At 72.8% G+C, this 56,590-nt stretch carries 50 protein-coding genes, 2 tRNA genes and 1 riboswitch (1 of these 53 cut by a window edge); of the genes, 25 read left to right on the forward strand and 27 right to left on the reverse strand.

Translation table 11 applies throughout. The features are described 5' to 3' along the window. Positions 1-128 precede the first annotated feature (128 nt). On the forward strand, positions 129-593 hold the full coding sequence (locus ACYVNR_RS16910) for an SRPBCC family protein (protein WP_461049570.1): 465 nt from the start codon (positions 129-131) through the stop codon (positions 591-593). Then, a complete protein-coding gene (locus ACYVNR_RS16915) occupies positions 590-1,048 on the forward strand; it encodes a GNAT family N-acetyltransferase (RefSeq protein WP_045187658.1) in 459 nt (152 codons plus the stop codon). Before ACYVNR_RS16910 ends, ACYVNR_RS16915 begins: the two co-directional genes overlap by 4 nt. A gap of 50 nt (positions 1,049-1,098) precedes the next feature. Here the strand turns inward: ACYVNR_RS16915 and ACYVNR_RS16920 are convergent, their stop codons facing one another. The 3 genes from ACYVNR_RS16920 to ACYVNR_RS16930 form a co-directional block, all read right to left on the reverse strand. Next, entirely contained in the window at positions 1,099-3,057 is a 1,959-nt protein-coding gene (locus ACYVNR_RS16920) for a M13 family metallopeptidase (RefSeq protein ID WP_461049671.1), read from the reverse strand. Positions 3,058-3,169: 112 nt separating this feature from the next. Further along, positions 3,170-3,763, reverse strand: coding sequence for a hypothetical protein (locus tag ACYVNR_RS16925; protein WP_461049572.1), 594 nt, complete (start codon positions 3,761-3,763; stop codon positions 3,170-3,172). Then, the gene (locus ACYVNR_RS16930; protein ID WP_461049574.1) at positions 3,760-5,109 is read right to left on the reverse strand and encodes a PspC domain-containing protein; all 1,350 of its coding nucleotides are present in this window, start codon (positions 5,107-5,109) and stop codon (positions 3,760-3,762) included. The genes ACYVNR_RS16925 and ACYVNR_RS16930 overlap by 4 nt, the downstream gene beginning before the upstream one ends. Before the next feature lie 125 nt (positions 5,110-5,234). On the opposite strand from ACYVNR_RS16930, the gene ACYVNR_RS16935 reads away from it, so the two are divergent. Together ACYVNR_RS16935 and ACYVNR_RS16940 are read left to right on the forward strand one after the other, a co-directional pair. Then, positions 5,235-6,725 carry an ATP-binding protein gene (locus ACYVNR_RS16935; RefSeq protein ID WP_461049576.1) on the forward strand — a complete coding sequence of 497 codons (1,491 nt, stop codon included), beginning with the start codon at positions 5,235-5,237 and terminating at the stop codon, positions 6,723-6,725. Beyond that, on the forward strand, positions 6,722-7,420 hold the full coding sequence (locus ACYVNR_RS16940; RefSeq protein WP_045187663.1) for a LuxR C-terminal-related transcriptional regulator: 699 nt from the start codon (positions 6,722-6,724) through the stop codon (positions 7,418-7,420). The genes ACYVNR_RS16935 and ACYVNR_RS16940 overlap by 4 nt, the downstream gene beginning before the upstream one ends. Positions 7,421-7,426: 6 nt before the next feature. Here ACYVNR_RS16940 and ACYVNR_RS16945 read toward each other — a convergent pair whose 3' ends face one another. Next, positions 7,427-8,257, reverse strand: coding sequence for an alpha/beta fold hydrolase (locus tag ACYVNR_RS16945; protein ID WP_045187665.1), 831 nt, complete (start codon positions 8,255-8,257; stop codon positions 7,427-7,429). Positions 8,258-8,473: 216 nt separating this feature from the next. Here ACYVNR_RS16945 and ACYVNR_RS16950 point away from each other — a divergent pair, with 216 nt between their 5' ends. The 5 genes from ACYVNR_RS16950 to nirD are packed head-to-tail and all read left to right on the forward strand — an operon-like array spanning position 8,474 to position 16,753. Then, on the forward strand, positions 8,474-9,961 hold the full coding sequence (locus tag ACYVNR_RS16950) for a nitrate/nitrite transporter (RefSeq protein WP_458802341.1): 1,488 nt from the start codon (positions 8,474-8,476) through the stop codon (positions 9,959-9,961). Beyond that, on the forward strand, positions 9,958-12,138 hold the full coding sequence (locus ACYVNR_RS16955; protein WP_461049579.1) for a molybdopterin oxidoreductase family protein: 2,181 nt from the start codon (positions 9,958-9,960) through the stop codon (positions 12,136-12,138). The genes ACYVNR_RS16950 and ACYVNR_RS16955 overlap by 4 nt, the downstream gene beginning before the upstream one ends. Next, the gene (locus tag ACYVNR_RS16960) at positions 12,135-13,739 is read left to right on the forward strand and encodes an FAD-dependent oxidoreductase (protein WP_461049581.1); all 1,605 of its coding nucleotides are present in this window, start codon (positions 12,135-12,137) and stop codon (positions 13,737-13,739) included. The genes ACYVNR_RS16955 and ACYVNR_RS16960 overlap by 4 nt, the downstream gene beginning before the upstream one ends. Continuing rightward, the gene (gene nirB, locus ACYVNR_RS16965) at positions 13,739-16,303 is read left to right on the forward strand and encodes a nitrite reductase large subunit NirB (RefSeq protein WP_461049583.1); all 2,565 of its coding nucleotides are present in this window, start codon (positions 13,739-13,741) and stop codon (positions 16,301-16,303) included. The genes ACYVNR_RS16960 and nirB overlap by 1 nt, the downstream gene beginning before the upstream one ends. 30 nt (positions 16,304-16,333) lie before the next feature. After that, positions 16,334-16,753 carry a nitrite reductase small subunit NirD gene (gene nirD, locus ACYVNR_RS16970; RefSeq protein ID WP_082080678.1) on the forward strand — a complete coding sequence of 140 codons (420 nt, stop codon included), beginning with the start codon at positions 16,334-16,336 and terminating at the stop codon, positions 16,751-16,753. A gap of 145 nt (positions 16,754-16,898) precedes the next feature. Here the strand turns inward: nirD and ACYVNR_RS16975 are convergent, their stop codons facing one another. Beyond that, on the reverse strand, positions 16,899-17,768 hold the full coding sequence (locus tag ACYVNR_RS16975) for an SDR family oxidoreductase (RefSeq protein WP_461049585.1): 870 nt from the start codon (positions 17,766-17,768) through the stop codon (positions 16,899-16,901). Between the two features lie 92 nt (positions 17,769-17,860). On the opposite strand from ACYVNR_RS16975, the gene ACYVNR_RS16980 reads away from it, so the two are divergent. After that, the gene (locus ACYVNR_RS16980; RefSeq protein ID WP_458802353.1) at positions 17,861-18,250 is read left to right on the forward strand and encodes a winged helix-turn-helix transcriptional regulator; all 390 of its coding nucleotides are present in this window, start codon (positions 17,861-17,863) and stop codon (positions 18,248-18,250) included. A gap of 3 nt (positions 18,251-18,253) precedes the next feature. Here the strand turns inward: ACYVNR_RS16980 and ACYVNR_RS16985 are convergent, their stop codons facing one another. Further along, positions 18,254-19,396: a uroporphyrinogen-III synthase gene (locus ACYVNR_RS16985; protein ID WP_458802440.1), complete on the reverse strand. Its 1,143-nt coding sequence runs from the start codon at positions 19,394-19,396 to the stop codon at positions 18,254-18,256. Between the two features lie 101 nt (positions 19,397-19,497). Further along, positions 19,498-20,538 carry a uroporphyrinogen-III C-methyltransferase gene (cobA, locus tag ACYVNR_RS16990; RefSeq protein ID WP_461049587.1) on the reverse strand — a complete coding sequence of 347 codons (1,041 nt, stop codon included), beginning with the start codon at positions 20,536-20,538 and terminating at the stop codon, positions 19,498-19,500. A 208-nt stretch (positions 20,539-20,746) separates the two neighbouring features. Here cobA and ACYVNR_RS16995 point away from each other — a divergent pair, with 208 nt between their 5' ends. From ACYVNR_RS16995 to ACYVNR_RS17010, 4 genes are all read left to right on the forward strand, one after another. After that, complete coding sequence (locus ACYVNR_RS16995) at positions 20,747-21,436, forward strand: sirohydrochlorin chelatase (protein WP_461049589.1); 690 nt, start codon at positions 20,747-20,749, stop codon at positions 21,434-21,436. A 7-nt stretch (positions 21,437-21,443) separates the two neighbouring features. After that, positions 21,444-21,520, forward strand: a riboswitch (Fluoride riboswitch). A gap of 83 nt (positions 21,521-21,603) precedes the next feature. Continuing rightward, positions 21,604-22,134: a universal stress protein gene (locus tag ACYVNR_RS17000; protein WP_461049591.1), complete on the forward strand. Its 531-nt coding sequence runs from the start codon at positions 21,604-21,606 to the stop codon at positions 22,132-22,134. After that, positions 22,131-22,607: a fluoride efflux transporter FluC gene (locus ACYVNR_RS17005; RefSeq protein ID WP_461049593.1), complete on the forward strand. Its 477-nt coding sequence runs from the start codon at positions 22,131-22,133 to the stop codon at positions 22,605-22,607. The genes ACYVNR_RS17000 and ACYVNR_RS17005 overlap by 4 nt, the downstream gene beginning before the upstream one ends. Continuing rightward, positions 22,604-22,981 (forward strand): fluoride efflux transporter FluC, encoded by a 378-nt coding sequence (locus ACYVNR_RS17010; RefSeq protein ID WP_045187677.1) that lies wholly within the window; start codon positions 22,604-22,606, stop codon positions 22,979-22,981. Before ACYVNR_RS17005 ends, ACYVNR_RS17010 begins: the two co-directional genes overlap by 4 nt. A 25-nt stretch (positions 22,982-23,006) precedes the next feature. Here the strand turns inward: ACYVNR_RS17010 and ACYVNR_RS17015 are convergent, their stop codons facing one another. Beyond that, entirely contained in the window at positions 23,007-23,576 is a 570-nt protein-coding gene (locus ACYVNR_RS17015) for a hypothetical protein (protein ID WP_461049595.1), read from the reverse strand. Between the two features lie 120 nt (positions 23,577-23,696). On the opposite strand from ACYVNR_RS17015, the gene ACYVNR_RS17020 reads away from it, so the two are divergent. After that, a complete protein-coding gene (locus ACYVNR_RS17020; RefSeq protein ID WP_461049597.1) occupies positions 23,697-24,374 on the forward strand; it encodes an IMPACT family protein in 678 nt (225 codons plus the stop codon). Positions 24,375-24,386: 12 nt separating this feature from the next. Continuing rightward, positions 24,387-24,959 carry an HhH-GPD-type base excision DNA repair protein gene (locus ACYVNR_RS17025; protein ID WP_461049599.1) on the forward strand — a complete coding sequence of 191 codons (573 nt, stop codon included), beginning with the start codon at positions 24,387-24,389 and terminating at the stop codon, positions 24,957-24,959. 90 nt (positions 24,960-25,049) lie between these two features. Here ACYVNR_RS17025 and ACYVNR_RS17030 read toward each other — a convergent pair whose 3' ends face one another. Then, positions 25,050-26,420 carry a cystathionine beta-synthase gene (locus ACYVNR_RS17030; protein WP_045187684.1) on the reverse strand — a complete coding sequence of 457 codons (1,371 nt, stop codon included), beginning with the start codon at positions 26,418-26,420 and terminating at the stop codon, positions 25,050-25,052. A gap of 166 nt (positions 26,421-26,586) precedes the next feature. Here ACYVNR_RS17030 and ACYVNR_RS17035 point away from each other — a divergent pair, with 166 nt between their 5' ends. Next, the gene (locus tag ACYVNR_RS17035; RefSeq protein ID WP_082080686.1) at positions 26,587-27,792 is read left to right on the forward strand and encodes an SGNH/GDSL hydrolase family protein; all 1,206 of its coding nucleotides are present in this window, start codon (positions 26,587-26,589) and stop codon (positions 27,790-27,792) included. Between the two features lie 66 nt (positions 27,793-27,858). On the opposite strand, the gene ACYVNR_RS17040 is transcribed toward ACYVNR_RS17035, so the two are convergent. Next, a complete protein-coding gene (locus tag ACYVNR_RS17040) occupies positions 27,859-28,614 on the reverse strand; it encodes a hypothetical protein (RefSeq protein ID WP_461049602.1) in 756 nt (251 codons plus the stop codon). A 213-nt stretch (positions 28,615-28,827) separates the two neighbouring features. Between ACYVNR_RS17040 and ACYVNR_RS17045 the strand changes: the two genes are divergently transcribed. Next, positions 28,828-30,051 (forward strand): acetyl-CoA C-acetyltransferase, encoded by a 1,224-nt coding sequence (locus ACYVNR_RS17045; RefSeq protein WP_045187688.1) that lies wholly within the window; start codon positions 28,828-28,830, stop codon positions 30,049-30,051. Between the two features lie 115 nt (positions 30,052-30,166). On the opposite strand, the gene ACYVNR_RS17050 is transcribed toward ACYVNR_RS17045, so the two are convergent. Both ACYVNR_RS17050 and ACYVNR_RS17055 read right to left on the reverse strand, forming a co-directional pair. Continuing rightward, positions 30,167-30,442 (reverse strand): hypothetical protein, encoded by a 276-nt coding sequence (locus ACYVNR_RS17050; protein WP_461049604.1) that lies wholly within the window; start codon positions 30,440-30,442, stop codon positions 30,167-30,169. 52 nt (positions 30,443-30,494) lie between these two features. Beyond that, positions 30,495-31,376, reverse strand: a complete 882-nt coding sequence (locus tag ACYVNR_RS17055) for a Bax inhibitor-1/YccA family protein (protein ID WP_045187692.1) — start codon at positions 31,374-31,376, stop codon at positions 30,495-30,497. Between the two features lie 162 nt (positions 31,377-31,538). On the opposite strand from ACYVNR_RS17055, the gene ACYVNR_RS17060 reads away from it, so the two are divergent. From ACYVNR_RS17060 to ACYVNR_RS17080, 5 genes are all read left to right on the forward strand, one after another. Then, positions 31,539-31,613, forward strand: a tRNA-Leu gene (locus ACYVNR_RS17060). A 191-nt stretch (positions 31,614-31,804) separates the two neighbouring features. Beyond that, the gene (gene mptB / locus ACYVNR_RS17065) at positions 31,805-33,412 is read left to right on the forward strand and encodes a polyprenol phosphomannose-dependent alpha 1,6 mannosyltransferase MptB (protein WP_461049607.1); all 1,608 of its coding nucleotides are present in this window, start codon (positions 31,805-31,807) and stop codon (positions 33,410-33,412) included. 19 nt (positions 33,413-33,431) lie between these two features. After that, a complete protein-coding gene (locus tag ACYVNR_RS17070; protein WP_461049609.1) occupies positions 33,432-34,142 on the forward strand; it encodes a hypothetical protein in 711 nt (236 codons plus the stop codon). Continuing rightward, on the forward strand, positions 34,139-34,753 hold the full coding sequence (locus ACYVNR_RS17075; protein WP_045187699.1) for a hypothetical protein: 615 nt from the start codon (positions 34,139-34,141) through the stop codon (positions 34,751-34,753). The genes ACYVNR_RS17070 and ACYVNR_RS17075 overlap by 4 nt, the downstream gene beginning before the upstream one ends. Beyond that, positions 34,750-35,517 carry a hypothetical protein gene (locus ACYVNR_RS17080; protein ID WP_461049611.1) on the forward strand — a complete coding sequence of 256 codons (768 nt, stop codon included), beginning with the start codon at positions 34,750-34,752 and terminating at the stop codon, positions 35,515-35,517. Before ACYVNR_RS17075 ends, ACYVNR_RS17080 begins: the two co-directional genes overlap by 4 nt. Positions 35,518-35,544: 27 nt before the next feature. Here ACYVNR_RS17080 and ACYVNR_RS17085 read toward each other — a convergent pair whose 3' ends face one another. The 5 genes from ACYVNR_RS17085 to eno all read right to left on the reverse strand — a co-directional run bounded on the left by ACYVNR_RS17085 (position 35,545) and on the right by eno (position 40,686). After that, on the reverse strand, positions 35,545-36,936 hold the full coding sequence (locus tag ACYVNR_RS17085) for a hypothetical protein (RefSeq protein ID WP_461049613.1): 1,392 nt from the start codon (positions 36,934-36,936) through the stop codon (positions 35,545-35,547). A 9-nt stretch (positions 36,937-36,945) separates the two neighbouring features. Beyond that, positions 36,946-37,920 (reverse strand): Ppx/GppA phosphatase family protein, encoded by a 975-nt coding sequence (locus ACYVNR_RS17090; RefSeq protein WP_461049615.1) that lies wholly within the window; start codon positions 37,918-37,920, stop codon positions 36,946-36,948. Further along, positions 37,913-38,545, reverse strand: a complete 633-nt coding sequence (locus tag ACYVNR_RS17095) for a DUF501 domain-containing protein (protein ID WP_461049617.1) — start codon at positions 38,543-38,545, stop codon at positions 37,913-37,915. The genes ACYVNR_RS17090 and ACYVNR_RS17095 overlap by 8 nt, the downstream gene beginning before the upstream one ends. Positions 38,546-38,650: 105 nt before the next feature. Then, positions 38,651-39,379: an FtsB family cell division protein gene (locus ACYVNR_RS17100; RefSeq protein WP_458802379.1), complete on the reverse strand. Its 729-nt coding sequence runs from the start codon at positions 39,377-39,379 to the stop codon at positions 38,651-38,653. Between the two features lie 5 nt (positions 39,380-39,384). Next, positions 39,385-40,686, reverse strand: a complete 1,302-nt coding sequence (gene eno, locus ACYVNR_RS17105) for a phosphopyruvate hydratase (RefSeq protein WP_045191546.1) — start codon at positions 40,684-40,686, stop codon at positions 39,385-39,387. Between the two features lie 544 nt (positions 40,687-41,230). Here eno and ACYVNR_RS17110 point away from each other — a divergent pair. After that, a complete protein-coding gene (locus ACYVNR_RS17110; protein WP_461049620.1) occupies positions 41,231-42,595 on the forward strand; it encodes a sugar transferase in 1,365 nt (454 codons plus the stop codon). Between the two features lie 98 nt (positions 42,596-42,693). On the opposite strand, the gene ACYVNR_RS17115 is transcribed toward ACYVNR_RS17110, so the two are convergent. From ACYVNR_RS17115 to ACYVNR_RS17140, 6 genes are all read right to left on the reverse strand, one after another. After that, positions 42,694-43,671, reverse strand: coding sequence for a nucleoside triphosphate pyrophosphohydrolase (locus ACYVNR_RS17115; RefSeq protein WP_461049622.1), 978 nt, complete (start codon positions 43,669-43,671; stop codon positions 42,694-42,696). A gap of 22 nt (positions 43,672-43,693) precedes the next feature. After that, positions 43,694-44,266, reverse strand: a complete 573-nt coding sequence (locus ACYVNR_RS17120) for a hypothetical protein (RefSeq protein ID WP_082080971.1) — start codon at positions 44,264-44,266, stop codon at positions 43,694-43,696. Positions 44,267-44,299: 33 nt separating this feature from the next. After that, complete coding sequence (gene mfd, locus ACYVNR_RS17125) at positions 44,300-47,950, reverse strand: transcription-repair coupling factor (RefSeq protein WP_461049624.1); 3,651 nt, start codon at positions 47,948-47,950, stop codon at positions 44,300-44,302. A gap of 78 nt (positions 47,951-48,028) precedes the next feature. Continuing rightward, on the reverse strand, positions 48,029-48,619 hold the full coding sequence (pth, locus tag ACYVNR_RS17130) for an aminoacyl-tRNA hydrolase (RefSeq protein ID WP_045191540.1): 591 nt from the start codon (positions 48,617-48,619) through the stop codon (positions 48,029-48,031). Between the two features lie 143 nt (positions 48,620-48,762). Further along, positions 48,763-49,458: a 50S ribosomal protein L25/general stress protein Ctc gene (locus tag ACYVNR_RS17135; protein WP_045191538.1), complete on the reverse strand. Its 696-nt coding sequence runs from the start codon at positions 49,456-49,458 to the stop codon at positions 48,763-48,765. A 380-nt stretch (positions 49,459-49,838) separates the two neighbouring features. Beyond that, positions 49,839-50,828: an EamA family transporter gene (locus tag ACYVNR_RS17140; protein WP_461049627.1), complete on the reverse strand. Its 990-nt coding sequence runs from the start codon at positions 50,826-50,828 to the stop codon at positions 49,839-49,841. Positions 50,829-50,939: 111 nt separating this feature from the next. Here ACYVNR_RS17140 and ACYVNR_RS17145 point away from each other — a divergent pair, with 111 nt between their 5' ends. After that, positions 50,940-51,500: a CGNR zinc finger domain-containing protein gene (locus ACYVNR_RS17145; RefSeq protein ID WP_461049629.1), complete on the forward strand. Its 561-nt coding sequence runs from the start codon at positions 50,940-50,942 to the stop codon at positions 51,498-51,500. A gap of 98 nt (positions 51,501-51,598) precedes the next feature. On the opposite strand, the gene ACYVNR_RS17150 is transcribed toward ACYVNR_RS17145, so the two are convergent. From ACYVNR_RS17150 to ACYVNR_RS17165, 4 genes are all read right to left on the reverse strand, one after another. After that, positions 51,599-52,579 carry a ribose-phosphate diphosphokinase gene (locus ACYVNR_RS17150; protein WP_045191535.1) on the reverse strand — a complete coding sequence of 327 codons (981 nt, stop codon included), beginning with the start codon at positions 52,577-52,579 and terminating at the stop codon, positions 51,599-51,601. Next, positions 52,576-54,261, reverse strand: coding sequence for a bifunctional UDP-N-acetylglucosamine diphosphorylase/glucosamine-1-phosphate N-acetyltransferase GlmU (gene glmU, locus ACYVNR_RS17155; protein WP_461049631.1), 1,686 nt, complete (start codon positions 54,259-54,261; stop codon positions 52,576-52,578). Before glmU ends, ACYVNR_RS17150 begins: the two co-directional genes overlap by 4 nt. 248 nt (positions 54,262-54,509) lie before the next feature. Next, positions 54,510-54,588: transfer RNA gene (locus ACYVNR_RS17160), tRNA-Gln, on the reverse strand. Between the two features lie 67 nt (positions 54,589-54,655). After that, positions 54,656-56,590 carry the 3' portion of a sigma-70 family RNA polymerase sigma factor gene (locus tag ACYVNR_RS17165; protein WP_461049633.1) on the reverse strand. Its footprint extends 465 nt past the window's final position, so only the last 1,935 of its 2,400 coding nucleotides appear in the window; the start codon falls outside the window, past its right edge; the stop codon is at positions 54,656-54,658.

Here is a 56,590-nt window from a genome sequence, read left to right on the forward strand (position 1 = left end):
CCCATCCGGAGGTTCTCGTTTGCTCAGCCAGGCACGCCGTTACCAACGTCCTGACCGGGTACACCTAGTCGAGAGGGGCGCCAGGGGAGGCTCCTCCCCCGGTCGTCGTCTGATGGCAGGATGCCGCCATGGCCGACAAGAGCTTCCGCATCACCCGCGAGACGACGATCGCAGCGCCGCCCGAGCGCATCCACGCCCTCCTGGCCGACTTCCACGAGTGGCAGAAATGGTCGCCGTGGGAGGGGCTCGACCCCGCCATGGACCGCACCTACGCGGGCGCCGCCTCCGGAGTGGGCGCGGTCTACGCGTGGAGGGGCAACCGCAAGGCCGGCGAGGGACGCATGGAGATCCTCGAGTCGGAGACCGGCCACGTCGGGGTCGACCTGCTCTTCGCCGCCCCGATGAAGGCGCACAACCGTGTCGACTTCACGCTGACGCCCGTCGCCGACGGCACCCGTGTCGAGTGGGCGATGACCGGCCCGCAGAACGCCGTGATGCGCATCATGAGCAAGTTCTGGTCGATGGAGAAGCTCGTCGGACCCGACATGGACAAGGGCCTCGCCCAGCTCAAGCGCACCGCCGAGGCCGCATGACCTCGCTCGTCATCCGACCGGCGACCCGTGACGACGTCGGGGCGATCGTCGCGATGCTCGCCGACGACCCCCTCGGCGCGGGTCGTGAGGATCCCGCGGACACGCAGGCCTACGACGCGGCCTACGACCGCGTCGTCGCCGACCCCGGCCAGCACCTCGTCGTCGCCGAGCGCGACGGTGCCGTCGTCGGCACGCTCCAGCTGTCGGTCATCCCGGGGCTCTCCCGTCGCGGCGCGACCCGCACCATCATCGAGGGCGTACGCGTCGCCGACGGCGAGCGCGGAAGCGGACTCGGCACCGAGCTCGTCACCTGGGCCGTCGAGGAGTCGCGCCGGCTCGGCGCCACGCTGGTGCAGCTGACGAGCGACGCGAGCCGCACCGACGCGCGGCGTTTCTACCAGCGCCTCGGCTTCGTCGCCTCGCACGTCGGCCTCAAGCTGCCGCTCGACGGCTGATGGCGGGCGCGGCCGGCGCCCACCCTCGGTCGTGTCGGGGCACCAGACGGTCAGAAGATGCGGACCCGCTCGTCGGGCGCGAGCCACAGGCCGTCGCCGGGCTTCACGGCGAACGCCTCGTGGAACTCCGACAGGTTGCGCACGGCGTTGCCCCGGATGTCCTGCGGCGAGTGCGGGTCGATGGCGAGCAGGCGGATCGCCTCGGCCTCGCGGGCCTTGCCCTTCCAGACCTGCGCCCACCCGATGAAGAAGCGCTGCGGGCCGGTGAAGCCGTCGATCTCGGACATGCCGGTGCCCTCGGTCGCGATGCGGTAGGCCGAGTAGCCGATCTGCAGGCCACCGAGGTCGCCGATGTTCTCACCCACGGTGAGGCTGCCGTTGACCTTGTGCGACCCGTCGAGCCCGGCCGGCGTGTAGCCGTCGAACTGCTCGATGAGCCGCTTGGCCAACGCGTCGAACCGCTCGCGGTCGCCCTCGGTCCACCAGTCGCGCAGCGCCCCGGTGCCGTCGTAGCGGGAGCCCTGGTCGTCGAAGCCGTGCCCGAGCTCGTGCCCGATGACGGCGCCGATGCCGCCGTAGTTGACGGCGTCGTCCGCCTCGAGGTCGAAGAAGGGCGGCTGGAGGATCGCCGCCGGGAAGACGATCTCGTTCATCGACGGCATGTAGTAGGCGTTGACGTGCTGCGGCAGCATGAACCACTCGGTGCGGTCGATGGGGCCGCCGAGCTTGGCGAGGTTGCGGTCGATCTCGAAGGCAGTGCTGCGACGCACGTTGCCGACGAGGTCGGCCGGGTCGATCTCGATGGTGGAGTAGTCACGCCAGACGTCGGGGTAGCCGATCTTCGGGGTGAAGGCGTCGAGCTTCTCGAGGGCCAGGGCTCGCGTCTCGGGGCCCATCCACTCGAGTGACGAGAAGGACGCGCGGAACGCCGCGACGAGGTTGCCGACGAGCTCCTGCATCCGCTCCTTCGCCGCCGGCGGGAACCACCGCTCGGCGTACAGCCGCCCGACGGCCTCGCCGACGCACGACTCGACGACGGCCACCCCGCGCTTCCAGCGCTCCTTGTTCTCGGGCTGCCCTGACAGCGTGCGACCGAAGAAGTCGAAGTCCTCGTCGACGAAGGACTGGGGCAGCAGGGTCGCGAACTCCGAGAGCACGTGCCACGTCAGCCACGCGCGCCAGTCGTCGATGTCGACCGACTCCAGCGCCGCCCCCAGGGCGCTGACGAAGCTCGGCTGGCGGACGACCACCTTGTCGAAGGACCCCGACGGCGCCTGGAGAGCGGACAACCAGGAGTCCCAAGGGAACTGGGGCGCGAGCTGCTTCGCCTCGTCGAGCGTGTGGGCGTTGTAGGTCTTCACCGCATCGCGGTTCGTGACGTTGTCCCAGTGCGACGAGGCGAGGAGGGTCTCGAGCGCCATGACGCGGGTGGCCTTGCCCTCGGCGTCGGGGATGCCCGCGAGGCCCAGCAGCCGCCCGATGTGCGCCACGTAGGCGGTGCGGATGTCGGCGTACTTGTCCTCGCGGTAGAACGACTCGTCGGGCAGGCCGAGGCCGCCCTGCTCGAGGTAGACGACGTACTGCTCCGGCGAGCGCTCGTCGGGAGCCACGAAGTGGCGCAGCGGCCCGTCGACGCCATCGCGCTCGAGACGCCCGAGGGCAGCGCCGAGGGTGCTCTCGTCGACGACCGTGGCAACCTCCGACAGCACCGCCTGGAGCGGGGTCAGGCCGAGCTCCTCGACGCGGTCGGTGTCGGTGAAGCTGGCGTAGAGGTCGCCGACCTGGCGCTTCGGGGTCCCGGGTGCGCTGTCGTGGTCGGCGGCCGCCGCCTCGATGAGGTCGCGCACCCGCGACGTCGACTCCTCGCGCAGGATGTCGAAGGTGCCGAACCGCGCCCGGTCGCCGGGGATCTCGGTCGTGTCGAGCCACGTGCCGTTGACGAACCGGAACAGGTCGTCCTGCGGCCGGGCCGACCGGTCGAGCGCCTCGAGGTTGATGCCGGACTTCATGACCACGATGTCTCCTCGTACCCGCGCCGGACCGTCCCGGCGAACGTGCCCCGAGCCTAACCACGCGAGGCCGTTCGCCGAGTCACGACCCGGCACGGACGGGAGCCGGCGTCTAGCGGCGCAGCCGTCCGGCCACGACGCCGGCGAGCCCGACGACGAGCAGCATCCCGCCGAAGGCGCCGATCATGGGCGGCCCGACGAGGCGGAAGGTGAGGTCCGAGTCGGTCAGGTTGGCGGCGAGCAGCCACCCGGCCACGATCATCGTGAGCAGCCCGAACATGATCGAGCCGGGACGCGGGCCCTTGCGCACGGTCACAAGGGCCGGCCGTGGGTCGTGGTGGCTCGGCGCCGTGCCTGCCGGTGGCGGCCACGCGCCGGGCTGCGACGGGTCGGGCAGCGACGGCGGCGGCAGGTGCGGCAGCTGCGTCGCGTCGGTGACGACGTCGTCGGGCACCGGGGCCGACGGCTCCACACGGAACGGGCTCGTCGTCGGCAGCGCCCGGGTGGAGGAGGCCGGGATCGTCGTCGTCGCGTCGGGGCCGGACTCGGGGAGGGGCACCGGGTCGGCCAGCGGGTCGCTGAACTGCGGCCCTGCGCTGGTGCTGTCGTTGCTCATGGTGCCGGTCTCCTGTGGGGTCGTGGTCGTGTCTGTGGTGTCGCCGGGCCCCGTTGCCTCGGCCGGGTCGTGGGCGTTGCCGGTGCTCATGACGCGCTCGCCGTCGTGACGCGGATCGAGCCCACGCCGACCTCGGCATCGACGGTGATCTCCGTCGTGGCGCCGGCGTCCCCGAACGTCACGGTCTCGTTCCAGTCGGTGCCCTCGTGCCTCAGCTGCCCCGGGCCGAGCTCGGTCATACCCGTCCCGGTCACGCCGGAACCGGTCGCGACCAGCTCACCCGCCCGCGCCTTGGCGTGCACGACGACCTTCACCTTCTCGGGAACGACGATGTTCAGCTCGCCGGCACCCATGGTCGCGCGGACCGTGTCGGCGGTGGGCGTGGCCTTGTAGTCGGCAGCCGTGAGGTCGAGCTTCATCGAGCCGAGGGTCAGCTCGTAGGTCGGCGCGGGTGTCAGCGTCGTGACGGTGTACGACTTCTCACCGACCTGCCAGGGGTGGTTCAGCCCGGCGGGGACCGCGGTCGTGATGGCGGCGGCGACGATGCCGACGACGGCGAAGAAGCCGAGGCCCGAGCGGCGGCCGGCGATGCCGGCGACGACGATGGCGAGGCCGAGCACGCCCACGCCCGAAGCGATCCCGATGGCGACGGGGTTGCCGGACCAGCCGGCCCACGGGACGAGGAGCGCCATCACCACACCGGCGATGATCGACAGCCCCAGCACGAGGAGCCCGCCGGCGAAGCCGATCGACGGCGTGCGCTGGCGCACCGGCGTCGGCGCCGGCGGCCGCGGCGTGACCAGGGTGGCGCCCGCGTTGGCGGCCGCGTTGCCCGTGGAGCCGTATGCCGGGTGCGACGTCGCGGCCGGAGCCGACGTGCCGCCCGTGGCCGGGTCCGTGGACGCGTACGGGTCGGTGGGCGTGCCAGTGGCCGCGCCGGTGGCCGTGGACGCGGGGCGGTTGCCCGAGCCCTTCCACGGGGCCTGCGCCATGAGGTCACGGCCGGTGTCGGTGCGGGTGAGGAACCACCAGGCGCCGACGACGAGGAGCACGAAGCCGAAGACACGGAAGCCCTGCGTGTCACCGCCCCACCAGGGGCCGCCACCGAGCACCGACATGGCGGTGACGACGAGCAGGAAGATGGAGCTGCCCTCGCCGTGCCTCAGCGCGCGCTCGACGTGGATCTCGCCCTGCTCGTCGGGCATGAGCAGCCAGAGCACGAGGTAGAGCGCCACGCCCATCCCGAAGAAGATGGAGAAGAGGATGAAACCGGCGCGCACGACCAGCGGGTCCACGCCGAGCCACCGCGCGATCCCCGTCGCGACACCGGCGAACCAGCGACCGTCCCTGCCGCGCACGATGCCCGGGCGCCGCAGGGCGGTGTAGAAACCGTCCAGGCCATGGCCCTGCGTCGGGGCCCCATTGCTTTTCGTCATGGCTCCAGACTGGCGGCGCGGCCGCGGCGCAACCATGAGGGTCGACCCTGAGCGCACCCTGACGCGACCCCCAAAGCAGGCCCGGATGGTCGCCCTCACGCGCCCCCGTGGGTGAGGATGGGACGGTGCAGACGGCATACGAGAACGGCCAGGGACCGGCGCGACCCGCGTGGCGGGCGGCGCAGCGGCCGCCGCTCGTGCGCCACCGGCAGGGCAAGGTCGTGGCGGGTGTCGCCGCCGGGCTCGCCGACCACCTCGGTGTGCCCGTGTCGGCCGTGCGGATCGCCCTCGTGCTGACGAGCATCCCCTTCGGAGCCGGACTCGCCGTCTACGTGTTCCTCTGGGCGACGATGCGCGAGATCGGCGACGTCGTCCCCGTGGCTCCGGCGCCCGTGGCCGACCCGACCGGCGCCACCACGTCACCCGGCTCCTCGGCCGGCGGCGGCCACGGCCACCACCACATCGATCTGGCGAGCCTGCGCACCTGGCTGCGCAGCGGCAACCAGGCCGTCCTCATCACGCTGCTCGGGGTCGCGGCACTCGCCCTCGCCGGCGCGCTCTGGCTCGGCAGCGCCGGCTTAGACGTGCACGCCGAGGTGATCCTGCCCGTCGTGGCCATCGTCATCGGCGCCATCTTCTTCTGGTCGCAGCTCGACGACACCGACGCCATCGGCGCCCGCCGCCCGGTCCGGTGGATCTGGCTCGTCGTCGGCCTCGGCCTGACGATCCTCGGACTCGTCGGGCTGCTCGTGCGCGGCACCGACCTCACCGCCCTGTGGCAGGTCGGGGGTGCCGTGCTCGCCGCGCTCGTCGGGGTCGCCGTGCTGAGCGCGCCCTGGATCCTGCGGCTCTGGAGCAACCTGCGCCTGGAGCAGGCGGCCCGCATCCGCGCCACCGAGCGCGCCGACATCGCGGCCCACCTGCACGACTCGGTGCTGCAGACCCTCGCGCTCATCCAGCGCCAGTCGTCCGACGCCGCGACGGTCGCCCGGCTCGCCCGCGCCCAGGAGCGCCAGCTGCGCAGCTACCTCTACGACGAGGACGCCCGCGCGGGCACGCTCGGCGCCGCGCTCACCGCAGCGATGGGTGAGGTCGAGGACCTCCACGGCGTGCCCGTGCAGCTCGTCGTCACCGGCGACCGCCAGATCGACGAGCATCTCGACGCCCTCGTCAAGGCGGTCCGCGAGGCCGCCTGGAACGCGGTGCGCCACGGAAGCCCGCCCGTCAGCGCGTACGTCGAGGTCGGCCCCGACGCGGTCGAGGCGTTCGTGCGCGACCACGGTGCCGGCTTCGACCTCGACGACGTGCCCGACGACCGCGCGGGCGTGCGCGAGTCGATCATCGGCCGCATGGAGCGGCACGGCGGCACGGCCCGCATCCGGCACCGCGCCGACGGGACCGAGATCGAGCTGCGCCTCCCGGTGCGCCAGCCGGCCGACCCCGAGCCCGCCGACCCGAAGGCTGCGCCTTCGAAGAACCCCGACGCCGCGACGGCACAGACCCAGAACCAGACGTCGGCCCAGACCCAGACGTCGGCCCAGACCCAGACTTCGGCCCAGACCCAGACCCCGACCCAGACGCCGACCCAGACCCAGACCCAGGAGCAGGCTTCATGACCGACCCGCGGACGATCCGCATCGTGATCGTCGACGACCACCACATGTTCCGCACCGGCGTGCGCGCCGAGCTGACGGCTGCGTCGGCGGCGTCGGGCTCGCTGTCACTCGAGATCGTCGGCGAGGCGGGTGCGGTGGAGTCGGCCGTCCAGGTCATCACCGAGCAGCGGCCCGACGTCGTGCTCCTCGACGTCCACCTCCCCGGCGGCGACGGACACGGCGGCGCAGACGTCATCCGGGCCTGTGCCGGGGTCCAGTCGACGGCCGACGTGCCGGTGCGCTTCCTCGCCCTGTCGGTCTCCGACGCCGCCGAGGACGTCATCGCCGTGATCCGGGCGGGTGCACGCGGCTACGTCACCAAGACCATCAGCGCCGACGAGCTGCTGACCGCGATCAGCCGGGTGGCCGACGGTGACGCCGTCTTCAGCCCGCGCCTCGCGGGTTTCGTGCTCGACGCCTTCGGTGCGGCGGCCGGCGAGGTCGCCGAGATCGACGAGGAGCTCGACCGCCTGTCGGCGCGCGAGCGCGAGGTGATGCGCCTCATCGCGCGCGGCTACCAGTACAAGGAGGTCGCGAAGGAGCTGTTCATCTCCGTCAAGACCGTCGAGACCCACGTCAGCTCGGTGCTGCGCAAGCTGCAGCTCAGCTCGCGCCACGAGCTGACGGCCTGGGCGATGGGCCGCCGCCTCCTCTGACCCGAACTACCTTGGCGCGTGGAGGAAGCGGCGCAGGGCGGTGACGATGATCTCGGGGGCGTCGGTGTGCACCCAGTGGCCCGCGCCCTTGATCGTGAAGAGGCGGGTGCGCGGGAAGTGCCGACGCATGCGGTCGCCGTCCTCCCGCTTGATGTAGCGCGAGTCGCCGCCGGCGACCCACAGGACGGGGCCCTCGTACGCCGGCAGGGCGTCGACGTCGCGCGGCCAGTCGGCGATGCGTGAGTCAACGCCGAGGGCGGCGTCGGCCGCGATGAGGTCGAGGTTGACCTGCCAGCGCCACGACTGTCCCTCGCGGCGGAGGTTCTGCAGCAGGAAGGCCTTGACGCCGGGGTCGGGCTCGTCGAAGCGGGCCTCTGCGTCACCGCGGCTCTCGAGCTCGGCGAGAGGAAGGTCCTGCATCTCGCGGATGTAGCCCTCGAACCGCTCGAGCGAGCCGTAACCCTTGGGGGCGATGTCCACCACGACGAGGCGGCCGACGAGCTCGGGGTGGCGCAGCGCGAGCACCATCGAGACCTTGCCGCCGAGCGAGTGTCCGACGACCATCCAGGACTCCCCCGGAGCCGCGGCTCGCAGCGTGGCGGCGACGGCGTCGGCGTACGCGTCGAGGCTGAACTCCTGCGACCACGGCGACCGGCCGTGGTCGGGCATGTCGACGAGCAGACACTGGGCGTCGGAGCCGTCGGGGCCGCTCACCGCCTTCGCGATCTGGGTCCAGTTGCGGCCCTGGCCGAAGAGCCCGTGCAGGAAGGCGACACGCGGCCCGGCCGTGCCCACGGACAGCGTGTTGAGCGAGGCCTGGTCCGGAGCAGACGTCATGCCGCGAGCCTACGCGGGGTCGCCTCACGCTCGTCGTGGGCCTCGGTGAGGCCTCCGCGACGGTGCCGCGTGCGTGACCTCACGCCCCTGCGACGGCGCGGTGAGGGAGATGTAACCGCGGTGTCACAGCAGGCCGGACGTCGTGCAACACCGCCTTCCTAGCGTGGGCGCCACGCTCTCGCAGCGGCCCCCGACCCGCCTCCCGAGGAGGAACCCGTGAGCACCACCACCGGAAACAGCACCGGCACCAGCACGAACGGCAGCGTCGCCGCCCCCACCAGCACGCCGACCACCCTCGTCCCGGAGAGCCCGAGCCGCTTCCGCCAGCTCACCGCGCCCCGCTCGCGCGTCATCCGCGACTGGGACCCCGAGGACACCGTGGCCTGGGAGGCCGGCAACAGCAAGGTCGCCCGGCGCAACCTCGTCTGGTCCGTCGCGACCGAGCACATCGGCTTCTCCATCTGGTCGATCTGGTCGGTCATGGTGCTCTTCATGCCGCAGGCCGTCTACGGCTTCACCCCGGCCGACAAGTTCTTCCTCGTGGCCGTACCGACCCTCGTCGGCGCCGTGCTGCGCGTGCCCTACACGATGGCCACCGCGTTCTTCGGCGGCCGCAACTGGGCCATCTTCAGCGGCGTGGCGCTCCTCGTGCCCACCGTCCTGACGTGGTGGCTCATGGTCAACCCGGGGCACTCGCTCGGGACCTTCATGGCCGTCGCGGCCCTCGCCGGCCTCGGTGGCGGCAACTTCGCCTCGTCGATGACGAACATCAACGCGTTCTACCCGCAGCGGATGAAGGGCTGGGCCCTCGGCCTCAACGCCGGCGGCGGCAACATCGGCGTCCCCGTGGTCCAGCTCGTCGGCCTGCTCGTCATCGCGACGCTGGGCAACCGGCGGCCCGAGGTCGTCTGCGCCGTCTACCTCGTGCTGCTCGCGGTCGCGAGCGTCGGCGCCGCCGTCTTCATGGACAACCTCGACCACCAGACCGCCAACCCGAAGGCGATGCTCGAGGTGCTCCGCCACGCCGACGCCTGGGTCATCTCGCTGCTCTACATCGGCACGTTCGGCTCGTTCATCGGCTTCGGCTTCGCCTTCGGCCAGGTGCTCAACCAGACCTTCCTCGCCGGCCTCACCGGCGGCGCCGCACCGACGCCGGCCCAGACCGCGGCGGCGAGCCTGCACGCGGCCCAGATCGCCTTCGTCGGCCCGCTGCTCGGCTCGGTGAGCCGGGTCTGGGGCGGCAGGCTCGCCGACCGTCGCGGCGGGGCCGCCGTCACCCTGTGGACCTTCGTCGGCATGGCCTGCGCCGGTGTGCTCGTGACCCTCTCGGCCCGCGCCGACGACGTCACCGCCGGAGCGGCGACCGGCCTGCAGCTCACCGGCCTCATCGGCGGCTTCGTGCTGCTCTTCGTCCTCTCCGGGCTGGGCAACGGCTCGGTCTACAAGATGATCCCGGCGCTCTTCGAGACCAAGGCGGCCACGATCCCCGGCCCCACCGTCGAGCGAGCCGCCTGGTCGCGCTCGATGTCCGGAGCCCTCATCGGCATCGCCGGCGCGATCGGCGCCGTGGGTGGGGTGCTCATCAACCTCGGCCTGCGCGCGTCGTACCAGGGTGCGGCGAAGTCGGCCACGGCGGCGTTCGTCGTCTTCACGCTCTTCTACGTCGGCGCTGCCGTCCTCACCAAGGTGCGCTACCGACGATGACGACCCGGACCACCGCCGGCCGCACGGCCGACACCACCGCAGTGCCGACCCGCGCGCTCGGAGGGGGCAACCCCTCCGAGCCGCAGGGGCAGCCCGGCGTCGCCACGCACTGCGCCTACTGCGGCCTCCAGTGCGCGATGACGCTGACCGGCTCGTCGGCGCAGGACCTCACGGTGGCCCCGCGGCGCTTCCCGACCAACCGGGGCGGCCTCTGCCAGAAGGGGTGGACCAGCGCCGAGCTGCTCCGCACGCCCGGTCGGCTCACCACTCCCCTGGTCCGCCGGGACGGCGAGCTCGCCCCCGCGTCGTGGGACCAGGCCCTCGACGTCGTCGCCGACGCGATCGTCCGGACGCAGGCGGCATACGGCCGGGATGCCGTGGCTGTGTTCGGCGGCGGAGGTCTGACGAACGAGAAGGCCTACCAGCTGGGCAAGTTCGCGCGAGTGGCCCTGCGGACCAGCCAGATCGACTACAACGGGCGCTGGTGCATGAGCTCGGCTGCCGCCGCCGGGATCCGCTGCTTCGGCCTGGACCGCGGGTTGCCCTTCCCCGTGACCGACATCGGGTCGGCACACGCCGTCCTGCTCCTCGGGGCCAACCCCGCCGAGACGATGCCGCCGTTCCTCACGCACCTCGTGCGCGCCGCCGACGCGGGCGGTCTCATGGTCGCCGACCCGCGGCTGACCCCCACGGCCGCCAAGGCCGTCGACGGCGGCGGCCTGCACCTCCAGCTGCGCCCCGGCACCGACGCCGCCCTCGCCCTCGGCATGATCCACCTGGCCGTCACCGAGGGGTACGCCGACCGCCGCTACGTCGCCGAGCGCACCTCGGGCTTCGACGACTTCTGGCCCGTCGCCGCCCAGTGGCTGCCCGAGCGCGTCGAGCGGGTCACGGGCGTCTCGGTGACGACGATGCGCGCGGCGGTCGCGGCCCTCGCCCGGGCGCGCGACACCGAGCGCGGCGCGTACGTGCTCTCGGCCCGCGGCAGCGAGCAGCACGCGAGCGGCACCGACACCGTGACGGCGTTCATCGCCCTCGCCCTCGTGCTCGGGCTGCCGGGCAACCCGGGCACGGGTTTCGGCACGATCACCGGCCAGGGAAACGGCCAGGGCGGGCGCGAGCACGGCCAGAAGGCCGACCAGCTGCCCGGCTACCGCAAGATCGACGACCCTGCGGCGCGCGCCCACGTGGCGGCCGTGTGGGGCGTCGACCCCGACGACCTGCCCGGCCCGGGCCGCAGCGCGTTCGAGCTGCTGTCTGCCCTCGGCACCGACGGGGGCCCGCGGCTGCTCATGGTCCACGGCAGCAATCCCGTCGTCTCCGCGCCCGACGCGCGGGCCGTTGCCGAGCGGATCGCCTCCCTCGACCTGCTCGTTGTCTGCGACTTCGTCCTGTCGGAGACCGCGGCCGTCGCCGACGTCGTGCTCCCCGTGCTGCAGTGGGCCGAGGAGGAGGGCACGCTGACCAACCTCGAGGGTCGCGTGCTGCGACGCCGGCGCGCCCTCGCGGCACCGGGCCTGTGCCGCAGCGAGCTCGAGGTGTGGAGCGAACTGGCTGCCCGGATCGGTTGCAGCACAGGGTTTCCCACCGACCCGCGCGTCGTCTTCGAGGAGCTGCGCCGGGCGTCGGCGGGCGGACCGGCCGACTACTCCGCCATCACGTGGGAGCGCCTCGACGCCGGCGAGAGCCTGCACTGGCCGTGCACCCCCGAGCGGCCCCAGGGCACGCCGCGTCTGTTCCTCGACGCGTTCGCCACGCCCGACGGGCGCGCCCGCTTCGTGCCCGTCGACCACGTCGGGCCGGCCGAGGCCGACGACGCGGACTACCCACTCGTCGCCACGACCGGCCGGGTGCTCCAGCACTACCAGTCCGGCGCGCAGACCCGGCTCGTCGACGAGCTGTCGGCGGCCGCGGGCGACATGTTCGTGCAGCTGCACCCCGACACCGCCGACGCGGCGGGCGTCGCCGACGGCGACCTCGTCGACGTCGTGAGCCGCCGCGGCCGCACGAGGGCGTCGGTGCGCCTCGACGACGACATGCGCGGCGACGTCGTCTTCCTCCCGTTCCACTGGGCCGGCGACGGCCGAGCGAACTCGCTGACGCACGCCGCCCTCGACCCGACCAGCCGCATGCCCGAGTTCAAGGCGTGCGCCGTCCGCCTGGAGGCCGTCTCATGACCCCCACCCCCCGCCGCGTGCTCGTCGTCGGCAACGGCATGGCCGGTGCCCGGCTCGCCGAGGAGGTCCGGCACCGCGACCCCGAGGCCACACGCTTCGCGGTCACCGTCGTCGGCGAGGAGCCGCACGCCGCCTACAACCGGGTCCTGCTCTCGACCGTCGTCGCCGGCGGCATCACACCACGCGACACCCGCCTCAAGCCCGACGGCTGGTGGGCCGCTCGCCACGTCGACGTCGTCACCGGCGCGCGGGTCACGGCCGTCGACACGGCTGCCAGGGTCGCCACCCTGACCGACGCCGACGGCACCGAGCGCACGATCGCCTGGGACGAGCTCGTGCTCGCCACCGGCAGCACGGCGTTCGTCCCCCCGACCGAGGGGCTGTACGCCGGCACGCCGGGTCCTGACGCCTCGCTTGCCGAGGGCGTGGTCGCGTTCCGCACCGTGGACGACTCGTCCCGCATCGTGGAAGCAGCCGAGTCCGCCTCCACCGCAGTGGTGCTCGGCGGCGGCCTGCTCGGGCTCGAGGCTGCACGGGGCCTCCTGGCCCGTGGTGTCGAGGTGACGATCGTCCACCCGCAGGACTTCCCGATGGACCGCCAGCTCGACGCCGACGGTGGCGCGGTGCTCACCCGGGTCGTGCGCGGCATCGGGGCGCGCCTCGTGCTCGGCCAGCTCGTCACCGCACGCCACCCGGCCCGCGACGGTGAGCCGGCCCACGTGGTGCTGAGCGACGGATCGGCCGTGGCAGCCGACCTCGTCGTCGTTGCTGCAGGGGTTCGTCCCCGCACCGATCTCGCCGTCGCGATGGGCCTCGACGTCGACCGTGCCGTCGTCGTCGACGACCGGCTCGCCACCTCGGTGCCCCACGTCCACGCCATCGGCGAGTGCAGCCAGCACCGCGGCGAGGTGCCCGGCCTCGTCCAGCCCGGATGGGACCAGGCTCGCGTCCTCGCCGACGTGCTCACCGGGGCGGACGCCGACGCCACCTACGAGGGCACGAGCGTGCTCACCCGGCTCAAGGCGCACGACATCGACCTCGCGAGCATGGGCACCGTCGACGTCGACGTGCACGACCCCGGCCACGAGGTGCTCGCCTTCACCGACCCGGTGCGCGGCCGCTACGCCAAGCTCGTGCTGCGCCAGGACCGGCTCGTCGGCGCCATCCTGCTCGGGGTCGGCGACGCCGCAGGGGCCCTCACGCAGCTCTACGACACCGGCGCTGCCGTCCCGCGGGACCGCCTCGCGCTCATGCTCGGTCGTGCCGTCACCCGCTCGACCGCCCCCGACACGGTGAACCTCGCCGAGATGCCCGGCTCCGCCGTGATCTGCCGCTGCAACACGGTGACGAAGTCGGCCATCGTGGGCGCCTTCCGCGCCGGCGCCGACAGCGTCGCCGCCGTAGCCGAGGCCACCCGCGCCACGACCGGCTGCGGCTCGTGCAAGGGCGCCGTCGACGGCCTCTGCTCGTGGCTCAGGTCGGCCGAGCCCGCCTCTGCCCCAGCTGAACCCGCCCAGTCCACTCCAGACCAGTCCACTCCAGACCAGTCCAGCCCCGCACCGGTGCCGGCACCCGCCGCCCTGACCGAAGGAGCCGCCTGATGACCACCACGACCGAGAACCACAACGGCACCGACGCCCGCACCGTCGTCGTCGTCGGACACGGCATGGTCGGCCACCGCTTCGTCGAGGCGCTGCGTTCGCGTGACACCGAGAGCACGTGGAAGGTCGTCGTGCTCTCCGAGGAGGCGGAGGCGGCATACGACCGCGTCGGCCTCTCCTCGTACGTGGGGGCTTGGGACCGCGGGGCGCTCGCGCTCGCTGGCAACACGTACGCCGAGGACGCCCTGGTCGACCTGCGCCTCGGCACCCGTGCCGAGACGGTCGACCGCGTGGCGCGGACCGTCACCACGAGCGCCGGCGACGTCATCGCGTACGACTCGCTCGTGCTGGCCACGGGCTCGTACCCCTTCGTGCCTCCGGTGCCCGGCCACGACTCGAGCGGGTGCTTCGTCTACCGCACGCTCGACGACCTCGACGGCATCCGTGCCGCCGCCGAGGTGGCGCACGAGCGCGCCCGCGCCGAGGGCCGCGAGGCCAACGGGCTCGTCGTCGGAGGCGGGCTGCTCGGGCTCGAGGCCGCCAACGCGCTGCGGCTGCTCGGCCTGACCCCGCACGTCGTCGAGTTCGCCCCCCGGCTCATGCCGCTGCAGGTCGACGAGGGCGGCGGGGCCGTGCTCGAGGGGCTCATCAGCAACCTCGGCGTCCAGGTGCACACCGGCGCCGGCACGAGCTCGATCTCGCCGCAGGACGACGGCCGCCTCGCCGTCGAGCTGTCCGACGGCACAGCGCTGCTCACCGACCTCGTCGTCTTCTCCGCCGGGGTGCGCCCGTCGGACGCCGTGGCCCGCGACGCCGGCCTCGACGTCGGCGAGCGTGGCGGCGTCGTCACCGACCTGGCCTGCCGCACGAGCGACGAGAACGTCTGGGCCGTCGGCGAGGTCGCCGCGGTCGAGGGCCGCTGCTACGGGCTCGTCGCGCCGGGCTACACGATGGCCGAGGTCGTCGCCGACCGGCTGCTCGGTGGTGAGGCGACCTTCCCCGGCGCGGACCTGTCGACCAAGCTCAAGCTGCTCGGCGTCGACGTCGCCTCCTTCGGCGACGCCATGGCCACGACTCCCGGCGCCCTCGAGATCGTGCACACCGACGCGACGAAGGGCACCTACGCGAAGGTCGTCGTCAGCGACGACGCCAGGACGCTGCTCGGCGGCATCCTCGTCGGCGACGCGTCGGCGTACACGACGCTCAAGGCGTACGTCGGGCGCGAGGTGCCGGGCGACCCGGGTGCACTCGTCTCCCCCGCCGGTATCGACGACTCAGCGCTCGGCTCCGCACTTCCGGACGACGCCGTCATCTGCTCGTGCAACAACGTGACGAAGGGCTCGATCTGCGGCGCGATCGCCGAGGGCGCCTGCGACCTCGCGGCCATCAAGGGCTGCACGAACGCGGGGACCACCTGCGGCGGTTGCCTGCCCACGGTCAAGAAGCTCCTCGTCGACTCGGGCGTCGAGCTGTCGAAGGCGCTCTGCGAACACTTCGAGCAGAGCCGCGCCGAGCTCTTCGAGATCGTCGCCTCGACCGGCATCCGCACCTTCTCGGGGCTCATCGCTCGCTACGGCACGGGCACCGGCTGCGAGATCTGCAAGCCCACGGTCGCCTCGATCCTCGCGTCGACGAGCAGCGACCACATCCTCGACGGCGAGCAGGCCGCACTGCAGGACAGCAACGACCACTTCCTCGCCAACATCCAGAAGAACGGCACCTACTCGGTCGTGCCCCGTATGCCGGGCGGCGAGGTCACCGCCGAGCAGCTCATCACCATCGGCCGGATCGCCCAGGACTTCGGGCTCTACGTCAAGGTCACGGGCGGCCAGCGCATCGACCTCTTCGGCGCGCGCGTCGAGCAGCTGCCGGCCATCTGGCAACGCCTCGTCGACGTCGGCATGGAGTCCGGGCAGGCCTACGGCAAGTCGTTGCGCACCGTGAAGTCGTGCGTCGGGTCGACGTGGTGCCGCTACGGCGTGCAGGACTCGGTCGGCATGGCAGTCGACCTCGAGCACCGCTACCGCGGGCTCCGCTCGCCGCACAAGCTGAAGTTCGGCGTCTCGGGCTGCGCCCGTGAGTGCGCCGAGGCACGCGGCAAGGACGTCGGCGTCATCGCCACCGACAAGGGCTGGAACCTCTACGTCTGCGGCAACGGCGGCCAGACGCCTGCCCACGCGCGACTGCTCGCGAGCGACCTCGACGACGAGACGCTCGTGCGCTACATCGACCGGTTCCTCGTGTTCTACGTCCGCACCGCCGACCGGCTGCAGCGCACCGCGCCGTGGCTCGACTCGCTCGAGGGCGGTCTCGACCACCTCAAGGCCGTCGTCTGTGACGACTCGCTCGGCATCGCGGCCGACCTCGAGGCCACCATGGCGCGCCACGTCGCCGGCTACCAGGACGAGTGGAAGGCCGTGCTCGACGACCCGGAGAAGCTCGCCCGCTTCGTGTCGTTCGTCAACGCACCGGAGGCGGCGGACCCGACCGTCGCGTTCGACGAGTCCGGCCCGCGCAAGGTGCCGGTGATGCTCGGCATGCCGTCCACGAACCGCCCCGAGTGACCGAGTCCGACTGCACCAGAGAGGAACCCGATGACCACCCTCGCCACCGCCCCCGTTCACACGACCGCACCTGCCCGCACTGTCGTCCGTCCAGGGATCGTGCCCGCCCCCGGTGCCAAGCAGTGGGTGCCGGCCTGCGACGTCCACCGGCTCGTGCCCGGCCGCGGCGTCGCGGTGCTGCTGCCCGGCGGCGCCCAGGCCGCGCTCTTCCTGCTGCCGAACGGGATGATCTACGCCGTCGACAACCTCGACCCGTACGCCGGCGCCGCCGTCCTGTCGCGCGGGCTCACCGGCGACCGGGGCGGCGAGCCGACGGTCGCGTCACCGCTGCTCAAGCAGGTCTTCTCGCTGCGCACCGGCGCCGCCCTCGACGACGAGGCGACGACGCTGCCGACGTATGCCGTCCGCGTCCAGCACGGCATCGTCCACATCGGCCTCTCGCTTCCCTGAGGAAGCCCGTCGGAAACTGAGCACTCGACGCGCAACGGTCCCACTCGAGTGCTCATTTCCCGTCGCACCGCATCCGTCGGAAACTGAGCACTCGACGCTGGGTGTGCGTCGAGTGCTCAGTTTCGTGCAGCGGTGTTGCAGGGGGTCAGACCGCGCTGGCGACGAGGGCGGCCCGGACGGCATCCTCGAGGTCGGTCGTGGGGCGCCCGGCGAGGCGCGACAGGTCACCGGAGTCGGTGAGCAGGGCGCCCTCGGCGATGCCACGGTCGCTGTCGGCGAGCACAGCGGCATACCCCTCGGGGAGCCCGGCTGCCACGAGCGCGGCCGTGTAGTCCTCGACCGAGAGGTCGCGGTAGACGACGTCACGACCGGTCACGCCGGCCACCGCGGCGGCGTACTCGGCGAGGGTGAACGCGTGGTCGCCGCCCAGCTCGTAGACGGCGCCGTCGTGGTCACCACCCGCGAGCACCGCCGCAGCGGCAGCCGCGTAGTCGGCACGCGACGCCGCGCTCACGCGACCGTCGCGGGCGGCGCCCAGGACCACGCCGTGCTCGAGGACGGTCGGCAGCTGGCCGGTGTAGTTCTCGAGGTACCAGGAGTTGCGCAGCAGGGCGTGCGGCAGACCTGAGGCCGCGAGGAGCTCCTCGGTCGCGCGGTGCTCGGCCGCGAGCGCCAGGTCGGAGGTGTGGGCGCGGGTGATGCTCGTGTAGGCGACGAAGCCGACGCCGGCCTTCTTGGCGGCCTCGACCACGTTGGTGTGCTGAGGGATTCGCGCGCCGACCTCGCTGCCGGAGACGAAGAGGAGGCGGTCGACACCCGTGAAGGCCGCGTCGAGTGAGGCCGGGTCGTCGTAGTCGGCGCGGCGCACCTCGACCCCGCGCTCGGCGAGGTCGGCGAGCGACTCGGTCTTGCGGGCGGTGGCGACGATGTGGGCGGCGGGCGTGCCGCGGTCGAGCAGGGCCTCGACGACGAGGCGGCCGAGGTGGCCGCTGGCACCGGTGACGAGAAGGGTCATGACGTTCCTTTCCAAGGCTGTGGACACCCAGGTGAACGACCGGCCTGCCTACTTCCCAGAAGTTAGTACCCACTTTCAAGTAAGGTACTGACATGACGGTTAGCCAGACGCTGCGCGACTACTTCCCGGATGCCGTCTACGCATCCGGGTGCCCCAGCCGCGTCGTGCTCGACCACGTGACGAGCAAGTGGGGCACCCTCGTGCTCCTGGCGCTGTCCGAGGGCGAGCCGCTGCGGTGGAGCGAGCTGCGCCGGCGGGCGGAGGGTGTCAGCGAGAAGATGCTGGCCCAGACGCTGAGGATGCTGGAGGCCGACGGTCTCGTCCACCGCGACGCCCGCCCGGTGGTGCCGCCCCACGTCGAGTACTCCCTGACCGCGCGGGGCGCCGAGCTCGCGGAGCGCCTGGTGCCGCTCATGCTGTGGATCGTCGAGAACGCGCCCGACATCCTCGCCGACGCCGAGGCCTCCGCAGCCGCGCGCTGACGTTCAGACGTTGAGGCGGTAGCCGCGTCGCACCACCGTCTGCACGAGGTGCCGGTCGGGCAGGGCCGACCGCAGGCGGCTGACCGCCATGTCGAGAGCGTGCTCGTTCTCCGCGTCGGGCAGCTCGTCGAGCAGGCGCTCGCGGCTCAGCACCGCCCCCGGCTCGGACATCAGTGCCGCGAGCATGGCGCGAGGGCCTCGAGCCAGGGTCACCGTCTGTCCGCCGAAGGTCACCCGGCGGCCGTGGACGAGGAGCGGACCGAGGGCCGTCTGCACCTGCTCGACGCCGTTGACGGTGAGGTGCTCGATGACGGTGCGGATGAGCGCGCCCATGCGGAACCGGTCGGGCACGATCGGCGTGATGCCCAGGTCGAGCAGGGGCGCAGCCGTCACGGGTCCGACGGCTGCGGCGGTGACGCCGCACCGCAGCGCGTCGACGAGCACTCCGTCCATGCCGAGCTGCGCTGCGGCTGAGACGAGCCCGTCCACGGCGGGTGCCGACGTGAAGGTCACGACGTCGACCTCGCGGGCTGCCACCGCGGCGACGAGGCGGCCGAGCCGGCTCTCGTCGGTGGGTCGCACCCAGCGGTAGGGAGCGACGGTCAGCACCGACGCCCCCGCGGTCCGCAGCCGTTCCAGCTGCTCGACGTCCTCGTGCCCGTGCAGCTGCACCGCGACCCGCTTGCCGCGTACGCCGGCGTCGAGCACCAGGCCGATCGTCGAGGCCGTGCGCTCGTCGTGGGCGATGCCGTCGTCGTCGTGGCCGGCGGCGCGCACCGCGCCGCGGGCCTTGGGTCCGCGCACGATGATCCGCGCGTCGTCGAGGGTGCGGGACAGCTCCTCACCGAGGCCGGCTGCGTCGGCGGCCTCGATCCACCGGCGGAAGCCGTATGCCGTCGTGACGACAACGACGTCGGGGCGGCACTCGATGACCGCCCTCGTGTCGCCGATGAGGATCTCGTCCTCCTCGACCGGAGCGATGCGGACGGCCGGGGCGTGCAGCACCTCCGCGCCGCGTCGTGCGAACGCGTCGATGAGGTCGCTCGAGCGACGGTCCGAGGTGACCGCGATGCGGAAGCCCGTGAGCACCGGGCCCGTCGCCTCGGGGCGCACGGCGTCAGCGCTCTCGGGGTCGGGTCCGTTCAGCTCGGTCGACCAGGCCGTACGCGGGTGGGTCCGACGCGGGGTCGTCGCGCCGCCCTGCGCCTCGTTCTCGGGCGCCGGCTCAGGGCGCCCCGCGTCGCCGCTCACCCGACGGCGCCCATCGCGGGGCTCACGCCCGCCCGCCGCTCGGCGCCCGCGCGTCGCGCCCACACGTCGGACTGGCGCACGACGTCACCGACGACGATGACCGCCGGCGACGCGGCGCGCTCACGCGAGGCGAGGTCGGCCAAGGTGTCCACGGTGCCGACGATGCTGCGCTGGTCGGGCGTGAAGCCGCGCTCGACGACGGCCGCCGGGGTGTCGGGGGCGAGGCCCGCGCGTACGAGAGCGGTGGTGATCGGCACGAGGTTGTGCATGCCCATGAGGAAGACGACGGTGCCACCCAGCGTGGCGAGCGAGGCAGCCTGGTGCGGCTCGAGCGGCAGGTGTCCCGACACGACGGTGAAGACGTGGCTGACGCCGCGGTGCGTCACGGGTATGCCGGCCGCCCCGGGCACGCCCACCGCGGACGTGACGCCGGGCACCACCGTCACGGGCAGCCCGGCCTCCACCGCGGCGAGGACCTCCTCGCCGCCCCGGCCGAAGACGTAGGGATCGCCGCCCTTGAGACGCACGACCACGAGGCCGGCCTGCGCCCGTTCGACCATGATGCGCTCGATCTCGGCCTGCGGCACGGCGTGGTGACCGGGGCGCTTGCCGACGTCGATGACCTCGGCACCCGGCGCGAGGGCGGCGACGTCGCCCACCTCCGCGAGGCGGTCCGTGAGCACGACGTCGGCCTCGGCGAGGGCGCGGACCCCGGCGAGCGTGAGCAGCTCGAGACCCCCGGGACCCGCGCCCACGAGCACGACGCGACCGCCGGACGGGCTCTCCGCTCCGAGGGTCTCGCTGACGACGACGCAGGTCGCCGCGAGCACCTCCCGAGCGGCGGACCACGTGACGGCGGGGCCGACGAGCACCCCCAGGCGCACACCCGCGCACGCCTGGCGGGTCACTGCGTCGGACGAGGCGGCGGTGGTCACCACGGCGCCCGCCCGTGAGTAGCGGCGTACGACGGGAGGCAGTGCACCGGACGGTCCCACGACGAGCACGGGGACATCGGTGAGGTCGGTGTCGATCAGCACCGCGGACTCCTTCCGTCGCAGCTCGGGTTCGCGTGCCCACCACGGTAGGAAGCGCGTGTTTCAGCCGCGTTTCCATCGCGCGATGCGCTGGTAACGATGGGCTCACCCGGGCCCCGGGCGAGAGTGCGACCGCACGCCGCTGCCACGCCGGCCCACTCGGTCGTGAGCCACCAGCGCCGATGCCGGCGCCACCTGACAGAGTGGCGCCATGACCCGCGAAGCTCCTGTGCTCGTCGCGGCCGCCCACGGCACGTCGTCACCCGCGGGCCGGTCTGCCATCGGCGGGCTGGTCGCAGCCGTCGCGGCCCGGAGGCCCGACCTCAGGGTGCGCGCGGCCTACGTCGACGTCCAGCCACCGGAACCGTCGGCGGTGCTCGCCTCGCTCGCCGACGGGTACCGGGGCCGTCTCGTCCCCCTGCTCCTCTCGGCCGGCTACCACGTCTACGTCGACCTCACCGAGGCCGCGGCGTCGGTGCCCGGCACGACGGTCGCCCCCGCCCTGGGGCCGGACGACCGGCTCGCCGAGCTGCTGCGGCGCAGGCTGGAGGCCGCGGGCCTCGCCGACGACGACGTGGTCGTGCTCGCCGCAGCAGGTTCGTCGCAGCCGTCCGCGGTGGAGGACTGCCGCCGTGTCGCCGAGCAGCTCGGTCGCCTCCTCGGCCGACCCGTCACCGCAGCGTTCCTGTCGGCTGCAGAACCGAGACTTGCGGATGCGATTGGGGCGCAACGCGTTCCGGGCCGTCGCGTCGTCGTGGCCCTCTACCTGCTGGCCCCAGGCTTCTTCGCCGACCTCGCGGCGAGGGCGGGGGCCGACGTCGTCACGCCGCCCCTCCTGGTGCCCGACGAGCCCGCCCCCGACGAGCTCGTCGACATCGTCCTCGAGCGCTACGACGGGTGACGCTAGGGTGGTGCTCGGCGATGGATCCCGCCAGGTCACCTCGAGTGCCCGAACCGCCGGCCGGCTGATGGTTCCTGTCCGTGCGCGGTGCTCGTCGCCGCGAGGACGGGCGGGCCTGGCCGCCGCGCCCGTCACCCAGTGACTGGAGACCCCCGATGGGACAGCGAGTGCCACCCCAGCCAGACCCCTCGCGGCTGACCGACTTCGCCGGTCACCCGCTGGTCGTCGGCGTGGTCGCCGACCAGGCACCGCTCGTCGCACTGACGGCGGTGTCGCTGGCCCGCGCGACGGGCGCCTCGGCCATCTACTTCGCCCACGTCGACACGTCCCGCTACGCCGACGTCGAGCACCCGGACGGTACGGTCCGCCACCTGCCGATCGACCCCGACCTCGACGACGAGCTCTGGCCCGAGCGTGAGGACGCCCTGCTCCGGACGGTGCGCGAGTGGATGGACGGCCAGGACGTTCCCTGGCACTTCCGCTACCTCGCCGGCCGACCGGACCGTGCACTGACTCACCTCGCGCGCGCCGTCGACGCCGCGGCCTTCGTCGTCGGCACCCACGTCGGGCACCACCGCCGCATCGCCGACTTCGTCAACGGCTCGGTGCCGATGCAGCTCTCGCACCGCCAGCACCGCCCCGTGGTCGTCGTGCCGGTCAGCGTCGTCGACTGGGAGGGCCCGGCACCGTGGGAGTGAGCGCCGGGGATCCCGGACGGACGACGACCTCGGCGGCGCAACCGGCACGGGCCGCGCACCGGCATCCCGGCCTGCTGGCGCTCATCTTCGTCGGCGGTTCGTTCGGCACCGGCGCGCGGGCGGCGCTCGAGAACGCCGTGCCCGCCGACGCCGGCGGGATCCCGTGGATGACGTTGTCCATCAACGTGGTCGGTTCGCTGCTGCTCGGGCTGCTGCTCGAGACCCTCGCCCGGACGGGAGACGACACCGGCCGGCGCCGGGCCGCACGGCTGACGCTCGGGACCGGGGCGCTCGGCGGCTTCACGACCTACAGCACCTTTGCCGTCGAGACGGTGCAGCGCCTGACGTCGGGGTCGGTCGCGATCGGCGTCGCCTACGCGGCGGCCGGCGTCGTGCTCGGTGCGGCGGCCGCTGTCGCCGGCATCGCGGCCGCGCGCCGCCTCGCCCGCAACGCCGTGGGGGCTCGCCGATGACGATGCTGCTGCTCGCCCTCGCCGGCGGCCTCGGCGCCGTGTCCCGTTTCGTCGCAGACGCGTTCGTCGCCCGGCACAACCCCTTCCGTATGCCGCTGGGCACCCTTCTCATCAACGTGACCGGCTCGCTGCTCCTGGGTGTCCTGACCGCGGCGTTCACGGCGGGGTCACCGGACTCGACCGGGTCGACCCTTCGAGCCGTCCTCGGCACCGGGTTCTGCGGCGGCTACACCACGTTCAGCACGGCGTCGGTCGAGACCGTGCGGCTGTGGCTGGCGGAGGGCCGGAGCACGGGCATCGGCTACGCCGCGGCGACGCTCGTCGGCTCGGTCGCGGCCGCCGCGCTGGGTCTCTGGCTGGGCGGCCTCACCTGAGCTGGTCCGCGCCCCCGGCCCGGGGTCAGCGGATCGGCAACCCGAGCTGGTGGGCGGCAGTGGCACCGACCGCTGCAGACGGGACCACGTGGTACCAACCGGCGGCCACGCCGTGCTGCAGCTCGAAGGCCTGCCCGAGACCGATCCACTGGGCCCAGCCCGTCGCGGTGTGCGCCTGCGGCGTCCCGGCCGCTGCGACGAACGAGGCGCCGACCCCGGTCGGCTGCCCCACCGCGTGGCCGGAGGAGTGACCGGACGAGTGGCTGGACGAGTGGCTGGACGAGTGACCGGACGAGTGACCGGACGAGTGGCTGGACGAGTGGCTGGGGCGCCCGCTCGAGCGGTGCTGCAGGTCGGCGTTGTCGTGGAGGCGACGCGAGAGCCGGTCGAAGTCGGCGCTGATGCGCGTGAGGTCGTGCTCGACCCGGCGCCACCTCTCGACGAGGTGCTGGAGGTCGCGCCCCTGCCAGACCCGCTGCATCGTCGACACCGCCCGCTGGCCGCGAGCCCGCACGACGTCGATCTCGTTGCCGAACGACGCCATGCGTCCCGCCGAGTCGCGCAGCGCGTCGACGTCAGCACCCTTCGAGAACACAGATCTCCCTTCACCCCTGCAAACCGGACCAATCCTCACCCGACCACGTGCCGGCACGCAATGGGGAGCCCTCCCCGGACGCCCGGCATACTCGAGGGGTCCTCCCGCCCGAGAGAAGGTATGCCGCTGAGCCCGCCACGCAGCTACCTGACCCTCGCGTCGCCCGCCAGGGCCGAGATCGAGGTGCGTCGCTCCCGGTTCGTGTGCGACGCCGCGCCCGCGACGACGGAGGAGACCGCTCGTGCCTTCATCGAGCAGGTGCGCGCGGGCACCCGGGACGCCCGGCACCACTGCACGGCGTTCGTGCTGGGTGCCGACGGGGCGACCGTGCGGAGCAACGACGACGGCGAGCCGTCGGGGACCGCGGGCGCCCCGATGCTCGACGTGCTGCGGGGCCGCGGCCTCACGGACGTCGTCGCCGTCGTCACGCGGTGGTTCGGTGGCACCCTGCTCGGCACGGGCGGTCTCATCCGGGCCTACGGTGACGCGGTGGCGGCGGCCCTCGGGCAGGCACCGCTCCTGACCATGGAGCTGCGGGAGGGGCTCGTCGTCGAGGTCGGCGCGGCCGACGGGCCACGGGTCGAGAACGCGCTGCGCGGGCACGTCGGCGTCGACGTCACCGGGGCCGAGTGGACGGCCGACGGTCTCGGGCTGCACCTCGCGCTCGTGCCGGGGGTGCAGGCTGCTGTCGAGGGTCTGGTCGCCTCCCTGACCGCGGGATCCGCACGGGTCACACGGGGCCCGTCACGTTGGGTCGAGCAGGGCACGAGCCGAGGCCGACCCGGCGCAGACGCGTGAGAGCATGCCTGCATGAGCTTCCAGATCGCGGGCGATTCCGCCGCGGACCAGGTGCTGGACGAGCACCCGTTCGCCGTCGTCGTCGGGATGATGCTCGACCAGCAGTACGGCATGGAGCACGCCTTCCGCGGCGGCTACAAGGTGCTGAGCCGCTTCGGCACGCTCGACCCGGCCGCCATCGCGGCCGCGGACCCCGAGGAGTTCAAGGCGATGGCGAGCACGCCACCGGCGATCCACCGCTTCCCCGGCTCCATGGCCGCGCGCCTCCAGGAGCTCGCCGCCCTCGTCGAGAGCCGCTACGACGGTGACGTCACCCGCCTCTGGACCGAGGCGACCACCGGCAAGGAGCTGCTGAAGCGCGTGCAGGAGCTGCCCGGCTTCGGCAAGCAGAAGGCGCAGATCTTCGTGGCGCTGCTCGCCAAGCAGCTCGGCGTGCGTCCCGAGGGCTGGGAGGCTGCGGCCGGCGACTACGCCCTCGACGGCTACCGCTCGGTCGCCGACGTCGTCGACGGCGACTCGCTGCTCAAGGTGCGGGAGTTCAAGCAGGCCAAGAAGGCCAGCGCCAAAGCAGCCCAGGACGCCTGAGCCGCAAGAGCTTCCGTCCGTATGCCGCTGGGCTCGCTTCGAGCAGAAGCGAGCCCAGCGGCATACGTGGTCGGCGACCGTGAGTGACTGTCAGTCGGCGAGGAAGCCGAGCAGGTCGGCACGGGTGAGGACACCGATGGGCTTGCCGTCCTCGACGACGAGGATCGCGTCGCAGTCCTCGAGCTCCTTGCGGGCCGCCGACACGGGCGAGCCGGCGCCGACGAGCGGCAGCCCAGGCTCCATGTGCTTCTCGACCGAGTCGGCGAGGTGCGCCTGACCGGTGAAGAGGGCCTGGAGCAGGACTCGCTCGCTCACCGACCCCGCCACCTCACCCGACATGACGGGAGGCTCGGCCTTGACGACCGGCATCTGCGAGACGCCGTACTCGCGCAGGATCTGCACGGCGTCGCGGATCGTCTCGTTGGGGTGCGTGTGCACCAGGGCCGGCATGTCGCCCGACTTCGTGTGCAGCACCGAGCCGACGGTCTCCTCGGTGTGGTCGTTGAGGAAGCCGTAGGAGTGCATCCACTCGTCGTTGAAGATCTTGCTCATGTAGCCGCGGCCCGAGTCGGGCAGCAGCACGACGACGACGGCGTCCTCGGGCAGGTCCTTGGCCGCACGCAGCGCGGCGACGACGGCCATGCCGCACGAGCCACCCACGAGCAGGCCCTCCTCGCGGGCCAGGCGGCGCGTCATCTCGAAGGAGTCGGCGTCGCTCACCGCGATGACCTCGTCGACGACCGACGGGTCGTACGCGCCCGGCCAGAAGTCCTCGCCCACGCCCTCGACGAGGTAGGGGCGGCCGGTTCCGCCGGAGTACACGGAGCCCTCGGGGTCGGCGGCGATGATGCGCACCGCGCCGTCGCTGACCTCCTTGAGGTACTTGCCGGTGCCGCTGATCGTGCCGCCCGTGCCGGCGCCCGCAACGAAGTGCGTGACCTTGCCGTCGGTGTCGTTCCAGATCTCCGGCCCGGTGGTCAGGTAGTGGCTCTTGGGGCCCTCGGGGTTGTAGTACTGGTTCGGCTTCCACGCGCCGTCGATCTCGCGGACGAGGCGGTCGCTCACCGAGTAGTAGGAGTCGGGGTGCTCCGGCTCGACCGCCGTCGGGCAGACGACGACCTCGGCGCCGTACGCCTTGAGCACGTCGCGCTTGTCCTGGCTCACCTTGTCGGGGCAGACGAAGACGCACTTGTAGCCCTTGCGCTGGGCCACGAGGGCCAGGCCCACACCCGTGTTGCCGCTCGTGGGCTCCACGATGGTGCCGCCCGGCTTCAGCAGCCCGTCGCGCTCCGCGGCCTCGACCATGCGCAGGGCGATGCGGTCCTTCACCGAGCCGCCGGGGTTGAAGTACTCGACCTTCGCCAGGACGGTGCACCTCACCCCCGCGTCGGCGACGACCGAGCCGAGCTTGACCAGGGGCGTGTTTCCGACGAGGTCGGCGACGTTCTCTGCATACTTCACCCGCCCATCCTAAGAGGGGCGTCCCACTGGTCGAGACACGCGGGGTGGGCGGGTGGGCACACGCCCGAGGCCCGAACCACCCCGAACCGGGCACGCCGCAGGGGCCCCGGGCGTTACCGTGGTGGACCCGGTCGAGCGACCACGGCAGCGGAAGGGAGCCTTCGAGATGGGGCGTGCACGGCGCGCGCGCAGGATCGCCCAGCAGGCGGCCTACGGCGGCGGAGTGGGGGTGGCGGGCCTCGGAGCCCTCAGCCTCCTCGGCTACGGCCTGCTCCGCGCCGAGGCCCACATGGCCCGGCGGATCGTCGGGCAGCCGTTCGAGGGCGCTCCAGAGGACAGCGGCACCTACGGTTCCGGCCACGGCCTGCCGGTGCAGTTCCTCGTGCTCGGAGACTCCACCGGGGTCGGGATGGGTGCCGACCACCCGCACCAGACCATCGGCGCCACCATCGCGAGCGGGATCGCCGCCTTCAGCGGACGGCCCGTCGAACTGACGAACGTCGCGGTCATCGGCGCCGAGTCGCCCGACCTCGACGAGCAGGTGGAGCGTGGCCTGGCCGCCGTGCCGGAGCCCGACGTCGCCGTCATCATGGTCGGCGCCAACGACGTCACGCACCGCATCGACACCTCGGTCGCGGTCCGCCACCTCGAGATGGCCGTGCGGTCGCTCCGAGAGGCGGGCGCCGAGGTCGTCGTCGGCACGTGCCCCGACCTCGGGGCCATCGAGCCGGTGCCGCAGCCGCTGCGGCTGCTCGCCCGCCGCTGGTCGCGAGACCTCGCGGCCGCCCAGACGGTCGCCGTCGTCGAGGCCGGTGGCCGGGCGGTGTCGGTGGGCGACCTCCTGAGTGAGGCCTTCTCCGCCGAGCCCACCGTCATGTTCAGCAAGGACCGCTTCCACCCGAGCCCGGCCGGCTACGCCCGTGTCGCGGCCGCCCTGCTCCCGACGGTCAGTGCCGCGCTCGACCTCTTCGGCGAGCGGAGCGCGCCGACCGAGCCCAACCTGCGGCGCGGCGAGAGCGTCGGACCCGTCGCCAAGGCCGCGATGCGGGCGGTCACCCAGCCCGGCACCGAGGTCGCGCCGGCCGAGGTCGACGGGCAGGCCCGTGGCGCCCAGGGCCGATGGGCCGTACTGCTCCACCGCATCCGTCCGGCCGTGCCGCTGCACGCGCCACCCGGCCTCGGCGAACCCGCGGCGCCCCCCGTCGACGCCGCCGGACCGGACGCCGGTCCTGTCCGGGGCGCGACCGCCGAGCCCACCGGCGACGACACCCTCTCGGAGGACACGGCCTCGGATGAGACGGCCTCAGAGGAGACGGCCTCGGCGGAGACGGCCTCGGAGGACAGCCCGACGCGGGACACCGTCGCGCGCTAGCCACGACGGCGAAGGGCCCGTCCGCGTGCTGCGGACGGGCCCTTCGTGGGAGTGCGAACGGCTGGGTCAGCCGATCTTCATGATCTCGGAGGCGGCGGGCGCCTTGATGCCGAGGTCCTCGTTCCACTTGGAGAAGTCGAGCTGGCCCGGGCTGTCGGACGAGCCGGTGAAGCGCACGACCTCGAACTTGTCCTTGGAGACGTAGAGCGCGCCCTCGGCCTTGCCCTTCTTGTCTGTGAGCACCCAGCACGGCACGCCGTTGACGTCCTCGGTGGCGACGTCCTTAGCGAGCTGGCTGGGCGTCACGGCGCCGAAGGCCTTCTCGAGGAAGGTCTTGAGGCTGAGGCTCTCGGTCATGGCACCGGCCGAGGTCGGGGCCTTGATGAACTTGTTGCCGGCCTTCTGCACCGACGCGGGAGCACCCTGCTTCTTCCAGAACTCGGCGTCGGCCTGGATGTAGACGGCGTCGGAGAGGGAGATGACACGGGCCTTGCCGTCACCCTCCATGTCGATGGTGATGTCGGCGTTCTTACCGTCGCTCGTGCCCTTGAAGTCGATCTTGATCGTCTTGCCGCTCTGGTCGACCTGACCCACGAAGGCGCCGGACTTCGCCGCAAGAGCGCTGGTCTTGGCCTTGCTGAGGATCTCGGACGCCTCGGGGGCGTCGCTCGCCGCCGAGGTGGTCGAGGTGGACGAGCTCGCGGCGGGCGTGGTGCCGCTCGAACCGGTCGCCGGGGTCTCGGACTTCGAGCACGCGGCCGCGCCGAAGCTGATCGCGATGGCGCCGGAGACGGCGACGGCGCGGGTCGTGAAGGTCTTCATGTGGGTGGTGCCCCCTGATCGTCGGAGGTCCGGGTGAGCCTCCGGACCGGGCCGGCGCTGGCGAGCACCGACAACCCGGTCAGCCTAGCGGGGTGGCGGCGAGACACAGGTCATGGGCGGTGCCCTGTCCAACAGGTGCGAGGACGTCCTACCATCGACGGACTGAGCAAGCGCTTAGTGGATCCCTCCCGATGAAGTAGCAGGAGAACCCCCGTGACCGAAGCCGTCATCGTCTCGACCGCCCGCTCGCCGTTCGGGCGCGCCTTCAAGGGCTCGCTCAAGGAGGTCCGCCCCGACGACCTCGCCGCCACCGTCATCCAGGCCGCGCTCGACAAGGTCCCCGGCCTCGACAAGACGCTCGTCGAGGACCTCTACCTCGGCTGCGCCGAGCCGTCGGGCAAGCACGGCTCCAACATGGCCAAGGTCGTCGCCACCCTGCTCGGGCTCGACGCCACGCCGGCCGCGACGATCAACCGCTTCTGCGCCTCCTCGGCCCAGACCACCCGGATGGCCTTCCACGCCATCAAGGCCGGCGAGGGCGACATCTTCGTCTCCGCGGGCGTCGAGTGCGTGTCGCAGTACACCGACTGGGCCGGCGCGGGCGGCGCCAAGGCCGATGCGCAGAACCCCCGCTTCGCCGAGGCGCAGGAGCGCACCAAGCGCATCGCCGAGTCCAACGAGACGTGGACCGACCCGCGCGAGCAGGGCGACCTGCCCGACATCTACATCGCGATGGGCCAGACGGCCGAGAACGTCGCGACGGCGTACGGCATCTCCCGCGAGCGCCAGGACGAGTGGGGCGTCACCTCGCAGAACCGCGCCGAGGCCGCCATCGCGCGCGGCTTCTTCGACTGGGAGATCACGCCCATCACCACGCCCGACGGCACCGTCGTCACCAAGGACGACGGCCCCCGCGCCGGTGTCACCCTCGAGGCGGTCCAGGGCCTGAACCCTGTCTTCCGCGAGCAGGGCACCGTCACGGCCGGCAACTGCTGCCCGCTCAACGACGGCGCCGCCGCCCTCGTCGTCATGAGCGACACCAAGGCCAAGGAGCTCGGCCTCACGCCGCTCGCCCGCGTCGTCTCGACCGCCGCCACCGGCCTCTCGCCCGAGATCATGGGCCTCGGCCCGGTCGAGGCGAGCAACCTCGCGCTCAAGCGCGCCGGGCTCTCGATCGGCGACATCGACCTCTACGAGATCAACGAGGCGTTCGCCGCGCAGGTCATCGGCTCGGCCGACCAGATCGGCATGGACTACGACAAGCTCAACGTCAACGGCGGCGCCATCGCGATCGGCCACCCGTTCGGCGCGACGGGCGCGCGCATCACCGGCACGCTCATCAACGCGCTGCGCGAGACCGACGGCCAGTTCGGCCTCGAGACCATGTGCGTCGGCGGCGGCCAGGGCATGGCCGTCATCTTCGAGCGCCTCAGCTGACGCCCCCATCGAGAAAGCAATCCGTCCGCCTCCGGGCTCGGTTCATCCGAGATCCGGGGCGGACGGATTGCCTTCTCGATGTACGTGGACCGCGGACGGATTGCTTTCTCGATGGTCAGAGGGAGTGGCGTATGCCGGCGAGATCGGCCGCGACCGTGGCCGGGTCGGTGCCCGGCCGGGTGACGAACAGGTCGTGGACCATGACGGCCAGCTGGTCCATCACGACAGCCGGGCCGAGGTCCGGCACGTCCCGGGATGGCGCCCCTCGCGCGCCCGCCACCCGGTCGGCGAGCTGCTGAACGACGAGGCGGACGGCCGGCATACGCGAGAGCGCGTGGTCGAGCGGCAGCTGGTGCCACCGCTCGACCACGCGCCGGAGCTCGTCGGACACCTCCCGCGGGGTCGGCGAACCCGCGCGAGGAGGTGCCGGAGGGGTCACGCGGTCAGTCGCGCAGACGCGCGAAGAGGCGGACGAACTCGATGTAGAGCCAGACCACCGACACGATGAGTCCGTGCGCGAGCAGCCAGGAGTACTTGGCCGGGGCACCGAGACGCACCGCGTGGTCGATCGAGTCGAAGTCGAACGCCAGCGACCAGGCCGCGAGGCCGACGCCGAGGATCGACAGGCCGATGCCGAGCATGCCGCTGCCGCCGAAGCCCCAGCCGCCCAGCACTCCGGTCCACTGGAGCACGAGCTGGAGCAGCATGAAGAGGGCGTAGCCGATGACCATGAAGGTGAAGATGCGCCGGGTGCGGCTGTTCACCTTGACGAGGCCGAAGGCGTAGGCGGCGTACATGCCGGCGAAGGTGCAGGCCGTGGCGAGCACCGCCATGAGGACGACGCCCTTGTAGTTCGGGATCGTGTTGATCGTGTAGCTGAACGCCCCGAGGAACGCGCCCTCGACCGCGGAGTACAGCACGATGAGCGGCACCGAGACCGTCTTCATGAAGGCGATCGCGAGGCCCAGCACGAGACCGATGACCATGCCACCGAGCCAGATCGGGCGGGCGAGGCCGGGCGAACCGGACACCATCACCCACGTCACGGCTCCTGCGGCGACCAGGAGGGCGAAGAGCCCGAGGCTCTTCATGATGACGTCGTCGAGCGTGACGCGGCCGGTGTCGACCGGGCCGGCGCTCTGGCGCGCGTACATGTCGTTGAGCTGCTGCGCGGACATCGCGTCCTGGGTTGCGTAACCCGTGGTCGCGGCCTGCGTGGGGGCGCCCGGCTGCTGCGGACTGCCCTGGGGAGCGCCGAAACCGGCGTAGCGCTCCTTCTCGATCTGCTTGTTCAGCCGGTCGAAGACCGGGTTTCCACCTGCCATGTGAGTGCGCTCCTCGAAGCACTGGGTGCCACGACCCGCTCATGGGCGTGACGACTGTCCCCAACAGTAAGCGAACGCACCCCACCGATAGGTTCCCGGAGCCCCCGGACACGCGGCGGCCGGGACGTCGCCCGCACGGCGGAACGGCATACTGGGGCCCGCGCCCCCGTGGCCCAATCGGCAGAGGCAGGCGACTTAAAATCGCCAACGGTGAGGGTTCGAGTCCCTCCGGGGGTACGTGGACAGGGACGGTCGTCCGGGCACGGTTCGGTAACGGCCGCGCCCACCCCTTGGGCGTGGCTCGGCACCCACCACGCCGCTCCACCTAGAATGGCGGCCGAGAACGAGGTCCAGGGGCTTGATCCGTCGCTCCTCCAGGGCCTGCGCCGCGTCGGCGACGCGGTCCCCTCAACCGAAGGAGCAAGCGGGTGCTGGAGCATCGTGTCGCGGGGGCGACGACGACTGCTCCCTCACGCACGGGTGGGACCACTCGTCCGACCCTCACCGGGGCGGTCGCCGACTTCGGAGCCGACTTCGCCGCCCGCTTCACCGCTGCGCTGCAGCGCAGCTGGGCCGACCCGATGGTCCGCCGGGGCACCGTGGGCACCTCGCTCGTCGCCGCCGGCTCGATCAGCCCGGCGTTCCTGCCCGGTGACACGTTCGAGACGCCGGTCTCGCCCCTCATCGGGCGCTTCGGCCTCGAGTGGCTCGGCACCGGCGCCGGCCGCGTCGTCACCACGGTCCTGCTCGCCGTCGGGCTCGCGCTCCTCGTCGACGCCTGGCTGCGGATGCGCCCGGTCCACGGCCGCAAGGCGCCGTCGCTCGCGTGGCTGCTCTGGAGCCTGCCGATCATGCTCGCGCCGCCGCTCTTCAGCCGCGACGCCTACAGCTACGCCGCCCAGGGCAAGATCGTCTCCCGCGGCATGGACCCGTACGCCGTCGGCCCCTTCTGGGTGCCGGGGCCCTTCGCCGACCAGGTCGACCCGATGTGGGTGCAGACCCCCGCGCCCTACGGTCCGCTCGCGCTGCAGGTGCAGCACGCCGTCGTCCAGGTCTTCCCCGACCACGCGTATGCCGCCGCCGTCGCCATGCGCGTCCCGGCCCTGCTCGCGGTCGGGCTGCTCGCCTACGCCCTGCCACGTCTCGCGGAGCGCTACGGCGTGAGCGGCCGGCACGCCCTCTGGCTCGGCGTGCTCAACCCGCTCGTCATCATGCACTTCATCGGCGGTGCCCACGGCGACGCCGTCATGGTCGCACTCGTCGCGTTCGCCCTGCTCCTCGCCAGCCGCGGGCAGCTCGTCGTCGCGTCGATGACCCTGGCCGCCGCTGCCACCTACAAGCAGACGGCTGTGCTCGCGCTCATCGGCATCGTCGGGATGGCCCTGCAGGCGCAGAGCGACCTCGCACCCGGTGCCGCGGCCCGGCTGCGTGCGATGGTGCGCCACGGCCTCGTCCACGGCGGCGTCATGGTGGTCACCTTCGCCACCATCACCCAGCTCACCGGTCTCGGCTGGGGCTGGGTGCCCAACCTCTCGGTGCCGGTCTCGCTGCGCTCGATGCTCTCGCCGCCCACCTTCGTCGGCAGCGTCGTCGAATGGCTCATGCGCGTCGGTGGCATGCCCGAGAGCGTGGCCGCTGCCCCCGTCCCGATCGCCCAGACCATCGGCCTCGCCGCAGGCCTGGCCGGCATCGCCTGGATCACGTGGCGGGTGGCCCCACGCAACCCGGTGCTCGCGACGGCCGCCGCGATGCTCGTGCTGTGCGCCTCCGGCCCGGTCATCCACCCGTGGTACCTCCTGTGGGGTGGCGTGCTCCTCGCGGCCGTCCGGCTGTCGGCGGTCCACATGCGGGCGGTCGTCTTCGCAACGCTCTTCTTCGTCACCTACGGCGTCGTCGACGCCACCGTGTCCAACGGCACGTGGGCCCTCGGCGTCTCGGCCGCCCTCTGGATGGCGGGCCGCCTCCGCGCCCACCGTCGCCGCGTGCACGAGCAGTCCGACGAGCCGGTGCTCGCCGTAGCCCTCCCACGCGCCTGACGCTGGCTATCATCGGCGCGTGGTCAGGGAGACAGGGGAGCGCTTCGTCGCGCGCGCACGGCGCTGGGCGCTCGACCTGCCGCCGCTGGCCCTGTTGACGGGTGGCTTCCTCGCCGTCCTGCTCGTCTCGGGGCTCTTCGGGGGCCTGCGCGAGGTCGACACCGACCCGGCCGGCACCGTCACCGCCGGGGTCCCCGTGGAGACCGAGCCGCTCACCGTCACCGTCAAGGACGCGTACTGGGTCACGGCGTTCCCCGAGGCCGCCGACTCCCCCGACAGCGCTGACAGCGCTGACAGCTCTGACAGCGACCGACGGATCTACCCGGACGAGCCCACCCGAGGGCGCTTCGTCGTCGTCGAGGCGACCGTGCTCAACACGTCCGACGAGACCGTCGACTACGACGTGCTGCGCGAGGCCGTCTCGCTCGACGGAGCCCAGGGCTTCGCGTCCACGCGCGACACGGCCCTCGTGCCGGCGGCGCAGGCCCGGCCCACGTACGTCTACACCATGCCCGAGAAGCGGATCTTCGGCACGGCCCAGCCGGGCGTGACCTACACGGTGGCCTACCTCTGGGACCAGTCGGCGGCCGTGCCGCTCCCCCAGCGCCTCACGGTCGCCGTCAACGGCCACACGTGGCGCGAGGACACCCTCGACTTCCACCTCGGCTGGAAGGACCCCGCCGTCGACGCGACCGGCCCCTTCGCCGTGCCCGAACGGCGGGCCTCATGAGGCTGCCGCGGCCGCGCCGCTCGACCTTCGGCGTGGGCGCCCTCGTCGTCGCCGGCCTCGCGGTGACCCAGTCGCTCGACGCGCTGCTCCCGTCGGCGACCGGCGCCGACTTCGGCACCGGGGCCCAACGTCCCTTCGTCCGCGAGGGGATCGTGGGCACGCCGATCGCCCTGCGCACGGGCGACCTCACCGTCAAGGCGGTCGAGGGCGCCACGACGCTCGAGGAGAGCGGCGCCTACCCCGTCACCACCGAGGCGGTCTTCGTCGTCGTGCACTTCACCTGGAAGCCGCAGCGGGAGAAGGGCACGATCGCGGTCGCCGAGGTGGCCGGGGGCGACGACCGCGTCTTCCGGGCCACGTCGATCGGGTCGGGACGTGACGGGGTGACCTGCCCCTTCCCGCCGCCCGGGGTCACCGCCGAGTGCACCGCCGTCGTCGAGCTCCCCCGCGACGCGCTCCCCGGCGCGTCGGTCACGCTGTCCACCAACGCCATCGACGAGGGCCTCGACGACGTCGCCCGCGTCGACCTCGGGGTCGACGCGGCAACCTCGGGCTCGTGGGGACGGGGCCGCACGGCGACCGTGTCGTCCGGGCTGGTGGGTCTCTCGTGAGCAGCGACGAGGCGGGCAGCGAGACGGGCAGCGAGACGGGCAGCGAGACGGGCAGCGAGACCGGCAGCGAGACGGGCAGCGAGACGGGCAGCGAGACGGGCAGCGAGACCGTCGCCCCGAGCCGGCGCAGCTGGTTGCGCCGCAACCGGGTCGGGCTCGTGCTCCTGCCGATCGCCCTCGCTGCCGCTCTCGCCGGCAACGCCGAGCGCCTGCAAACGCTCTGGTGGGAGGACGCCCTGCACGCGCCGCAGCGCCCCGACTCCGCCGGCGTCGCCCACTTCGTCGACGCGTACGACGACGGGCACCACGCGTGGCCCATCCGCCCGGCTCTCTCGCTCGTGTCGGTCGCCCGCGTCGACTCCCTGCCCGGCTCCGACGGAGAGCCACGCCCCGTGACGCTGCCCACGGGTGCAGTGCTGCACAAGGTGACCCTGCACGTCGAGGCCGACCCGAACATGATCCTCACCGGGTGCACCCTCGCCCTGGCCGACGAGGACGGCACCCGCTGGGAGACGGGGTCGCGCGCCTTCGAGGTCGACGCCTCCGAGCCGTTCTCGCCGTGCACGCCCGACGACCACCCCGGCCCGGGCTGGCTGCCGAAGGACGAGCAGCCGGTCGTCGAGGCCGACGAGGTGCGCCCGGCGGGCTACGACGTCGACTCCTACGTCGTGACGCCGGCGGACGCGCGGCCCACGCAGGTCTGGGTCTGGTGGGACGAGCCGCGCTTCGCTGCGCTGCCGATCACCTCGACCGACGAGGGCTGAGCCCGCACCAGCGACGTCGGCGACGCCTCAGGCCTGCGCGGGCACCGGCGCGTCGGGCGTCGCGGTCAGCGCAGCTGTCGCCTCCGCCACGTCGCGGCGCATGATGATGCGGTCGACGGCGGCGGCGATGAGTCCCACGAGCAGCACCGTGTAGCAGGCCATCTGAGCCACGTTGAACCACGGCATGAAGGCGAGGCCCGTCGAGGCGTCGACGGGGCCGCGGGCGAGGCGCAGGAGCTCGCCGACGCCCCAGTGCACGCCGCGCGCCACCATGAACACGACGCAGAAGAGCAGCATCGGCACGAGACCCGCGACGACGAGCAGGCGTACGCCGTCGGCGAAGGTGCGGAAGCGGTCACGCAGGTCGGCGGTCGCGTTGCGGCCGAGCCGGCGCACCGGAGCCGGCACGCGCTGGGTGCGCGACGCGACGGCGTCGACCGACCGGCGCCACCTGCCGACGGGCACCTCGCCCGCCCCCGCAGCGGATGCCGGGCCGCCGGCTGGACTGAGGGCCGGCGCGGCGATGCGGTCACGCCGCCCGTAGGCCACGGCCCCGACGGTGAGCCAGGCGATGGGGACGACGACGAGGTCGGCCCCGTTGGCGAGCACGCCTGCGACCGCGTCGACGACCGCCTTGACCGGCACGCCGACCGGCCCGAGCACCTCCACCACCCGGTGCCAGCCGTCGAGCGCCCAGACGGTGAACGCGCGCGAGTCGCGCCAGCCGGCGAACTTCTGGAACAGCTGGTCGGCGTAGACCGCGAGGGAGAAGAGCCAGAAGATCTCGACGTAGGCCGCGAACAGGCCGACGCCCGTGTGCTTCTCGGCGAGCTCGAAGCGGTTGATGAGGCGGCGCAGCACGAACGCCACGACGATGACGCCGAGCAGGAACGCCCGGTCGCCGATGATGAAACGCATCGGCCCGGTGTCGGAGCCGTAGAAGAGGTCGGCGCTCACCCGGAACTCCTGGAAGGCCGCCTGGTTGATGAACTGGCGACGGTCGGCCTCGAGGAAGCCCTGCGCCGAGTAGACGGTGAGGAACGGCACGAGCATGCTCGCCAGCAGGCCCAGCCGGCCCCCTGCGGCGCCCCGGCGTCGCGCCTGCCGAGTGGATGCGCCGGCATTCGCGTCACCGGTGGCCGGGGCGGTCGCGAAGCTCGCGTGCCGCAGCGACGGGGAGAGCGTGCGCAGCATGAAGATGATCGCGGCGAGCGTGCCGATGGGGGCCAGCGGCAGCAGCAGCTGCGCGACCAACGGGTGCTGGTCACTCACCTCCACGGCCGCCCAGATGACGCCTCCGCGCACGGCCGCACCGAACAGGAAGAGCACGAGCAGGACCGGAAGGTGCCGCCATGCCAGTCGCAGGCCGTCGACCACCACCGACGAGGCGTCGCGCACCCCTGACCACACCCTGTCCACGGGCGCAGTCTAGGGTCGGCGCGCGACGCTGAGGGCGATGCCGTCGAGGATGTCGTGCTCCGAGGTGATGACCTCGGCGATCCCCGCCCGGTCGGCGACGCGCTCGACGACGCGCCGCCACACGAGCGCGCCGGCGCCGATGACGTCGACGCGGCCGGGGTGCATGTAGGGCAGCGCCGCCCGGTCGGCACGGGTCATCGCGAGCAGGTCGTCGCACGCGGCGAGCACGTCGGCCACCGGGGCGTGGCTGAGGTGGATGCGCTCGGGGTCGTATGCCGGCAGGCGGAGCAGGTGCGCCGTGATCGTCGTGACGCTGCCGGCGAGGCCCACCAGGGCCGAGACCCCCTCGAGGGGCACCGTGGACTCCGCGACGTCGAGCGCCGCGTCGATGTCACGGGTGGCCGCGGCGATCTCGTCCGCGGAGGGCGGGTCGCTGACGAGGTGGCGCTCGGTCATGCGCACGCAACCGATGTCGACCGACCGCGCGGCCTCGACGTGGTCGGTGCCGCGGACCAGCTCGGTCGATCCCCCACCCAGGTCGACCACGACATACGGACCCGGGACGCCTTGCGCCGCAAGGCCGCCCGTCGCTCCCGCGAAGGAGAGCGCGGCCTCCTCGTCGCCGGACACGACCTCGGGAGACACCTCGTCGCCGTAGTGCTCCTGGAAGGCGGCGCGCACGCCCTCGATGAAGTCGGCGGCGTTCTTCGCGTCGCGGGAGGCCGAGGTGGCCACGAAGCGGACGGCGGCGGCTCCGAGCTCTCGGCACGCGGCGGCATACTCACGCGTGACGGCGAGAGTGCGCTCCATGGACTCGGGGGCGATGACCCCGGTGCGGTCGACACCGTGGCCTAGCCGCACGATCTCCATCTGGCGTCGCACGTCGGTGAGGGCGCCGGTGGACGGGTCGACGTCGGCGACGAGCAGGCGGATCGAGTTGGTGCCGCAGTCGATCGCGCCGACGCGCACGGTGCCCTCAGCCATCGGCGCGGCCCGTCGCGGCGGTGCCGGCGGTGTCCCCGGTGGTGTCGCCGGCGGTGTCCCCGGTGGTGTCGCCGGCGGCGTCGGTGGTGTCCTCGGCGGCGTGCTGGGCCGCGCACGACATCGGCTGCCACCACTCGTCGAGCATCGCGAGCGCCTCGTCGCCGAGCGGGTTCACGCCCGGGCCCGCGGCGAGCGAGTGTCCGACGAGCACGTGGAGGCACTTGACGCGCGTCGGCATGCCCCCGGCGGAGATGCCGTCGATCTCGGGCACGTCACCGAGCTCGGCGCGCTGGGCGAGGTAGTGCTCGTGGGCCCGGGCATAGGCCGCCGCGAGCTCGCTGTCGTGCCCGAGCCGCTCGGTCATCTCCTTCATGACCCCGCTCGTCTCGAGCGTGCTGATGGCTCCGGTGAGGCGGGGGCAGGTGGCGTAGTACGTCGTCGGGAAGGGTGTGCCGTCGGGCAGGCGGGGCTCGGTGCGCAGCACGTCGGGCTCGCCGCAGGGGCAGCGGTGGGCCACCTCGGCGACGCCACGGGGCGTCCGGCCCAGCTGCCGCTCCACGGCGGTGAGGTCGGCGGGGTCGACGGGGTCGACGGCGGGACGGGAGGGACGTGCGGGGTCGCTCACTCGGCACTCACTTGGGGTTCACTCCTGGGACTGGCTGGGCCTTCGGACCGGTGCCGCACCAGTGTGCTCCTTCCGGCGCCACCCGCGGGTGGCAGCCGGCCGTGGTCACTTGCGCGCGACGCCTGCGGTCGGTCGGTCGGCGATCTGGACCGACTGCCACACCTTGCCGTACCAGGGCGCCGAGGAGTTGGCCAGGGGTGCTGCGACGACGGGACGCTCGGCGGCCGGCGCGCTCTTCTCGTTGGCCGCGGGGTCGATGACGGTGTAGGCGCGGTCGCCGACGCGCACGAACTTGAGTCGCTCGCGCGCCTGCACCTCGATGAAGGCGGGGTCCTTCCACAGAGCGGCCTCGCGCTCGAGCTGCTGCACCGTCTGCTGCTGCTGGGCCACCTTCTCCTGCAAGGCCGCCGCGTCGCCGCGCTGCTGCACGAGCGAACGCAGGGTCGGCACGATCGTCACGGCGAGCATGACGACGATGCCGAGGAGGATCGCTCCACGCACCCAGGCCGTCGACGCGGACGGCGGCGTGGCCTGCGGCGTGCGCGGGCGGGCGGCGAGCGCCGGGCGTTCCTTGCCCGCACCGGGTCGGCTCTGCCGGGAGGCACCCGGCCGGGACTGGCCGGGACGGGTGCCCGACGCCTTGGCGGCACCCGTGCGGGGCGTGGACCGTCCCGAACCGGTACGAGCGCCGGCCGCGGGGGTGCTGCCCGTACCCGTCGACGAACGGGGGGTGCTGCGCGGGGCCGAGGGACGCGCGGCGGCCGGGCGCGCGCCGCCGCCCGGGCGGCCCGTCGACGACGGGCGACCCGGGCGGGACGGCGTGCGGTCGGCCATCGGGCTCAGCCCTGCGACCCGAAGCGGCTCGCGTCGAAGCGCGGGAACGCGCCGGCGCCGGCGTAGACCGCGGCGTCGTCGAGCTCCTCCTCGATGCGGAGCAGCTGGTTGTACTTCGCGACGCGCTCGGAGCGGGCCGGGGCGCCGGTCTTGATCTGGCCGCAGTTCGTCGCGACGGCGAGGTCGGCGATCGTGACGTCCTCGGTCTCGCCGGAACGGTGGCTCATCATGCAGCGGTAGCCGTTGGTCTGCGCGAGGGTGACCGCGTCGAGCGTCTCGGTGAGCGTGCCGATCTGGTTGACCTTGACGAGAAGGGCATTGGCCGTGTTGCTGCTGATGCCGCGGCCGAGGCGCTCGGGATTGGTGACGAACAGGTCGTCGCCGACGAGCTGCACCTTGGTGCCGAGCAGGTCGGTCATGGACTTCCAGCCGTCCCAGTCGTCCTCGTTGAGGGGGTCCTCGATGGACACGAGCGGGTAGGCGTCGACAAGCTCGGCGTAGTAGGCGACCATCTCGTCGGCCGACTTGCTCGCGCCCTCGAACGCGTAGGAGCCGTCCTCGAAGAACTCGGACGCCGCGACGTCGAGCGCGAGGCCGATGTCGCGGCCGGGCTCGTAGCCGGCGGCCTTGATCGCCTCGAGGATGAGGTCGAGGGCAGCCCGGTTGGACTCGAGGTTGGGGGCGAAGCCGCCCTCGTCGCCGAGGCCGGTGGCGAGGCCGCGCTCGCTGAGCACCTTCTTGAGCGCGTGGTAGACCTCGGTGCCCCAGCGCAGCGCCTCGCGGAAGGTGGGCGCGCCGATCGGCGCGATCATGAACTCCTGGATGTCGACGTTGGAGTCGGCGTGCGACCCACCGTTGAGGATGTTCATCATCGGGACGGGCAGCACGTGCGCGTTCGGGCCACCGACGTAGCGGAAGAGCGGCAGGCCGGCGGACTCGGCGGCGGCGTGCGCGACGGCGAGCGAGACGCCGAGGATCGCGTTGGCGCCGAGCGTCTCCTTGTTGGCCGATCCGTCGAGGGCGAGCATCTCGGCGTCGATGAGCCGCTGCTCGCTCGCGTCGAAGCCGACGAGGCGCGGGTTGATCTCCTCGATGACGGCGTCGACGGCCTGCTCGACGCCCTTGCCGAGGTAGCGGCCCTTGTCGCCGTCGCGGCGCTCGGACGCCTCGAAGGCTCCGGTCGAGGCGCCCGACGGGACGGCCGCGCGAGCGAACGTGCCGTCGTCGAGACGGATCTCGACCTCGACGGTGGGGTTGCCGCGCGAGTCCAGGATCTCGCGGGCGCCAATCTCCTCAATGCTGGCCACTGGCTCTCCTGTGCTGTGCTGCTCGTGCTGGCGCGCTGCCGGGTTGGCCCGGCCAGGTCGACGAGCAGGGGGTGGATGGGTCCGGGGTGCTCGGCGGCCTTCGGCTGGTGCGAGCGGGACGCGACGTTGCGAACCGGGCGCACACCGAGCACAGGTGTCGGGATCGAGCGTAGCCCGTGGCGTCGGGCGCCGGACGGAGCGACCCGGCATACGGGCGGGTAGCCACGCGAGACCGCCGGACGACGGTCATTCAGCTCGGGGCCGCGGACGAAAGCCACACATCGGACAGTCCAAAGTTTTTTACTCTTTCCTTACCAATCGCTGACCAGACCGAGGCATACTCCAACTAACCATCCGGGGGGGTGGAGCTCTACGTGGCTAGGGCACCGAGGGGTGCCGGGGGTGGGGTGTTGTCATGGGTCAGCCCATGCGCGAAGCGGGGGTAGTTCTGCTCGATGTGAGTGCGCGTCCGGTGACGCAACCTCAGAGCGAGAGGAGTCGCGGCCAGCGTCTCCTGCAGCTGGGGATCGCGGGGGGCGATCTGGTGATCATCACCGCTGCGACGGCGCTGGCCGCGATCGGCCGAACCGGCCTCGAGGTCTTCGACGTCGCCAACGACGTCAACCAGGTGGCGCAGTCGGTCGGTCTGTGGATCGTGGCCGCGTGGATGCTCGCGAACCTGCTCTCGGGCACCTACACGAGCAGCCACCTCGGCGTCGGCACCATCGAGTACGCCCGGGTGTGCAGCGCGGCGGGTCTCACCGCCGGCGCGATCGGCATCCTCAGCTACCTCACGAAGTTCAACCTCTCCCGAGGCTTCTTCGTGCTGATCTTCGCGATCGGGGTGCCCACGGTGCTGCTCTGGCGCTGGTATGCACGGCGCCTGGTCCACCGGGCGCACGCCCGCGGCCGGCTGCTGACCCGGGTGCTCATCTCGGGCTCGGTCGCCCACGTCGACGACGTCGCCGCCGTGCTCGAGCGCGAGGCCTGGCTGGGCTTCCGCATCGTCGGCGCGCTCATCCCGTCGTCGCAGCCGCTGCGGGCCACCCCACGTGGGGTCCCCGTCGTCGGCACGACGAACCACACCGCCGAGTCGGTGCTCGCCGAGAAGGCCGACATGGTCGTCTTCACCGAGGGCGCCTTCCCGTCGGCCGTCGACTTCCGCCGCATCGCCTGGGACCTCGAGGGCCACCACGTGCAGATGGCGGTCGTCCCCAGCCTCAGCGACATCTCGACGGGCCGCATCGCGATGCGTCCCGTCGGCGGGCTGCCGCTCGTCCACGTGGGCCAGCCGCAGAGCCTCGGCGCCTCCCGCGGCCTCAAGCGAGCGTTCGACCTGCTCGGCGCGACGGCGCTGCTGCTGCTCGCCTCGCCCGTCATGCTCGCCTTCGCCATCGCCACCAAGCTCCAGGACGGCGGGCCGGTCCTCTTCCGGCAGACCCGGGTCGGGCGCGACGGCGTGCTCTTCGAGTGCCTCAAGTTCCGCAGCATGGTCGTCGACGCGGAGTCGCAGCTGCCCGGCATCACGCACCTCAACCAGAACAGCGACGGCGTGCTCTTCAAGATCGCCCGCGACCCGCGCGTGACGAAGGTGGGCGCCCTCATGCGCCGCCTGTCCATCGACGAGCTGCCCCAGCTGATCAACGTCGTGAACGGCGACATGAGCCTCGTGGGACCCCGACCTGCTCTGCCGGCCGAGGTGCGCCGCTACGTGCCGGACGTCCAGCGACGGCTGCACGTTCGTCCGGGTGTGACCGGCCTGTGGCAGGTCTCCGGGCGCAGCGACCTCTCGTGGGAGGACACCGTGCGCCTCGACCTCTACTACGTCGACAACTGGTCGCTCGTGCAGGACCTGTCGATCCTGGCCAAGACCGTCCACGCGGTCGTCAGGCCCCGCGGCGCCTACTGACGGCGCGGCACCACTCGAGACCCGGAAGGGGTCGCGTCGCTTCACCCGGTCGACGCGGCCCCTTCCGTCACTTCCGCTCGTGCCGAGGGCGTATGCCGTCAGGCGACGTCGCCGCCGACCGCCTCGCTCGCGGCAGCGAGGCCGCGCAGCGTCTCGCGCAGGGCGGCCTCCGCGTCGACGCCCTCGGCGCGGGCCCGGCGGACGAGGGCGAGCAGCTCGGATCCGAGGCCACTCGTCTCGACGGCGGCGTCGACGAGGTCGTCGCGACCGGCCTTGTGCAGGCGTGAGACGTACTTCTCGGCGCGCGCCAGCGCCGGCAGCGAGTGCGGCACGCCCTCCACAGGGTGCGTGCGGTGCTGCTTCTCCTCGGCCTTGATCGACTCCCAGTTGGTGGCCACGGCGTCGGCGGTGTCGGCCTCGACGTCGGCGAAGACGTGGGGGTGGCGGCGCACGAGCTTGTCGACGAGACCGCCCGCGACGTCGTCGATGCCGAACGGCTCGCTCGGGTGCTCCTCGGCGACGCGGGACTGGAACGCGACCTGCAGCAGCAGGTCACCGAGCTCCTCCTGCATGTGGGCCGGGTCGCCGCTCTCGATGGCCTCGATGGCCTCGTGCGCCTCCTCGAGCAGGTAGGGCACGAGGGAGGCGTGGGTCTGCTCGGCGTCCCACGGGCAGCCGCCCGGCGAGCGCAGCCGGTCCATGACGGCGACGACGTCGAGCAGGCGCGCGCCCGGCACGTCGAAGGAGCCGATGAGCAGCTCGACGTCGGGCGGCTCGGGAAGCCGGGTCACCTCGACGGCGACGGCGTCGCTGAGTCCGGGGTCGCCGTCGGACGAGCCCACCCAGACGACGTCGCCCTCCTCGGCCGCGGCGACGAGGTCGCGCGCGAGCTCGGCGGGATGGCCCTCCTCGCGCTCGCGCACCTCGACCCCGGCCTCGACGACCGCCGCGACCTGGGGCTCGTCGGGACGGCCCCAGACGGCATACGCCTGCCCGAGGATCGTCCACGCCTCGCGCGTCAGGAGCCCCGGCGCGATGCGGGGTGTGGTGACGAGCAGGACGAGGCGACCGGGCACGGCGACGGGAAGGTGCGAGCGGCTACTGGCCCGGGGTGCCCGTGGCACCGCCCCCGGGCGGCGCCGGGTTGGAGTCGGGCTTGAGCCAGTTCGGCGTCGTCTGGCCGATGGTGAAGTAGACCGGACCCTGGTCGGACTGCACGACCGAGCCGTACTTCGGGTTGACGGAGATGTCGGCTCGCTTGAGGTCGGCGCGGTAGGCGGCGACGTCGGCGGGCGTCATCTTCTGCGACTGGATGAGGGCGACCGCCTCGACGAACTCCTTCGTCGTGTCGGTGGCGCCGGGGATCGAGGCGATGACCGAGGCGTAGGTCTCGTCGGGCTTCCAGCTGCCCGACTTCGCGACGGCGCTCTTGAGCAGCGGCGCGGCGACGAGGGCCGTGACGACGATGTTCTCGGCGAAGTCGAGCTTGGCGGCCTTGAGCTGGTCGAACGTCTCGCGCACGTCGGACTCGTGGATGACCTCGCCGTTGACGACGGCGGCGGCCTGCTGGCGGGTCTCGAAGCCGCACCCGCCGAGCAGCGACACGGCACCGAGGGCGGCGATGCCGACGACGGCGACGCGCCTGGTGGGACGGGCAGACCAAGCCTTCACTGATTTCCTCCTCTGGCGGATGCGTCTGACATCCTACGGGGCGCCCACGGCGGATCTCGCCGACCCCGACGAAGCGGTGGCCGCCGCGCCGGCGGAGGCGATGTCGTCGAGCAGCACGGCGGAGATGAGCTGGCGGGCCCAGGTCAGCACCTCGACGTCGCGCAGCGGCTTGCCACCGACGCGGGCCGTCATCGGGGCCGGCACGAGGATCGTGCCCAGCGCCTCCTTGACGATGGTGCCCGGGTAGAGGCGCCTGAGCCGCAGCTGCTGGCTTTCTCGCAGCTCCTTGACCGGGCCGAACCGCACGACCTTGCCCTGCACGCCGATGTCGCCGATGCGGGCCTGGCGGGCCACCACGCGCAGACGGGCCACCTCGAGGAGGTTCTCGACGGGCTTGGGCGGGGCGCCGTAGCGGTCGCGCAGCTCGGCCGCGATCTCGTCGACGGCCTCGAAGGTCTCGACGGTGGCGAGCTTCTTGTACGCCTCGAGGCGCAGCCGCTCCCCCGGCACGTAGTCGTGTGGCAGGTGCGCGTCGACGGGCAGCTCGATCTTGATCTCGGCCGGCACGTCGACGGCGTCGCCGCGGAAGTCGGCGACGGCCTCACCGATGAGCCGCACGTAGAGGTCGAAGCCGACGCCCTGGATGTGTCCGGACTGTTCGCCGCCGAGCAGGTTGCCGGCGCCGCGGATCTCGAGGTCCTTCATCGCGACCGCCATGCCGGACCCGAGGTCGGTGTTGCTCGCGATGGTGCGCAGGCGGTCGTGCGCCGTCTCGGTCATCGGCTTCTCGGGCGGGTAGAGGAAGTAGGCATAGGCCCGCTCACGCCCGCGCCCGACGCGTCCGCGCAGCTGGTGCAGCTGGCTGAGGCCGAGCATGTCGGACCGCTCGACGATGAGGGTGTTGGCGTTGGAGATGTCGAGGCCGGTCTCGACGATGGTCGTGCAGACGAGCACGTCGAAGCGCTTCTCCCAGAAGTCCTCGACGACCTGCTCGAGCCGGTGCTCGCCCATCTGGCCGTGGGCCGTGGCGATGCGAGCCTCGGGCACGAGCTCGCGCAGGCGGCTCGCCGCCTTCTCGATCGAGCTGACCTTGTTGTGCACGAAGAAGACCTGGCCCTCGCGCAGCAGCTCGCGGCGGATCGCGGCAGTGATCTGCTTCTCGTCGTAAGCGCCGACGAAGGTGAGCACCGGGTGGCGCTCCTCGGGCGGCGTCGCCAGCGTCGACATCTCACGGATGCCGGTGACGGCCATCTCGAGCGTGCGCGGGATCGGGGTGGCCGACATCGACAGCACGTCGACGGCGGTGCGCATCGTCTTGAGCAGCTCCTTGTGCTCGACGCCGAAGCGCTGCTCCTCGTCGATGATGACGAGTCCGAGGTCCTTGAACTTCACGTCCTTGGCGAGCAGGCGGTGGGTGCCGATGACGAGGTCGAGGGTGCCGTCGGCCATGCCCTCCATGACCTCCTTGGCCTCCTTGTCGCTCTGGAAGCGAGAGAGCGAGGCAACCTTGACGGGGAACTGTGCGTAGCGCTCCGAGAAGGTCTGCTGGTGCTGGCTCACGAGCAGCGTCGTCGGCACGAGCACCGCGACCTGCTTGCCGTCCTGGATGGCCTTGAACGCCGCACGAACCGCGATCTCGGTCTTGCCGTAGCCGACGTCGCCGCAGATGAGGCGGTCCATCGGGACCTGCTTCTCCATGTCGGCCTTGACCTCGTCGATGCTGACGAGCTGGTCGGGCGTCTCGACGAAGGAGAAGGCGTCCTCGAGCTCGCGCTGCCACGGGGTGTCGGGGGCGAAGGCATGGCCCTTGGTGGCCTGGCGCGCGCTGTAGAGGCGGATGAGGTCGGCCGCGATCTGCTTGACGTAGCGCTTGGCCCGCGACTTCGTCTTGGACCAGTCGGACCCGCCCATCTTGTTGAGCGTGGGCTCCTCGCCGCCGACGTACTTGGTGACCTGGTCGAGCTGGTCGGTGGGGACGAAGAGGCGGTCGCCGGGCTGGCCGCGCTTGCTCGCGGCGTACTCGATGACGAGGTACTCGCGCGTCGCGCCGGCGACGGTGCGCTGCATCATCTCGACGAACCGGCCGACACCGTGCTGCTCGTGGACGACGTGGTCGCCGGGCCGGAGCTGGAGGGGGTCGACCTGGTTGCGCCGGCGCGACGGCATACGCCGCATGTCCTTGGTGGACGTGCCGCTGCCGGGCTGGCCGGTGAGGTCGGTCTCGGTGAGCACCTCGATGCGACCGGCCTCGTGGACGAAGCCACGCACCAGCGGCGCCGTGGTGACGTGGACGGTGCCGGCGGTGAGGGTGTCGTCGCGCGACGTGTCGAGGGCCTGGACCGCGACCTCGTTCTCGCGCAGGACCTCGGCGACGCGCTTGGCGAGGCCGGGGCCCTCGGTGACGACGGCGACGGCCCAGCCCTCGCGCACCCGCTCGCGCAGGTGCTCGACGGTGCGCTCCGTGTCGCCCCGGAAGGGCTCGGGGTCGGTGGTGCGCACGGCGACGCGCTCGTCGACGTCGTCGTCCTCGATGACGAGGTCGGCGTCGGCCACGAAGGGTGTCAGGGTCCACCAGGCCCGACCGGTGGCCTCGGCGTGCGCCCGCACCTCGGCGATGGACCAGTAGGAGGCGCTGCCGAGGAGCGACTGGAGGTCGACGGGCACCTCGTTGCCGGCCGCCGCGTTGGCCCAGCTGGCCTCGAGGAACTCGGCGCTGGTGGCGACGAGGTCGTGCGCGCGGCGGCGCACCCGCTCGGGGTCGGAAACGAGCACGACCGCGCGCTCGGGCAGGACGTCGAGCACCGACTCCATGCCGTCGACGAGGGCGGGTGCGAGGGACTCCATGCCCTCGACGGCGATGCCCTCGGCGACCTTGGAGAGCATCTCGGAGACGCCCGGCAGCTGGTCGGCGAGAGCGCGTGCCCGCGCGCGCACCTGGTCGGTGAGGAGCAGCTCTCGGCACGGCGGGGCCCACAGGCCGTGGTCGGCGATCTCGAGGGAGCGCTGGTCGGCGACCTTGAACCAGCGCACCTCCTCGACGGTGTCGCCCCAGAACTCGATGCGGACCGGGTGCTCCTCGGTGGGCGGGAACACGTCGAGGATGCCGCCGCGCACGGCGAACTCGCCGCGCCGCTCGACGAGGTCGGTGCGGGTGTAGGCGGCGGCGACGAGGGCGTCGACGACGTCCTCGAGGGGCCGCTCGTCGCCCGCGCGCAGCGCGACGGGCACGAGGTCGCCGAGCCCCTTGGTCAGGGGCTGCAGGAGGGCGCGCACCGGCGCCACGACGACCGACAGGGGGCCGTATGCCGTGTCGTCGGGGTCGGGGTGGGCGAGCCGTCGCAGCACGGCGAGGCGCCGGCCGACGGTGTCGCTGCGCGGCGAGAGTCGCTCGTGGGGCAGGGTCTCCCACGACGGGAAGACGGCGATGCGCTCGCTCGGCAGGAAGAGCCCGAGAGCGGTCTCGAGGTCCTCGGCCTCACGGGTCGTCGCAGTGACGACGACGAGGGGCGCGGCGTCGGCCGGTCCCGAGGCGAGGCTCTCGGCCTGCCGGGCGAGGGCGGCCACGAGGAAGGGGCGCGAACCGTCGCTGGCGGAGACGTCGACGAGCCGGGTGCGACCCACCTGGTCGAGGACGTGGCGGACATCGGGGAGCGCCCTGAAGGCGGACAGCATTGGGTGCGGCATCAGGTCCTCCAGTCTAGGTCGGGGCGGCGACAGTCGCGGCGCCGGTCGACGGCCGCACGGCCAGGTGGTCGCGCGTGCTCAGCGCGGCGCGTGGAAGCGCTGCTGGGCCTCGAGCAGGCCGACCTCGATGAGGGCCTCGACGGCGTCGGCGCCCTCGTCGAGCAGGAACGGCAGCACGTCCGTGCGCTCGGCCTTGCTGAAGTCCTTGAGCACGAAGTCGGCGGGGTCCTGGCGTCCCGGCGGCCGGCCGATGCCGAGGCGCACGCGCAGGTAGTCCTTGGAGCCGAGCGACTTCGACACCGAGCGCAGGCCGTTGTGACCGCCCTCTCCCCCGCCCTGCTTGAGGCGCACGAGGCCGGCGTCGATGTCGAGCTCGTCGTGGATCACGACCACGCGCTCGACGGGCACGTCGTAGTACTTCATCAGCCCGGCCACGGCACCACCGGACTCGTTCATGTAGCTCGACGGGGTGGCCAGCACGACCTTGGGGCCGCCGACCTTGAGGCGCATCTCGGCGACACGCGCCCGGGCCTTGTGCGCCTTGAAGGCGGCGCGGCCACCGACGGCGCGGCCCGCGAGCTCCTCGAGGGCCATCGCCCCGACGTTGTGGCGGTTGCCGGCGTAGCCGGGCCCGGGGTTGCCGAGCCCGATCACGAGCCAGGTGTCCATGCGGTCCTCCGGTGGTCGGCGCTGGGGGTCGCGCTACGGGAGCTGGCGCGCGCACGGGCCCCGCCGAGCAGACGCTCGGACGGGACCCGTGGACGCAAGGGGTGGCGCGGCATACGGCGTCGCGCCACGGATGTGGCTGTGGCTCAGGCCTCGTCGCCCTCGGCCTTGGCCTCGGCGCCCTCGGCGGCCTCGCCCTCGGCGCCCTCGGCGGCCTCGCCCTCGGCAGCCTCGTCGTGCTCCTCGCGCTCGATGCCGGCCTCGGCCTCGGCCTCGGCGAGCTCGGCCTCGAGGGCCTCGGCGGAGATGGCCTGCGTGACGTTGACGACGAGGGCCTCGGCGTCGGTCACCAGCGTGGCGCCCTCGGGCAGCTCGACGGCGCCGGCGAGGATCTGGGTGCCGGCCTCGAGCCCCTCGACCGAGACGACGACGTTCTCGGGGATGTTCGTGGCGAGGGCCTCGATCTGGAGCGTGTTGTGGTCGAGCGTCACGACGGTCTCGGGAGCGGCCTCGCCCTCGAGGTGGACGGAGACGTCGACGGTGACCTTCTCGCCCTTGCGGACGACGACGAGGTCGACGTGGTCGATGACCGGCTTGATGGCGTCGCGCTGGACGTCCTTGGCGAGGGCCAGCTGCTCCTTGCCGTCGATGACGATCGTCAGCAGGGCGTTGGCCTGCTTGAGCGCCATCATCGTGTCGTGGCCGGGGAGCGAGATGTGCACGGGCTCGGTGCCGTGGCCGTACATGACGGCGGGGATGTTGCCGGCGCGGCGGATCTTGCGGGCGGCGCCCTTGCCGAAGTCGGTGCGCTTCTCGGCGACGAGCTTGGTGTTGTCGGACACGGGTGACTCCTGGAGGTCTCGTGGGATGAGGCGGTCGGTGGCGGCCTCGACGCGGGACGACGCGCGATGATCGGCAGTTCGCAGCGGATGGCCGACGCGGTCCGCACGCAGAGGCGAACCCGCTCCGCGGCACGCTCCTAGGCGCGTCCACGAGTCAGGCCACCGCGTCGATCACGGACCTCGTCACGTCCTGCCGTGGCAGTCGTGCACCGTCCCTCGCCGAGGCAACTGCTCCATCTTACGGGACGGACCGCCTGCCGGCGAAATCGAGCCCCAGCCCGCAACACACCCGGAAGCGGTCCGTCGAGCATGGTTGCAACCGACCCGACCTGACCACTACCGGGTGTGTTGCGGGAGAGGGGATGAGTGGGGCAGACGGGTCAGGAACGGGCCTCGTCGGAGCGCACCGCGGCCAGGCCGGCCACGATGAGCGCCCCGCCCAGCAGCTGCACGGGCGTCGGCAGCTCGGCGAGCACGAGCCAGGCGAAGAGCACGGCGAAGAGCACCTCGGTGAGGGCGACGAACGAGGCCACCTTGGCTCCGAGCATCCGCACGGCGGCGATGCCGGTGACGTAGGCGAACGCGGCCGCGACGAGTGCGATGACGAGCACGGGCACCCACCACGGGACGACGACACCGCCGAGGGGCACGTGCGCCGCGCCCCGGGTCATGTCGAGGGCCCCCGTCAAGGCGGCGGCCCAGAGCGAGGCCGCCCCGACGGCGAGGCCGCCGCCGGCGAGCGCGAGCGGCGGCACGTCGTCGTCGACGTGGTCGGCGAGCAGGAAGTAGAGCACGAGGCAGACGGCGGCGCCGAGCCCCCAGAGGACTCCGACGAGGCTGATGCTCGCGCCGCCCACGACGTCGAGGACGAGCAGCAGGCCGGCGACGGCGAGCGCGACCCCGACGAGCGTCAGGCGGCGCGGGGCCTGCCGGTGGCGCAGCCAGAGCCAGCCGACGATGAGCACGGGCGCGAGGTACTCGAGGAGCAGGGCCACCCCGACGGACAGGTGGGTCACGGCGTTGAAGTAGGCGAGCTGGCAGCCGGCCACACCGGTCAGGCCGTAGCCGACGACGACCCACGCGTTGCGCCGCAGTGCCGGCCAGCGGCCGCGCAGCGACCAGAGAGCGGGGCCGAGCAGCACGAGCGCGGCGAGGGTGATGCGCATCGTCACGACCGCGCCGGGCGACCAGCCGCCGACGAGCAGGGACTTGCCGAAGGCCCCCGAGGTCGCGAAGGCCGCCGCGGAGACGAGGGCGACACCGAGCCCGAGCAGCGGGTGGCGGGAGCGACCTGCCTCGGGCGTCCCGACCTCGTCGACCCTCGCCGACTCTCCGACGACCGGGCCGGTGACGACAACGCGTTCGGTCATGGCACCCTCGCTACCTCCGCCGACCCGCGCGACCCGCCGGGTCCGCTGCGATGTCAGCACCTAAAAGATTTACACTCATGACAGTAACGACGCCTCATATCAGGAGTCAACATGCTTTTCACCCATGACACGGACGTGGCCCTGGCCGCCGCCGCGGCGCTCGTCAACACCATGCCCGGGGTCCTGCCCGGTGACCGCGCCCCGGACGCCCTGACCACCCTCGACGAGCTCGACTCCCTCTACGCCGAGCACGGCTGGACCGGCCGCTTCGACCGGGACGAGGCGGAGCTGCAGGCCGTGCGCGAGCTGCGCCCCCGCCTGCGCGGCTTCTGGGAGCTCGACGAGGCAGGCGTCGTCACCCTCGTCAACGACCTGCTGGCCGAGGCGAGGGCCACCCCGCAGCTCGTCGACCACGACGGCGTCGGCTGGCACGTCCACGCCACCCCGCCCGACGCCCCCCTGCCCCAGCGCATGGCGGTCGAGGCCGCCATCGCCGTCATCGACGTCGTGCGCGCCGGCGAGCTGGCCCGGCTGCGGGTCTGCGAGGCCGCGGACTGCGACGACGTCGTCGTCGACCTGTCGAAGAACCGGTCCCGCCGCTACTGCGAGGGCGGCTGCGCCGCTCGGGCGCACACCGCGGCCTACCGCGCCCGGCAGGCCGCGCGCGCCTGAGCCCCCGACCGCGAGCCGACCACAGACAGAGGCCGTATGCCGTCGGGTGGGTCCCGGCGGCATACGGCCTCGGTGCGTGGCTGGTGCGGCTCGGCGGCTCAGGCCTTGCCGTCGAAGAGGCTCGTGACCGAGCCGTCCTCGAAGACCTCCTTGATGGCCATCGACACGAGGGGTGCGATCGAGAGGACCTCGAGCTTGTCGAAGCGGCGGTCGTCGGGGATCGGCAAGGTGTTGGTGACGATGACCTCCTCGACCTTGCAGGCCTTGAGGCGGTCGACGGCCGGGCCGGAGAGGATCGCGTGCGTCGCGGCGATGATGACGCTGGCAGCGCCCTGGTCCATGAGGGCGTCGGCGGCCTTGGTGATCGTGCCCGCGGTGTCGATCATGTCGTCGACGAGCACGCAGACGCGGCCCTTGATCTCGCCGACGACCCGGTTGGCGACGACCTCGTTGGGCCGGTTGATGTCGCGGGTCTTGTGGATGAAGGCCAGCGGGGCGCCGCCGAGCCGCGAGCTCCAGTCCTCGGCCACCTTGATGCGGCCCGCGTCGGGTGAGACGACGGCGAGGTCGAGGTGGCCGTACTTCTTGCCGACGTAGTCCGCGAGGATCGGCATCGCCATCAGGTGGTCGACCGGCCCGTCGAAGAAGCCCTGGATCTGGGCGGTGTGCAGGTCGATCGCCATGAGGCGGTCGGCGCCCGCGGTCTTGAAGAGGTCGGCCATGAGGCGCGCCGAGATCGGCTCGCGTCCACGGTGCTTCTTGTCTTGGCGCGCATAGCCGTAGAAGGGAAGCACGACCGTGATGCGCTTGGCCGACGCCCGCTTGAGGGCGTCGATCATGATGAGCTGCTCCATGATCCACTCGTTGATCGGAGCTGTGTGGCTCTGGATCACGAAGGCGTCGGAGCCGCGCACCGACTCCTCGTAGCGCACGTAGATCTCGCCGTTGGCGAAGTCGTAGGCAGAGGTCGGCACGAGCTCGGTGCCGAGCTCTTTCGCGACCTCCTGCGCGAGCATCGGGTGGGCCCGGCCGGAGAAGACCATCAGGTGCTTCTCCGTCGTCTTGTTGATGCCGCTCATCGCTGGGCGTCCTTCGTCTCGCTGGGGCTGTCGGTCGGGGCGTCGGTGGCGTTGTCGGTGTCGCTGTCGGTGTCGGTCTGCGAGAGGCGGTTGTTCGGGGAGACTGCGCCGGGCTCGCTGGCGAGCGCCGCCTCCACCTCGGCCGCCGCCTCGGCGTCGGCGCGCGCCTCGGCCCGGGCACGGGCACGCGCGACGGACTGCGGGTCGACGGCGGGGGCGTCCCCGACCTGCGACTCCCCCGCGCGCGCGGCCTGGGCCGCCTCGTCGGTCTTCGTCCCGGCGCGCCGGCGCGCGACCCAGCCGTCGATGTTGCGCTGCTGGGCACGGGTCACGGCGAGCTGGCCGGGGGCGACGTCGCTCACGACCGCCGACCCGGCCGCGACGTAGGCGCCGTCGCCGATGGAGCGCGGGGCCACCACGACCGAGTTGCTGCCGACGAAGCTGTGGGCGCCCACGGTCGTGTGGCCCTTGGTGACGCCGTCGTAGTTGGCGAAGATCGTGCCGGCGCCGATGTTGGCGCCCTCGCCGATGGTCGCGTCGCCGCAGTAGGTCAGGTGCGGCACCTTGGCGCCGTCACCGATCACCGCGTTCTTCGTCTCGACGAAGCCGCCGATCTTGCCCTTGGCGCCGAGACGGGTGCCCGGGCGCAGGTAGGAGAAGGGCCCCACCGTCGCCCCGGGACCGATCTCGGCGAGCTCGGCCTGCGTGCGCACGACGCTGGCGCCGTCGCCGACCTCGACGTCGGTGAGCGTCGTGTCGGGGCCGATGACGCAGTCGCGCCCGATGGTGCTGGCGCCGTGGATCTGCGTGCCCGGCCGCACGACGGTGTCGGGACCGATGGTCACGTCGGCGTCGATCCACGTCGTGGCCGGGTCGACGACGATGGCGCCGTCACGCATCGCCTGCTCGACGGTGCGCCGGTTGAGCTCGGCGCCGAGACGGGCGAGCTGCACCTTGTCGTTGACGCCCTCGGTCTGCCACAGGTCGGCGACGAGGTGGGCGCGCACGGTGAGGCCTCGGCCACGGGCGATCGCGATGACGTCGGTGAGGTACTTCTCGCCCTGCGCGTTGTCGGTGCCGACCTCGGCGAGCGCCTCGCGCAGCACCGCGACGTCGAACGCGTACAGGCCGCTGTTGACCTCGCGGATGGCCCGCTGCTCCTCGTCGGCGTCCTTCTGCTCGACGATGGCGGCGACGTCGCCGGCGTCGTCGCGCAGCACGCGGCCGTAGCCGGTCGGGTCGTCGAGCGTGGCGGTGATGACGGTGACGGCGCTGCCCGACGCGTGGTGGGCAGCGACCAGGCCCTCGAGCGTCTCGCTCGTCAGCAGCGGCACGTCGCCGTAGGTGACGACCACCGTGCCGGACAGGTCGGCCGGCAGGGCCTCGAGGGCGCACTCGACGGCGCGACCCGTGCCCTTGACGTCGTCCTGGTCGGCGACCACCGCGTCGGGGTCGACCTGGGCCACGTGCTCGGCGACCCGGTCGCGCTCGTGGCGCACCACGACAGCGAGGTGGTGGGGGCTGGTGCCCCGCGCCGCCCGGATCGCGTGAGCCACGAGAGTGCGGCCCCCGATCGAGTGGAGGACCTTCGGGGTCGTGGACTTCATGCGTGTGCCCTCACCGGCGGCGAGGACGATCACGGCGGTCGGCCGTAGATCGCTCACAGGGCGCAGCTCCTTCATGGATCGGCGTGCACTCGGGCGCGGACGACCCCAGCCGTGAACGACCTGGGTGCGCCGCCCGCCATGCTACTCGCGGGCCAGCGCCGTGCCGCGCGCCCGTGCGCGCGCCGTGACCCCGCTCACCACGAGCGCACGCCTTCTGCTCGTCGTGTCGCTGCTCCCCGGGCAGGGCACCGTCGCTCGTGCCTCGCTCCTCCCGACTCCTGACGGGAAGCGCGACCACGCTCGCTGCGCTCGCCATGTCGCTGCTCCCCGGGCAGGAGTCGAACCTGCGTCGCTTGTCCTGATTCAAAGTCAGGCGGGCCCTGCCGGCAGACCAACCGGGGAACGTCCTCGCGGACGTGCACAGGCTAGTGCAGCACCGGGTCCGGCGATGACGGGTGGACCGGACGGCTCAGGAGCCGACAGGCGTGGCGCCGGTCGCCGCCGGGTCGGAGGTCGACGGGTCGGTGGGCGCCGACCCCAGCACCTGGGTGTCGAGGGTGGGTGGCGTGACGTCGGGCTGCGCCGCCGGGGGCACTGCACCGGCCGGGTCGGCAGCGGCCGCCGGTGGCACGTTCTCGGCAGCGCTGGACGAGGCGGCCGTGGTCGACCCGGCCGGGCCGGATGCGGCGTCACCCGCAGCGCTGCCGGCCGGGGCAGGGTCTGCAGCAGGAGAGGAGTCGGGCGCGGCCGGGCTCGCCGGAGCCGGAGCCGCGGGGTCGACCGCCGGCGAGCCAGCGGGTGCCTGGGTGTCGGTCGGCGACGACGGGGCGGGGGTCTGGTCAGCAACCGCAGCACCCGGGTCGGTGGTCCCGACACCTGCGTCAGGCGTCGCTGCTGCCGGGTCGTCGGCCGCCGGCGTCGTGCCGGTCGTGCTCGCCGCCGCGTCGGCGTGCTCGGGCACCTCCGTGGACGGGGCCGAGGTGTCGTCGACAGGGTTCACCGGCGCGGGCGCGACCGCGTCGGGAGTCGACGGCGTCGAGTCGGACGCCGCAGGCGGCGGCACCGTCGCGGGGTCGACCGGCGCCGGGGCGGGAGGCGGCGGCGTCGGGTCGACAGCCGTGGCAGCCGTGCCGGTGGCCGCCGGCGCTGCCGGGGCAGGTGGTGTGGCCGTAGCCGGCGCGGCCGACACGGTCGACGCGGTCGACGTGGTCGACGCCGTGGCGCTGCTCGCGACGACGCTGGGCAGCACCGTGAGCACGAGCACGTCGGTGGGGTTGGTGCCGGCCGCGGGGCCGGTGGTCGACGGCGTGGTCTGCGCGGCGTTGTCGACCACGATCACCTGGGCGGCAGGCGTCCCGAGGTTCTGGGTCACGGTCGGGACCACGGCGATGCCCAGGCCCACCACGAGACCCGCCATCGCCGTGGCGATGGGCGGCCCGAGGGTCGTCCCGGCGAGCAGCGACCCACCGGCGAGCGCGACCGCTGGCGCTGCGACGGCCGCCCCCGACACCAGCGCGCTGGTGCCCACGACACCTGCCGCGAGGGGGGCGCTGATCGCGGCGCCCCCGACCGCGCCGGCCGAGACGGCCGTGCCGGCCGCGACCGACGTGGCTCCCACTGAGGCCGCGCCGGCACCGGAGGCGATGGCTCCCGATACGACGCCGGCCGACGTGCTGGTCACGGTCACGGTGCTGGTCACCGTGACACCGGCCGCGGTTGCTCCCGCGGCACCTGATGCCGCACCGCCGGCGATCGCGCCGACGGTGGTGCCCGCTGCCGAGACGCCGCCGGCGGCGGTGCCGATGACGGTCGTACCGGCGGCAGTGCCCGCGGCGGTGGCTCCCGCCGCAGTGCTCGCGGCGGTGGCGGTGCCCGCGGCGGTTGCACCCGCAGCAGTGCCTGTCGCAGCCGTGCCGGCTGTGGCCGTGCCGGCGGCAGTGCCTGCGGCCGTGGTGCCTGCGGCTGCTCCTGCCGCCGTGGAGCCTGCCGCTGAGCCGCCGATGAGAGCGGCGATCGCGCCGTGCTGCAGGGTGCCGGCCATGGCGGCTCCGGCCGCGAGCACGATGGGTCCGGTGAGCACGCCGAACCCCTCGTAGACGCGTCGCAGCTCGACCGCGAGGCCCGCCTCCCTGGTGCAGCGCGCGAGGTGGTCATCGGCGCGCGCCTGCTGCCGCGCCGTGAGACGCCCGCGGACGTGACCGCCCAGGTGGTCGAGCGTCCAGCGGCACTCGGGCGCACCGCATACGGGCACGCGCCGCTGCACCCAGACGTCGAGGTAGCGCGCACGCAGCTCGTCACGGGCCCGCATCGCCCTGGCGCTGACGACGTTGGCGGAGACGCCGAGGAGGGGGGCGACCACGCGCGGCGGCTCCCCTTCGACCATCGTGTGCCACAGCAGCTCGCG

This window comes from Terrabacter koreensis (genome assembly GCF_054783315.1).

What these genes read in the sequence shown, in the direction of transcription:
- ACYVNR_RS16910 (WP_461049570.1), top strand. Translation starts at nt 129, where the DNA reads ATGGCCGACAAGAGCTTCCGCATCACCCGCGAGACGACGATCGCAGCG.
- ACYVNR_RS16915 (WP_045187658.1), top strand. Translation starts at nt 590, where the DNA reads ATGACCTCGCTCGTCATCCGACCGGCGACCCGTGACGACGTCGGGGCG.
- ACYVNR_RS16920 (WP_461049671.1), bottom strand. Translation starts at nt 3,057, where the DNA reads ATGAAGTCCGGCATCAACCTCGAGGCGCTCGACCGGTCGGCCCGGCCG.
- ACYVNR_RS16925 (WP_461049572.1), bottom strand. Translation starts at nt 3,763, where the DNA reads ATGAGCACCGGCAACGCCCACGACCCGGCCGAGGCAACGGGGCCCGGC.
- ACYVNR_RS16930 (WP_461049574.1), bottom strand. Translation starts at nt 5,109, where the DNA reads ATGACGAAAAGCAATGGGGCCCCGACGCAGGGCCATGGCCTGGACGGT.
- ACYVNR_RS16940 (WP_045187663.1), top strand. Translation starts at nt 6,722, where the DNA reads ATGACCGACCCGCGGACGATCCGCATCGTGATCGTCGACGACCACCAC.
- ACYVNR_RS16945 (WP_045187665.1), bottom strand. Translation starts at nt 8,257, where the DNA reads ATGACGTCTGCTCCGGACCAGGCCTCGCTCAACACGCTGTCCGTGGGC.
- ACYVNR_RS16955 (WP_461049579.1), top strand. Translation starts at nt 9,958, where the DNA reads ATGACGACCCGGACCACCGCCGGCCGCACGGCCGACACCACCGCAGTG.
- ACYVNR_RS16960 (WP_461049581.1), top strand. Translation starts at nt 12,135, where the DNA reads ATGACCCCCACCCCCCGCCGCGTGCTCGTCGTCGGCAACGGCATGGCC.
- nirB (WP_461049583.1), top strand. Translation starts at nt 13,739, where the DNA reads ATGACCACCACGACCGAGAACCACAACGGCACCGACGCCCGCACCGTC.
- nirD (WP_082080678.1), top strand. Translation starts at nt 16,334, where the DNA reads ATGACCACCCTCGCCACCGCCCCCGTTCACACGACCGCACCTGCCCGC.
- ACYVNR_RS16975 (WP_461049585.1), bottom strand. Translation starts at nt 17,768, where the DNA reads ATGACCCTTCTCGTCACCGGTGCCAGCGGCCACCTCGGCCGCCTCGTC.
- ACYVNR_RS16980 (WP_458802353.1), top strand. Translation starts at nt 17,861, where the DNA reads ATGACGGTTAGCCAGACGCTGCGCGACTACTTCCCGGATGCCGTCTAC.
- ACYVNR_RS16995 (WP_461049589.1), top strand. Translation starts at nt 20,747, where the DNA reads ATGACCCGCGAAGCTCCTGTGCTCGTCGCGGCCGCCCACGGCACGTCG.
- ACYVNR_RS17010 (WP_045187677.1), top strand. Translation starts at nt 22,604, where the DNA reads ATGACGATGCTGCTGCTCGCCCTCGCCGGCGGCCTCGGCGCCGTGTCC.
- ACYVNR_RS17020 (WP_461049597.1), top strand. Translation starts at nt 23,697, where the DNA reads ATGCCGCTGAGCCCGCCACGCAGCTACCTGACCCTCGCGTCGCCCGCC.
- ACYVNR_RS17025 (WP_461049599.1), top strand. Translation starts at nt 24,387, where the DNA reads ATGAGCTTCCAGATCGCGGGCGATTCCGCCGCGGACCAGGTGCTGGAC.
- ACYVNR_RS17035 (WP_082080686.1), top strand. Translation starts at nt 26,587, where the DNA reads ATGGGGCGTGCACGGCGCGCGCGCAGGATCGCCCAGCAGGCGGCCTAC.
- ACYVNR_RS17040 (WP_461049602.1), bottom strand. Translation starts at nt 28,614, where the DNA reads ATGAAGACCTTCACGACCCGCGCCGTCGCCGTCTCCGGCGCCATCGCG.
- ACYVNR_RS17055 (WP_045187692.1), bottom strand. Translation starts at nt 31,376, where the DNA reads ATGGCAGGTGGAAACCCGGTCTTCGACCGGCTGAACAAGCAGATCGAG.
- ACYVNR_RS17075 (WP_045187699.1), top strand. Translation starts at nt 34,139, where the DNA reads ATGAGGCTGCCGCGGCCGCGCCGCTCGACCTTCGGCGTGGGCGCCCTC.
- ACYVNR_RS17090 (WP_461049615.1), bottom strand. Translation starts at nt 37,920, where the DNA reads ATGGCTGAGGGCACCGTGCGCGTCGGCGCGATCGACTGCGGCACCAAC.
- ACYVNR_RS17100 (WP_458802379.1), bottom strand. Translation starts at nt 39,379, where the DNA reads ATGGCCGACCGCACGCCGTCCCGCCCGGGTCGCCCGTCGTCGACGGGC.
- mfd (WP_461049624.1), bottom strand. Translation starts at nt 47,950, where the DNA reads ATGCCGCACCCAATGCTGTCCGCCTTCAGGGCGCTCCCCGATGTCCGC.
- pth (WP_045191540.1), bottom strand. Translation starts at nt 48,619, where the DNA reads ATGGACACCTGGCTCGTGATCGGGCTCGGCAACCCCGGGCCCGGCTAC.
- ACYVNR_RS17140 (WP_461049627.1), bottom strand. Translation starts at nt 50,828, where the DNA reads ATGACCGAACGCGTTGTCGTCACCGGCCCGGTCGTCGGAGAGTCGGCG.
- ACYVNR_RS17145 (WP_461049629.1), top strand. Translation starts at nt 50,940, where the DNA reads ATGCTTTTCACCCATGACACGGACGTGGCCCTGGCCGCCGCCGCGGCG.
- ACYVNR_RS17150 (WP_045191535.1), bottom strand. Translation starts at nt 52,579, where the DNA reads ATGAGCGGCATCAACAAGACGACGGAGAAGCACCTGATGGTCTTCTCC.
- glmU (WP_461049631.1), bottom strand. Translation starts at nt 54,261, where the DNA reads ATGAAGGAGCTGCGCCCTGTGAGCGATCTACGGCCGACCGCCGTGATC.